At 70.4% G+C, this 57671-nt stretch carries 47 protein-coding genes and 1 pseudogene (1 of these 48 cut by a window edge); 22 read left to right on the top strand and 26 right to left on the bottom strand.

The features are described from left to right. A protein-coding gene (locus tag MUY22_RS04490; RefSeq protein ID WP_247057348.1) for an SDR family oxidoreductase crosses the window boundary here: on the top strand, nucleotides 1-575 show its 3' portion. Its footprint begins 271 nt before the window's first position; only the last 575 of its 846 coding nucleotides appear in the window; its start codon lies beyond the left edge, outside the window; the stop codon is at nucleotides 573-575. 133 nt (nucleotides 576-708) lie between these two features. Next, on the top strand, nucleotides 709-1779 hold the full coding sequence (locus MUY22_RS04485; protein WP_247057346.1) for an alpha/beta fold hydrolase: 1071 nt from the start codon (nucleotides 709-711) through the stop codon (nucleotides 1777-1779). Here MUY22_RS04485 and MUY22_RS04480 read toward each other — a convergent pair. From MUY22_RS04480 to MUY22_RS04460, 5 genes are all read right to left on the bottom strand, one after another. Beyond that, entirely contained in the window at nucleotides 1768-2631 is an 864-nt protein-coding gene (locus MUY22_RS04480; protein ID WP_247057344.1) for an N-acetylmuramoyl-L-alanine amidase, read from the bottom strand. The genes MUY22_RS04485 and MUY22_RS04480 overlap by 12 nt on opposite strands. A 2-nt stretch (nucleotides 2632-2633) precedes the next feature. After that, nucleotides 2634-2855: a hypothetical protein gene (locus tag MUY22_RS04475; RefSeq protein ID WP_247057342.1), complete on the bottom strand. Its 222-nt coding sequence runs from the start codon at nucleotides 2853-2855 to the stop codon at nucleotides 2634-2636. Nucleotides 2856-2901: 46 nt separating this feature from the next. Beyond that, nucleotides 2902-4107 (bottom strand): acyl-CoA dehydrogenase family protein, encoded by a 1206-nt coding sequence (locus MUY22_RS04470; protein WP_247057340.1) that lies wholly within the window; start codon nucleotides 4105-4107, stop codon nucleotides 2902-2904. A gap of 17 nt (nucleotides 4108-4124) precedes the next feature. Beyond that, nucleotides 4125-5420 (bottom strand): acyl-CoA dehydrogenase family protein, encoded by a 1296-nt coding sequence (locus MUY22_RS04465; RefSeq protein ID WP_247063639.1) that lies wholly within the window; start codon nucleotides 5418-5420, stop codon nucleotides 4125-4127. 100 nt (nucleotides 5421-5520) lie between these two features. Further along, entirely contained in the window at nucleotides 5521-6348 is an 828-nt protein-coding gene (locus MUY22_RS04460) for an SDR family NAD(P)-dependent oxidoreductase (protein ID WP_247057337.1), read from the bottom strand. 100 nt (nucleotides 6349-6448) lie between these two features. Between MUY22_RS04460 and MUY22_RS04455 the strand changes: the two genes are divergently transcribed. Beyond that, a complete protein-coding gene (locus MUY22_RS04455) occupies nucleotides 6449-7282 on the top strand; it encodes a helix-turn-helix transcriptional regulator (protein WP_247057335.1) in 834 nt (277 codons plus the stop codon). On the opposite strand, the gene MUY22_RS04450 is transcribed toward MUY22_RS04455, so the two are convergent. Further along, nucleotides 7277-8482 carry a low temperature requirement protein A gene (locus MUY22_RS04450; RefSeq protein WP_247057333.1) on the bottom strand — a complete coding sequence of 402 codons (1206 nt, stop codon included), beginning with the start codon at nucleotides 8480-8482 and terminating at the stop codon, nucleotides 7277-7279. The two genes, MUY22_RS04455 and MUY22_RS04450, sit on opposite strands and share 6 nt — an antisense overlap. A 152-nt stretch (nucleotides 8483-8634) precedes the next feature. On the opposite strand from MUY22_RS04450, the gene MUY22_RS04445 reads away from it, so the two are divergent. The 4 genes from MUY22_RS04445 to fxsT (MUY22_RS04430) all read left to right on the top strand — a co-directional run bounded on the left by MUY22_RS04445 (nucleotide 8635) and on the right by fxsT (MUY22_RS04430) (nucleotide 16419). After that, the gene (locus MUY22_RS04445; protein WP_247063637.1) at nucleotides 8635-9528 is read left to right on the top strand and encodes a hypothetical protein; all 894 of its coding nucleotides are present in this window, start codon (nucleotides 8635-8637) and stop codon (nucleotides 9526-9528) included. Between the two features lie 175 nt (nucleotides 9529-9703). Continuing rightward, the gene (locus MUY22_RS04440) at nucleotides 9704-11143 is read left to right on the top strand and encodes a hypothetical protein (protein ID WP_247057331.1); all 1440 of its coding nucleotides are present in this window, start codon (nucleotides 9704-9706) and stop codon (nucleotides 11141-11143) included. Further along, on the top strand, nucleotides 11121-12170 hold the full coding sequence (locus MUY22_RS04435; RefSeq protein ID WP_247057329.1) for a MoxR family ATPase: 1050 nt from the start codon (nucleotides 11121-11123) through the stop codon (nucleotides 12168-12170). Before MUY22_RS04440 ends, MUY22_RS04435 begins: the two co-directional genes overlap by 23 nt. Nucleotides 12171-12192: 22 nt before the next feature. Beyond that, complete coding sequence (gene fxsT, locus MUY22_RS04430; RefSeq protein WP_247057327.1) at nucleotides 12193-16419, top strand: FxSxx-COOH system tetratricopeptide repeat protein; 4227 nt, start codon at nucleotides 12193-12195, stop codon at nucleotides 16417-16419. Between the two features lie 4 nt (nucleotides 16420-16423). Here fxsT (MUY22_RS04430) and MUY22_RS04425 read toward each other — a convergent pair whose 3' ends face one another. After that, nucleotides 16424-18262 carry an HEXXH motif domain-containing protein gene (locus MUY22_RS04425; protein ID WP_247057325.1) on the bottom strand — a complete coding sequence of 613 codons (1839 nt, stop codon included), beginning with the start codon at nucleotides 18260-18262 and terminating at the stop codon, nucleotides 16424-16426. An 845-nt stretch (nucleotides 18263-19107) separates the two neighbouring features. Here MUY22_RS04425 and fxsT (MUY22_RS04420) point away from each other — a divergent pair. Then, nucleotides 19108-21789 (top strand): FxSxx-COOH system tetratricopeptide repeat protein, encoded by a 2682-nt coding sequence (gene fxsT, locus MUY22_RS04420; RefSeq protein WP_247057323.1) that lies wholly within the window; start codon nucleotides 19108-19110, stop codon nucleotides 21787-21789. 60 nt (nucleotides 21790-21849) lie between these two features. Here the strand turns inward: fxsT (MUY22_RS04420) and MUY22_RS04415 are convergent, their stop codons facing one another. Beyond that, entirely contained in the window at nucleotides 21850-22044 is a 195-nt protein-coding gene (locus tag MUY22_RS04415) for a hypothetical protein (protein ID WP_247057321.1), read from the bottom strand. 78 nt (nucleotides 22045-22122) lie between these two features. Continuing rightward, nucleotides 22123-23304 carry a TetR/AcrR family transcriptional regulator gene (locus MUY22_RS04410; RefSeq protein WP_247057319.1) on the bottom strand — a complete coding sequence of 394 codons (1182 nt, stop codon included), beginning with the start codon at nucleotides 23302-23304 and terminating at the stop codon, nucleotides 22123-22125. Between the two features lie 148 nt (nucleotides 23305-23452). On the opposite strand from MUY22_RS04410, the gene MUY22_RS04405 reads away from it, so the two are divergent. The 4 genes from MUY22_RS04405 (at nucleotide 23453) to MUY22_RS04390 (ending at nucleotide 30921) form a co-directional block, all read left to right on the top strand. Then, nucleotides 23453-24664, top strand: coding sequence for an acetyl-CoA C-acetyltransferase (locus MUY22_RS04405; RefSeq protein WP_247057317.1), 1212 nt, complete (start codon nucleotides 23453-23455; stop codon nucleotides 24662-24664). Nucleotides 24665-24672: 8 nt separating this feature from the next. Beyond that, nucleotides 24673-26844, top strand: coding sequence for a 3-hydroxyacyl-CoA dehydrogenase NAD-binding domain-containing protein (locus tag MUY22_RS04400; protein ID WP_247057315.1), 2172 nt, complete (start codon nucleotides 24673-24675; stop codon nucleotides 26842-26844). 132 nt (nucleotides 26845-26976) lie between these two features. After that, entirely contained in the window at nucleotides 26977-29313 is a 2337-nt protein-coding gene (locus MUY22_RS04395) for a GH92 family glycosyl hydrolase (protein ID WP_247057313.1), read from the top strand. A 123-nt stretch (nucleotides 29314-29436) separates the two neighbouring features. Further along, complete coding sequence (locus tag MUY22_RS04390; protein ID WP_247057311.1) at nucleotides 29437-30921, top strand: DUF3558 domain-containing protein; 1485 nt, start codon at nucleotides 29437-29439, stop codon at nucleotides 30919-30921. Between the two features lies 1 nt (nucleotide 30922). Here MUY22_RS04390 and MUY22_RS04385 read toward each other — a convergent pair whose 3' ends face one another. The 4 genes from MUY22_RS04385 to MUY22_RS04370 form a co-directional block, all read right to left on the bottom strand. After that, the gene (locus tag MUY22_RS04385; RefSeq protein ID WP_247057309.1) at nucleotides 30923-33028 is read right to left on the bottom strand and encodes an MMPL family transporter; all 2106 of its coding nucleotides are present in this window, start codon (nucleotides 33026-33028) and stop codon (nucleotides 30923-30925) included. Nucleotides 33029-33141: 113 nt separating this feature from the next. Beyond that, complete coding sequence (locus MUY22_RS04380; protein ID WP_247057307.1) at nucleotides 33142-33810, bottom strand: response regulator transcription factor; 669 nt, start codon at nucleotides 33808-33810, stop codon at nucleotides 33142-33144. 7 nt (nucleotides 33811-33817) lie between these two features. Continuing rightward, complete coding sequence (locus MUY22_RS04375; RefSeq protein ID WP_247057305.1) at nucleotides 33818-34876, bottom strand: sensor histidine kinase; 1059 nt, start codon at nucleotides 34874-34876, stop codon at nucleotides 33818-33820. 20 nt (nucleotides 34877-34896) lie between these two features. Next, nucleotides 34897-35598, bottom strand: a complete 702-nt coding sequence (locus MUY22_RS04370; protein ID WP_247057303.1) for an MBL fold metallo-hydrolase — start codon at nucleotides 35596-35598, stop codon at nucleotides 34897-34899. Nucleotides 35599-35739: 141 nt separating this feature from the next. On the opposite strand from MUY22_RS04370, the gene MUY22_RS04365 reads away from it, so the two are divergent. Both MUY22_RS04365 and MUY22_RS04360 read left to right on the top strand, forming a co-directional pair. Next, nucleotides 35740-36240, top strand: coding sequence for a DUF3761 domain-containing protein (locus MUY22_RS04365; RefSeq protein ID WP_247057301.1), 501 nt, complete (start codon nucleotides 35740-35742; stop codon nucleotides 36238-36240). Nucleotides 36241-36309: 69 nt separating this feature from the next. Next, on the top strand, nucleotides 36310-37749 hold the full coding sequence (locus MUY22_RS04360) for an MFS transporter (protein WP_371827580.1): 1440 nt from the start codon (nucleotides 36310-36312) through the stop codon (nucleotides 37747-37749). A 43-nt stretch (nucleotides 37750-37792) separates the two neighbouring features. On the opposite strand, the gene MUY22_RS04355 is transcribed toward MUY22_RS04360, so the two are convergent. The 4 genes from MUY22_RS04355 to MUY22_RS04340 are packed head-to-tail and all read right to left on the bottom strand — an operon-like array spanning nucleotide 37793 to nucleotide 42428. After that, nucleotides 37793-38599, bottom strand: a complete 807-nt coding sequence (locus MUY22_RS04355; RefSeq protein WP_247057299.1) for an SAM-dependent methyltransferase — start codon at nucleotides 38597-38599, stop codon at nucleotides 37793-37795. Nucleotides 38600-38646: 47 nt separating this feature from the next. Further along, nucleotides 38647-39444, bottom strand: a complete 798-nt coding sequence (locus tag MUY22_RS04350) for an SAM-dependent methyltransferase (protein WP_247057298.1) — start codon at nucleotides 39442-39444, stop codon at nucleotides 38647-38649. A 42-nt stretch (nucleotides 39445-39486) separates the two neighbouring features. After that, on the bottom strand, nucleotides 39487-41046 hold the full coding sequence (locus MUY22_RS04345) for an acetolactate synthase large subunit (RefSeq protein ID WP_247057296.1): 1560 nt from the start codon (nucleotides 41044-41046) through the stop codon (nucleotides 39487-39489). Beyond that, a complete protein-coding gene (locus MUY22_RS04340) occupies nucleotides 41043-42428 on the bottom strand; it encodes an FAD-binding oxidoreductase (protein WP_247057294.1) in 1386 nt (461 codons plus the stop codon). The genes MUY22_RS04345 and MUY22_RS04340 overlap by 4 nt, the downstream gene beginning before the upstream one ends. Nucleotides 42429-42585: 157 nt before the next feature. Here MUY22_RS04340 and MUY22_RS04335 point away from each other — a divergent pair, with 157 nt between their 5' ends. Beyond that, nucleotides 42586-43407: an aldo/keto reductase gene (locus MUY22_RS04335; RefSeq protein ID WP_247057292.1), complete on the top strand. Its 822-nt coding sequence runs from the start codon at nucleotides 42586-42588 to the stop codon at nucleotides 43405-43407. Nucleotides 43408-43944: 537 nt separating this feature from the next. Here the strand turns inward: MUY22_RS04335 and MUY22_RS04330 are convergent. Then, nucleotides 43945-44442 (bottom strand): DUF3830 family protein, encoded by a 498-nt coding sequence (locus MUY22_RS04330; protein WP_247057290.1) that lies wholly within the window; start codon nucleotides 44440-44442, stop codon nucleotides 43945-43947. Between the two features lie 2 nt (nucleotides 44443-44444). Next, nucleotides 44445-45701 carry an aspartate aminotransferase family protein gene (locus tag MUY22_RS04325; RefSeq protein ID WP_247057287.1) on the bottom strand — a complete coding sequence of 419 codons (1257 nt, stop codon included), beginning with the start codon at nucleotides 45699-45701 and terminating at the stop codon, nucleotides 44445-44447. Between the two features lie 93 nt (nucleotides 45702-45794). On the opposite strand from MUY22_RS04325, the gene MUY22_RS04320 reads away from it, so the two are divergent. Genes MUY22_RS04320 through MUY22_RS04310 form a run of 3 tightly spaced genes read left to right on the top strand, consistent with a single transcriptional unit; the run spans nucleotide 45795 to nucleotide 48837 of the window. Beyond that, on the top strand, nucleotides 45795-47258 hold the full coding sequence (locus MUY22_RS04320; protein WP_247057285.1) for an NAD-dependent succinate-semialdehyde dehydrogenase: 1464 nt from the start codon (nucleotides 45795-45797) through the stop codon (nucleotides 47256-47258). After that, nucleotides 47255-48313, top strand: coding sequence for a tartrate dehydrogenase (locus tag MUY22_RS04315; protein WP_247057283.1), 1059 nt, complete (start codon nucleotides 47255-47257; stop codon nucleotides 48311-48313). Before MUY22_RS04320 ends, MUY22_RS04315 begins: the two co-directional genes overlap by 4 nt. 59 nt (nucleotides 48314-48372) lie before the next feature. Next, a complete protein-coding gene (locus MUY22_RS04310; protein ID WP_247057281.1) occupies nucleotides 48373-48837 on the top strand; it encodes a DUF4262 domain-containing protein in 465 nt (154 codons plus the stop codon). A 253-nt stretch (nucleotides 48838-49090) separates the two neighbouring features. Here MUY22_RS04310 and MUY22_RS04305 read toward each other — a convergent pair whose 3' ends face one another. From MUY22_RS04305 to MUY22_RS04295, 3 genes are read right to left on the bottom strand one after another with little or no spacing between them, the layout of a single operon-like run. Continuing rightward, a complete protein-coding gene (locus MUY22_RS04305) occupies nucleotides 49091-49801 on the bottom strand; it encodes a GntR family transcriptional regulator (protein ID WP_247057279.1) in 711 nt (236 codons plus the stop codon). Nucleotide 49802: 1 nt separating this feature from the next. Continuing rightward, the gene (locus MUY22_RS04300) at nucleotides 49803-50549 is read right to left on the bottom strand and encodes a maleate cis-trans isomerase (RefSeq protein WP_247057277.1); all 747 of its coding nucleotides are present in this window, start codon (nucleotides 50547-50549) and stop codon (nucleotides 49803-49805) included. A 59-nt stretch (nucleotides 50550-50608) separates the two neighbouring features. Further along, nucleotides 50609-51349: an Asp/Glu/hydantoin racemase gene (locus MUY22_RS04295; RefSeq protein ID WP_247057275.1), complete on the bottom strand. Its 741-nt coding sequence runs from the start codon at nucleotides 51347-51349 to the stop codon at nucleotides 50609-50611. Nucleotides 51350-51453: 104 nt separating this feature from the next. Here MUY22_RS04295 and MUY22_RS04290 point away from each other — a divergent pair, with 104 nt between their 5' ends. From MUY22_RS04290 to MUY22_RS04280, 3 genes are read left to right on the top strand one after another with little or no spacing between them, the layout of a single operon-like run. Then, entirely contained in the window at nucleotides 51454-52452 is a 999-nt protein-coding gene (locus MUY22_RS04290; protein WP_247057273.1) for a D-2-hydroxyacid dehydrogenase, read from the top strand. Then, a complete protein-coding gene (locus tag MUY22_RS04285; RefSeq protein WP_247057271.1) occupies nucleotides 52449-53831 on the top strand; it encodes an amidase in 1383 nt (460 codons plus the stop codon). Before MUY22_RS04290 ends, MUY22_RS04285 begins: the two co-directional genes overlap by 4 nt. A gap of 56 nt (nucleotides 53832-53887) precedes the next feature. Then, nucleotides 53888-54145 (top strand): hypothetical protein, encoded by a 258-nt coding sequence (locus MUY22_RS04280; protein ID WP_247057269.1) that lies wholly within the window; start codon nucleotides 53888-53890, stop codon nucleotides 54143-54145. 223 nt (nucleotides 54146-54368) lie between these two features. Here the strand turns inward: MUY22_RS04280 and MUY22_RS04275 are convergent, their stop codons facing one another. Next, nucleotides 54369-54728 (bottom strand): hypothetical protein, encoded by a 360-nt coding sequence (locus MUY22_RS04275; RefSeq protein ID WP_247057267.1) that lies wholly within the window; start codon nucleotides 54726-54728, stop codon nucleotides 54369-54371. A gap of 145 nt (nucleotides 54729-54873) precedes the next feature. Next, a pseudogene (locus MUY22_RS49690) lies at nucleotides 54874-55047 on the bottom strand (ArsR/SmtB family transcription factor); the annotation flags it as partial. Nucleotides 55048-55112: 65 nt separating this feature from the next. On the opposite strand from MUY22_RS49690, the gene MUY22_RS04270 reads away from it, so the two are divergent. Continuing rightward, entirely contained in the window at nucleotides 55113-55592 is a 480-nt protein-coding gene (locus MUY22_RS04270; RefSeq protein WP_247057265.1) for a MaoC family dehydratase, read from the top strand. Here the strand turns inward: MUY22_RS04270 and MUY22_RS04265 are convergent. Beyond that, nucleotides 55543-56787 (bottom strand): MFS transporter, encoded by a 1245-nt coding sequence (locus MUY22_RS04265; protein WP_247057263.1) that lies wholly within the window; start codon nucleotides 56785-56787, stop codon nucleotides 55543-55545. The genes MUY22_RS04270 and MUY22_RS04265 overlap by 50 nt on opposite strands. A gap of 307 nt (nucleotides 56788-57094) precedes the next feature. Further along, complete coding sequence (locus tag MUY22_RS04260; RefSeq protein WP_247057261.1) at nucleotides 57095-57610, bottom strand: transcriptional regulator; 516 nt, start codon at nucleotides 57608-57610, stop codon at nucleotides 57095-57097. Nucleotides 57611-57671: the final 61 nt, after the last annotated feature.

The following is a 57671-nucleotide window of genomic DNA, read 5'->3' as shown; positions in this document are numbered from 1 at the left end:
CGCTCGCCGGCCTCGAAGAGGAGAGCGACGCCACGACCCGGCGGCAGCTCGAGATCAACCTGCACGCCGTCATCCACGGCACCCGCGAAGCGATGAAGCGGATGCGCCCGCGCCGCAGCGGGCACATCGTCAACGTCGCGTCGTTCGCCGGCAAAGCGGGCTTTCCGGGCGCGGCGACGTACTGCGCGACCAAGCACGCCGTCGTCGGGCTGTCCGAGGCCGTGCACCTGGAGCTGCACGGCTCCGGCGTGCACGTCTCCTGCGTGATGCCCGCGATCGTGCGGACCGAGCTCGCGAGCGGCCTCGGCGAGGCGAAGCTGTTCAAGTCCGCGAGCCCGGAAGACGTCGCCGACGCCATCGTCGCCGCGCTGCGGAAGCCGAAGTTCGACGTCTTCGTGCCCCGGTCACTGGGTCCTATGGGCAAACTCACGGGACTGCTGCCGCGCCGGGCCGCCGAACTGCTCGCGCGGACGTTGAAAGCGGACCGGCTTTTGGCTTCAGCGGCCCATTCCCCGGCCCGTGCGGCGTACGAAGCGCGGGCCGCGGAGAGCGCTCCCGGGGCGGGCCCGGAGTAACTCGGACGGCCCAGCGACTGTCCGAATCGGACGTGCTTGCGGGGTGCTTGCAGGTGTGGTGATGTTGAGCCGCGCGCGTCCGCACTGGCAGGATTGCCTGGAATCCCCGGGGGACATCCAGGAGGCAAGAGAAATGGCTTCACCGCCCGCACGGCTGGCCGCCGCGGCGTCGAACGTGGTCGGCAAGGTGCTGCACGGCGGGGTCGCCGATCTCCGCCCGATGCCGCGGGTGCTGATCGACCAGGGCCCGAACCGCTCGGTGTACCGGATGACGCACAGCAGCCGTCCGGTGTCGGGGCCGCCGATCCTGCTGGTGCCGCCGCTGGCCGCGCCGGCGATCTGCTTCGACCTGCGCCGCGGCTGCAGCCTAATCGAGCACCTCGTCGAGGCCGGCCGCAACGCCTACCTCGTCGACTACGGCATGGTCGCGTTCTCCGACCGGCGCCTGGGCATCGAGCACTGGATCGACGAGGTGCTGCCGCGCGCGATCCGCAAGGTCAGCGCCGACAACGGCGGCCAGGCCGTGCACCTGGTGTCGTGGTCGCTGGGCGGGATCTTCTCGCTGCTGGTGAACGCCGACCAGCCGGACCTGCCGATCGCGTCGATCACGGCGATCGGCTCCCCGGTGGACTTCACGGCGATCCCGATCGTCGCCCCGTTCCGCCCGCTGGTCGACCTGACGGGCGGCCACCTGCTGACGCCGATCTACCGCGCGTTCGGCGGCGCACCGTCCTATCTGGTCAGCCGCGTGTTCAAGGCGACGGGCATCAGCAAGGAGATCACGAAGCCGATCGCGATCCTCAAGAACCTCGACGACCGGGACTACCTGGCCCAGATCGAGGCGGTGGACCACTTCATGGACAACATGTACGCCTACCCGGGCCGCACGTTCGGCCAGCTGTACCACCGCCTGTTCCGCACCAACGACCTGGCGGAGGGCAAGGTGGACCTCAACGGCCGGGTGATCTCGCTGTCGACGGTGAAGGTCCCGACGCTGGTGGTGGCGGGCCAGAACGACACGATCGCGCCCCAGGCGTCGGTGGAGCGCGTGGTGGAGCTGCTGGACAACGCGCCCGAGGTCCGCTTCAAGACCGCGCCGGGCGGCCACCTGGGCGTCCTGACCGGCCGCAAGGCCCGCGGCACGACGTGGCGCTACCTGGACGAGTTCCTCGACGACCGGATCGCCGCCGGCTCAGCCGACTAGGTCGAGGTCGAACGGCTCGGCCGCGCTGTAGCTGACGTCCGCCCACACCGCGCCCGGCAGCTCGTAACGCCGGTGCGACGTCAGCTTTGGGTCGTAACCCGGCTGCTGCGCGGGGTCGTGGCCGACGCCCGCGTGGTCCGAACCCCACGCGAGGATGCCCGGCACCCACATCGGCTTCGCGGAACCGTCGGCGCCCAGCCGCGGCCGGACGACGATCGCCGAACCCGGGCTGCCGGACAGGAAGACGCGCACCGTGTGCGCACCCGCGTCCGGCGGGGTGACCGTGATGCGTTCCAAGATCTCGACTCCTGTCGTGCCGGGTGTCCCGGTGGTGGCGCGCTGGCGGAGCCAGCCGGTGTCGATGCCGGCCGGGTCGATCTTGCGGCCGGGTGGCACGCAGACGTCCTTGTGCCCGGCGTAGCGCTCGACGCCGCGGGACATGTACCGCAGCAGCGCGGCGACGAGCTTCGGGTAGGCGTCGCGCTGCGCGTCGGTCCAGCCGCCGTTGCCCGCGGACTCCGCTTCGATGCCGAGGAACTCGTCGTTCAGGTCGAGGAACCCGAGCCAGCGGGACGCGCCGGCGTGGTAGGCGCAGCCGGCGGCGACGACGTAGATCGTGCCGCTGCGGCCGAGGCCGAGGTTGCACAGCGGCCCGGCCAGGTCGGGGCGGCCGCGGGTGACGAGGTCGAGGGAGGGGTAGTCGCCCGGCGCGGAGTCGGCGGTGGCGGTGTGGTGCCCGACGACGCCTTCGACGACGCGCATGCCGCCGTGGCCGCGGGTCTGCCACCCGGCGACCTCGACGACGGGGTAGCCGGTGCTGCGAGCGGCGTCGACGAGCCAGGGGACGTACACGGTCAGCCCTCCAGCGCGTCGTAGGCGCCGGAGTCGGCTTCGGTGTCGGGCGAGTCGTGAGCGGCGATCCGCGCGGCGAGCGCGGCCCGGGCTTCGTCGAGGGTCTTCGGGTTCTGCCGCCCGGAATCCCACCCCTCGGCGGCCCACTCCTCGGGCGTCTTGATCGGAGTGGTGTCACCGGGCTCGTACACCACGGCGTCGTCGGTCCTGGCGGGTTCGGTCAAGGTCGGCCTCCGCGGGCGAGCGTACCGGAGGCCGACCGCCGGCGACCTACTTCAGCTGAGCACTCGTCTTTCCCAGCACCCGACGGGCCACGATCAGCTGCTGGATCTGCTGAGTCCCCTCGAAGATGTCGAGGATCTTCGCGTCCCGCGCCCACTTTTCGAGCAGCGACTCCTCGCCGTAAGCCCCGGTCAGCTCGACGCACTTCAGCGCGATGTCCACCACCGAGCGGCCGGCCTTGGCCTTCGCCATCGACGCCTGCAGGGAGTTCGGCTTGCGGTTGTCCGCCATCCACGCCGACTCCAGCGTCAGCAGGTACGCCGACTCGTAGTCCGCTTCCAGGCGCAGGAACTCCGCGGCCGCCGCGTGCTGGGTGTGGGCCGGGCGGTCGTAGTCGATGACCACGCCCGCGTCGGTCAGGATCCGGCGCGTCTCCTCCAGCGCCGCCCGCGCGACGCCGATCGCCATCGCCGCCACCAGCGGGCGGGTGTTGTCGAACGTCTGCATGACGCCCGCGAAACCCTTGGCCGTGTCGATCTCCGGCGTGCCCAAGAGGTTCTCCGCGGGGACGCGGCAGTTCTCGAAGCGCAGCACCGCGGTGTCCGACGCGCGGATGCCGAGCTTGTGCTCGACGCGCACCACCTCGAAGCCCGGCGTGCCCTTCTCGACCACGAACGACTTGATCGCCGCGCGGCCCTTCGTCTTGTCCAGTGTCGCCCACACCACGACCGCGTCCGCGCGCTCGCCCGACGTCACGAAGATCTTCTCGCCGTTGATGATGTAGTCGTCGCCGTCCAGCCGGGCGGTCGTGGTGACCGCCGCGGAGTCCGAGCCGAAACCGGGCTCGGTGATCGCCATCGCCGCCCACAGCCCGGAGAAGCGCTTGAGCTGCTCGTCGGTCGCGACCGAGCCGATCGCCGCGTTGCCCAGGCCCTGCCGCGGCATCGACAGCAGCAGGCCGACGTCACCCCAGCACATCTCGATTGTGCCGAGGACGACGTTCAGGTTGGCGCCGTTGCGGTTGCCCTTCTTGGCGTCGTCGGAACCGGAACGCCGGACGCCCGCGGCCCCCGCGCCGCCTTCACCGGAGGAGTTCAAGCCGTCCAGCAGCGCCGCGAACATGTCCAGCTCGGCGGGGTAGGTGTGCTCCGCGCGGTCGTACTTGCGCGAGATCGGCCGGAACACCTCGGCCGCGGCCTGGTACGCCTGGTTGATCAGCGCGCCGGCCTTCTTGGGAGCTTCCAGGTTGATCATCGGTTCAAAGCCCTTTCCTAAAGAAGGACGGCGCCTTCCATGACGCCGATGGCCCGCAGGTCCCGGTACCAGCGCTCGACCGGGTGCTCCTTGACGAAGCCGTGCCCGCCGAGCAGCTGCACGCCCGCGTTGCCGATCTGCATGCCCTTGTCCACGGCCAGCTTCCGGGCCAGCGCGACCTCGCGGGCGTAGGACTTGCCCTGCTCGGCCCGGGACGCGGCGCGCAGCGTGACCAGCCGCAGCCCCTCCAGCTCGATCGCGATGTCGGCGACGGAGAACGCCACGGCCTGCCGGTGGCTGATCGGCTCGCCGAACGCGACGCGCTCGTTGACGTAGGGCACGACGTAGTCGAGGACGGCCTTCGCGGTGCCGGCGGCCAGCGCCGCCCAGCCCAGCCGCGAAAGCCGGACGAGCTCGGTGAAGACGTCGAGCTTGCCGCCGCCGAGCAGTGCGCCCGCCGGCAGCGCGACGCTCGAAAGGTGCAGCTTGCCGGTCGCGGCGCCGCGCAGGCCCATCGCCGGCTCGGCCTCGATCGTCACCCCCGCGTTCGACGACTCGACGAGGAACAGCGCCGGGCCGCGGCCTTCGAGGTCGGCCGAGACGATGAACAGCTCCGCCTGCGCCGCGCGCGGGACCAGCGACTTCACGCCGTCGAGCTGGTAGCCCTTGGGGGTCCGGCGCGCCTTCGTCGCGGGCTTGAACGGGTCGTACAGCGCCCGCTGCTCCTGCAGCGCGAGCGCCGCGGCGGGCACGTTCTCGCCGACGAACGCGGGCAGGTAGTCCGCCTGCTGCTGCTCGTCGCCCCAGCTGACCAGCGCGGTGCTGACCGCGGACGGCGCGAGCACCGCGACCGCGAGCCCGAGGTCGCCGTGCGCGAGGGCCTCCGCGACCAGCGCGTTGGTGACGACCGAGCGTTCGGTGCCGACGCCGCCCAGCTCCTCGGGGATGCCGACCAGGCTGATGCCCAGCTCGGCGGCCCGGCTCAGCAGGCCTTCCGGGGCTTCGAGCTTGGCGTCGGCGTCCGCGGCGGCCGGGCGCAGCTGCTCGGCGGCGAACTCCGTCACGGTCTCGACGATGAGCTGCTGGTCCTCGCTCGGCGTGAGGTCGAACAGCCCGGTGTCGGACGTCGGCGCGAGCCGGGCGGGCTTGCCCAGCTTCCGCACCGACGTGAACGACCGGGTCGCCGCGCCGGCGGCGCGGAAGCCGTTGCGCGTCCCCGCCGTGACCAGGCCTTCGATGGGCTTGCGCAGCCCGGCCCGATCCACGACCTTGCTCCCGGCCAGCCGGGTCAGCGCCGAAAGGCCCCAGCCCATCGCGTCCCGTTTCCTTGGCGCAGCCATGTGGCCCTCCATCCCGTTACCTACTCGTGAGTAGGTTAACGTGGGATGCGGCTCGGCGCCAGTGCGGGGTCACTTACGAGTGAGTCAGCCGGGCCGAGACGTCCCAGAGGGCGCGCGCGACGGCGGCGTCGCTGTCCGCGGGCCGCCGCCGGGCCGGCTTCGGCGTCTCCCCGGATCGCCCGCCCGGGCCGAGGTAGGCGTTGCCCGGGACGTCATCGGTCGCGGCGAAGAGCGTGGGTAGCGCGCCGTACTCCGTCTTCTTCTGGGTGATCAGCGGGTAGAGCGCCTTGACCACCACCGCCTGGACGCCGCCGGCGTGCCGGTCGAGCCCGGTCCGCGCGACACCCGGGTGCGCCGCGACCGCCAGGACCTTGCTGCCGGCTTCGGTGAGCCGGCGCTGCAGCTCGAGCGTGAACAGCAGGTTCGCCAGTTTCGACTGGCCGTAGGCGCGCATCGGCGAGTAGCGACGGCGGTCCCAGTTCAGGTCGTCCAGCTCGATCTTGCCCGTCCGGGACAGGCCGGACGCCACGGTCACGACCCGTCCGGTCAGGTGCGGCAGCAGCAGGTTCGTCAGCGCGAAGGGCCCGAAGTGGTTGACGGCCATGTGCGTCTCGAAGCCGTCGACGGACTTGCCGTACGGCACGGCCATCACGCCCGCGTTGTTGACGAGCACGTCGAGGTCGCCGGACCAGCCGTCGGCGAACGCGCGCACGGAAGCCAGGTCGGCGAGGTCGAGGCGGCGGACCTCGGTGTCGCCGGGCGGCGGCGAGACGCGGGCGGGGTCGCGCACGGCGAGCACGACGTGCGCGCCGCGGGCGGCCAGGTCGCGGGCGGTGATGGCACCGAGGCCGCCTGCGGCGCCGGTGACGACGAAGGTGCGGCCGGAGAGTGAAGTGGTCATGCGCTCAGCGTCGTCGCGACGGGCGGGCCGTGGCAGAGCGCGTCGAACGGGGGATCGGCGATCCCTGGCACGCCCGCCGGAAGCGCCGATAATCGACGGTGTGGACCGACCCGAACTCGCCGATTTCCTGCGCCGCCGTCGTGAGGCACTGAGCCCGGAGGACGTCGGGCTGCCGCCGGGGCAGCGTCGCCGCACCGCCGGGCTGCGCCGCGAGGAGGTCGCGACGCTCTCGGGCATGTCCACCGACTACTACACGCGGCTGGAGCAGCAGCGCGGGCCGCGGCCGTCGGAGCAGATGCTCGTCGCCATCGCGCGCGGCCTGCGCCTGTCCCTCGACGAGCGCGACCACCTGTTCCGCCTCGCCGGCCACACCGCGCCGACGCGGGTTTCGCGCAGCGACCACGTCAGCCGGCCGTTGATGCGCGTGCTGGACCGGCTGCACGACACCCCCGCCCAGGTGATGTCGAACCTCGGCGAGACGCTCGTGCAGAACCAGCCGGCCAAGGCGCTGCTCGGCGACGAGACCGGCTACACCGGGCCCGCGCGCAGCGCCGTCTACCGCTGGTTCACCGACCCGGACGAGCAGCTGATCTACCCGGCGGCCTACCGCCCGCGGCACGCCCGGTTCCTGGTGGCGAACCTCCGGACGGCGAGCGGCACCGACGCCCGGGCCACCGAGCTCGCGCGGCTGGTCCGGGCGAAGAGCGCGGAGTTCGCCGAGCTGTGGGACGCGCACGAGGTCGGGGTGCCGTCGGAGCGGCGCAAGACGATCGTCCACCCGAACCTGGGCGAGATCGACCTCGACTGCCAGCTGCTGTTCACCGACGACCTCGCGCAGGTGCTGCTGGTGTTCACGGCCACGCCCGGCACCGAGGACGCCGAGAAGCTGCAGCTCCTTTCGGTCGTCGGCCCGGAGCTGCTCGAGTCGTCATGAGTGCTCGGCGTGCACCTGCTTGCGCCACTCCGCGAACTGCAGGCGTTCGAAGGCGATGAGCGCGAGCACGACCGCGGCGACGATCAGCACCAGCACGGCGGCGGGCACGTGTTCCAGCAACGGCGTCGCCGCGACCAGCAGGACCGCGATGACCAGGCGCTGGTGGTTCCAGCTGCCGAGGTTGCGCTTGCGCAGGGAGCTCAACGCGATCAGGTAGAGCGCGAGCCCGCCGGTCAACGTCCAGGCCGGCACGCCGTGCAGCGCCTCTCCGGGTGCGTGGTGCTCGGTGTCGGCGACGTAGAGGAGCGCCTTCTTCAGGCCGAGGGCGACCAGCACGATCCCGGCGATCAGCGGCAGGTGCAGGAACGTGTAGGAGTCGGTGGCGAGCTTCGCGCGCTCGCGCCCGGTCGCCCGCGTCAGCCTGTGCTCGGACACCCGCGCGACGACGTCGAAGTACGTCCACCACATCCCCGCGGCCAGCGCGAGCCCGCATACGGCCGCGCCGGTGACGGGCCACGACATCGGCAGCGCCCCGATCCCGATGCCGATCGCGACGATCGACTCCCCGAGCGCGATGATCACGATCAGCCCGAACCGCTCGGCGAAGTGAGCGGGCGAGTTCAGCCGCCAGCCGTCGGGCCCGGTGAGGTAGACGTTGAGGTAGTCGACGAGCAGCGCGACCACCCACAGCCCCAGCTGCCACGGCCCGCTCAGCGCCGTCGCCACACCGAGCAGGATGACGCTCGGCAGCAGTCCGACGAACATCCGGAGCAACACGCGCTTGAGCCCGGGATCGTGCCGCGCCGCGCCCAGGTAGGCGACGAGGTGCAGCAGCCGCACGAGCGCGTAGCAGACGACGAACAACACGGGCGCGAACAGCCCACCGGGATGATCGACGAAGGCCTCGGGAATGGTGAGCGAGACGAGGAACATCACGGCCATCGCCCCGAACATCGCAAGCCGCGCGATCCCGTGGTCGACGTGGATGGTGGTCCCGAGCCAGGCGTAGGAGCACCAGCACCACCACAGGACAGCGAGCATGGCCAGCCCCTGCCCGACCCCGAGCGGGCTCAGGTGATCGGCCATCAGCTGGGTGGTCTGGGTGATGGCGTAGACGAAGACCAGGTCGAAGAAGAGCTCGATGGTCGAGACACGGTGGTCCTCATCCGCGCTCACCAGGTGCAGGCGTCTCGTTGGCACGCCGAATTATGGACGAAACAAGGACAAGGAGGTCCCGTTTCGCCGTAACGCTGTGCGCGAACATGGCCGGGCGTGCACAGGTCTGGGACACTGAGTGCGGGACGTGGGGAGGTGTTGTGCCTGTGCATTCAGCCGCGCTGCACCGGACGATCATGGCCGTGGACGTCGTCGGCTACAACAACCCGAAGCGGACTGTCGCTCATCTCCACGAGGTGCACGAAGGTCTCTGGGGCGTGCTGCGCCGGACGTTCGCCGAGACGGGCGTCCCGTGGGAAGCCTGTTTGATCGAGAACACCGGCGACGGCGCGATGTTCCTGCTGCCACCGGACACGGCCAAGGCCGACCTGGTCGCGCAGCTGCCCGAGCGGATGCTCGGCGAACTTCGCCGTCACAACGCCGTGCACGCGGTCGAAGCCGGGCTCCAGCTCCGCCTGGCGATCCACGCCGGCGAGGTCCATCGGGGCAGCCACGGCTCGATCAGCCCGGCGGTCAGCCACACGTTCCGCTTGCTGGACGCGGAGGAGGCCAAGGCGGCCCAGAAGCAGACGGGCGCCCAGCTGGCCATCATCGTCTCGGAAGAGTTCTACCGTGAGGTCGTGAAGCACGACCCGGCAGCCGACTCCGACGCGTACCGACAGATCCTGGCGGAGGTCAAGGAGACGACAGCCCAGCCGTGGCTGCGCCTGCTGGGCGGCACCCCGGGAAACGTCCTCACGGTGCCCTCGCCGGCCCCGCACCGCATCCTCCCGAGGCCGCGGAGCCCGTTCCCGGAATTGATCGAAGCTCTGCTGGCGGTTCCCTGCGTGCGTGACGCGCAAAGCCGGAGATTGCTGCTGGAGGTTTTCCGGCGCCGCGAAATCGCCGAAATCGTGCCCTATCACGCAGAGGACCGCCTGCACGTGATCGCACTGGCGCGAACTTGCCAGCGTTTCGACGGCGGACTGTCGGACCTCTTGGATGCGGTCCGGACCATTGAACCGGAATCACCGCAGGTCGAAGCCCTGTCGATCATCATCGGAGTATGGCCGGATCCGCAGACCCGGTAACGCTTGTCCAGCTTTTGCCCTGTTCCGGCCGGGATTGATCGGTAAACTCACGTTCCCTGGCCACGAGGACGTCGGGGAGGTGGTTCGTCAGGTGCCGGCCGATGATGGGGGCTACGGGCCCGGACGCGAGTTCCGTGCCGGGCCGGGTACCACGATCGCGGTCCGGGAAGCGATCGTGAACGTCCTCGCCACAGCGGGTTTGGCTGTCGATCCCGCCGGCCGCGCATTGTTGCTCGACTTGATCCACGACAACCTCGGATTCCAGCTGACGATCCCGGATCAGGTGACCGGCCGCGATCACCTGATCGAAGTCGTCAACGCCTGCGCGAAGGCCGACGGCGGAATGAACGCGCTTGCTGGCGCCGTCCGGATGATGCGCCCGGACACACCGGAGTCGGACCACGTCCGGCGGCTGACGCACCAGCCGCGGATGTACGACCTCCTGCCGGATGCGGAACTGATGTGGCTGCGCTCGATGTTGTCCGGGCTCATCCCGCCGCGGCTGAGCGCGTCGGTCCGCCGGGCGGCCGGGTCGGGCGAGCCGCCGTCCGACGTCCGCGACGCGTGGGCGGCGTTCTGCGTTCTGACCGATTTCAACACTCCGGCGAGCGGTCTGCCGCCCGCACTGGCGTTCGTCGAGTACGTCGCGGCGAAATGCGCACCGGGACTGGCCGGCGAATTGCGTGCCTGGAACACCCTGCAGGCCCGCCGGCTTCAGGCCGAGCCGGGATTGCGTGAACTGCGGGCGGATCCGCAGCCGGATTCTCCGGCCGGGGCGAGACTGCACCTGATGATCGTCGTCCAGCCCGACGGCATCGATCCCGGCCGGCACCAGGTCTCCTTCTGGCGTCAGGACGATCCCGAGGTGTGGCCGCCGGCCAGGGGCGGCCTCCACACGGTGGCGGGCGACCAGCTCGAGCAGCACGTCGACACCCTCGTCGTCGACGCCGAAAAGGCGTGGGCGGAATATCGCGGCGAAGTGGCCCTGGAGTTCGTCCTGCCGAGGGCGCTGCTGAACCTCCCGGTCCACCGGTGGTGCAAGGAGCACGAAACCGGTGACCCGCGGCCCCTGTTTCTCGACTATCCGATCGTCCTGCGGTCACTGGAACGGATGCGATCACCGCAATGGCACCGGGCCTGGCGAATGCGCTGGGAAGCGATGGCGACCGAGCCATCGGCCGAACGGGTGTATTTCTGCACGGCGGACGACACAGGGGAGCGGCATCGCCTCGACGCTATATTGAGTGAAGAGCAATGGATTGTCATGGTTCTCGCGGCAGCGCCGTCATTGCGGCCGCGGCCGGGCGAAGACGAGCTGGCGGCAGGATTGCGGTCCGGGCTGCCGGCATTATTATGGCACCCCGAGGCTTCGCTGGATCTCCTACGAGAGGTGGTCACGTGGCTCGTCGACGGCAGTCTCAACGATCTTCCCGTCCAGGTGCAGAAATCACGGCGCGCCGCATTCCGGAAACTGACCATTCCGGTGGATCTGCGGCCGGTGCGCGATCTCGTCATCCTGTGGGACGACCCGTCACGACTCGTTTTTCTCGACAGTCCGCCGTTCCGGCAGGCCCCGCCGCCAGGGAACGCGGATGAGCGAGGCCGGGCGTCCTGAGACACCGCCGGGCTGGTGGGTCTACCGCGGCACCGGTCTTCCGGCGCCGGAGCGGGCCGGGCTGCTCCCGCCACCGCCGCCGTGGCGCGAGTTCGACGGCGGGCCGCTCCTGGACGAGGTTTCGGTGCCGTCCGACAACGGAGAAATGAAGCGGCGGTTGGGCGCGGCCAGCACGGAATCGGTGCCCAGGGCCGACATTCACGAGGTCGACATGGTCAACGCGGCCCTCTACCTGCGCCGGCCCCTCCTCGTGACGGGACGTCCCGGCAGCGGGAAATCCAGCCTGGCGTTCCGGATCGCCCGGGAACTGGGCCTCGGCCGGGTGCTCCAGTGGCCGATCACGTCGCACACCACAGTGAAAGCAGGACAGTACGGCTACGACGCGATCGGCCGTGCCCAGGCGGCCGGCGCCCGGTCGGCAGGCGGTGGAGAGGCGGAACCGCCCATCGGCGACTTCGTCCGGCTTGGTGAGCTGGGCACCGCGTTCCTGCCTCGTAGGCGGCCCCGCGTCCTGCTCATCGACGAGCTGGACAAGTCCGAAGCCGACCTGCCCAACGACTTGCTCAGCCTGTTCGAAGACGGCGAGTTCGAAATTCCCGAGCTGATCCGGATGGCGCAGCGGACGCCGGTGGTCGAGGTGTTCACCGCCGATCCCGACTCCACCGCCGAGATCATCGGCGGCCGGGTCCGGTGCCATGCCTTTCCCGTGGTCATCATCACCAGCAACGGTGAGCGGGACTTCCCGCCGGCCTTCCTCCGCCGCTGCCTGCGTTACGAAACAAAGGACCCGGACGTCGGCCAGCTGGCCGCGATGGTTGCCGCGCACATGCTCGACCCGTCTGACGAGCACCGGTCGCGCATCATCGAGGAGTTCGTCAGCCGCAGTGAGGCATTCGGCGGGCTGCCGGTCGACAAGCTCCTGGAGGCGGTTTACCTGGCCACGTCGGGGGCCTACCGCGAAGACGACGTCTCCTGGCCGAGGCTGGTCGACGCGCTCTGGCGGCAACTGAATTCCCTGGTTTCCTGACGTGTCGCGGGAGCCGGCCGAGGTGCCCACGGTCTCCGAGCTGAGCTGGAGCGAAGTGGGCGACGCGGTATGGCTGGCGATGGCCATCGGGGATTCCGCTCCTCGCGTGCACCCCGAATTCGAGTCGCCCGAAGAACCGGCCGATCCGGAGGACCTGGACCACGGGTCGCCGGAACCGCCGGAAGAACCGGCCGGGCCGACGATCCCGCCGCTCGGCCGGGGGCCTGAGCTGCTCGTCACCGCGCTGGCCAAGAGCGCGGAGATCCTGGGGGCGAGCGGTGCCGAAGGGGTCAACGGACCTTCGCGGTTCCTGCCGGAGGCGGCCGCGGTCACCCGGGCGCTTCGTCCGCTCAAGCAGACACGTCCGTCGCGCCGCGAGCAGGACGTCGTCCTGGACGAGGACCTGACCGCGGAACAGGCGGCGCAGGACCGGCTGTGGCTTCCGCAGACGAAGCCGGCCACGCTCCGCGCCCTCGACTTGACCGTCGTGGTCGACTCGAGCCCGTCGATGGCGTTGTGGCAGCCCACAGTGGCGGCCTTTCTCGCACTGCTCCGGCAGCTCGGCGCGTTCCGGGCCATTCAGATCCGGTTGGTGGAGACCGACAAGCGAACCGGCGACGTCGTGTCCGGGCCGGTGCTGCGAGGTGGCACGCCGGGCGCGCCGGAACGGCAGCCCGCGGAGCTGCTCGATCCGTCCGGTCACCGCCTGATGCTCGTGCTGACCGACGGGATGGGTGAGTCCTGGCGCGAAGACCTGGTTTCCCCGCTGCTCGCCCAGTGGGGCCGGACGATGCCGGTGTGCATCGTCCAGGTGCTGCCCCAGCGGCTCTGGGGCCGGTCGGGCCCGCAGTTCCACCAGGCCAGGCTCACGACGCCAGGGCCGTTCCGGCCGAACCGGCGGTACGGGCTCGAACTCCCGGATTCCTGGCTGACCGGCGAGGACCCGGGGACCGCGGGCGCCGGCGCGGTGCCGATCCCGGTCGTCGAGCTCGACGCGCGCTGGCTCTCGTGGTGGGTCCGGTTGGTCAGCCGGGTGCAGCCCGACCCGGTGCAGGCGGTCGTCATGCTCGCGCGGACGCAGCCCCAGCCCGCGGAGCCGTGGGACGAACTGCACGGACCGGAGCTGTCCGCCGGAGATCGTGTCAGGCACTTCCACGGGATCGCTTCACCGTCGGCGTTCCGGCTGGCGACGTTGCTGGCCGCGGTGCCGGTGAGCCTGCCGATCGCCCGGTTCGTCCAGTCCGAACTCGTGCCGGAAGCGGCCACCGCCGATCTCGCGGAGGTGTTCAGCAGTGGCCTGCTCGACGTGCCGCCGGCCACGGAAACCGTCAAGAACTGGGACGACATCGTCTACGAATTCCCCTCTCCCGTGCGAGAAGCGCTCTTGGCCGCAGGACGACGGTCGGACACGGCTCGGGTCGTCGTCACCACCACCCGGCGCTTCGGTGACCGTTATCCGGTGCTGCTCCGGGTCGCCGAGGCGCTGGACGATCCGGTCCGTGCGCCGCTGCCCGAATCGCACGCCGACCTGGTCGCCGGGGTCGCGATCGAACGGGCCGTCATGCGGACCTTGTCCGGGCCCTACGCCGGACGGGCCGATCGCCTGCTGCGCTGGGAAGCCGAGCTGGCCGGCACGAGCGGGACGGCAACGGAGAGCGGAACCGTCACAAATCCCCTGTCCACGACCGAGAACCTCGTCGCCGACGTCCACGACCAGGCGGCCGACTCCCTGCAACGGGTCCGCCAGTTCACGACCGACGCGCCCACGGTGTGGGGCGCCGTGCCGGCTCGCAACCCGGACTTCACCGGCCGGCAGCTGGTGCTCGAAGAACTGGCCGAGGAACTCCACGGCAGCGGCCGCGCCGTGCTCTTCGGTACCGGCGGTCTCGGCAAGACCCAGATCGCGGCGGAGTACGTGTACCAGAACCTCGGGCGGTACGACCTGGTCTGGTGGGTCAGTGCCGCGCAGGGGACGCAGATCCGCGCGTCACTGACGGAACTCGCTCGGCAGCTCGGACTGGCCGGTGCGGCGGAGACCGTCACCGCGGTGCCCGCCGTGCTCGAAGCCCTCCGGTCCGGTCAGCCGTACCGCCGGTGGCTGCTCGTGTTCGACTCAGCGGACGAACCCGAGGCGGCGCTGCCGTTCCTGCCGTCCGAAGGGCCGGGCGAGATCGTCGTGACGACGAGGAACCCGGACTGGCCGGAGAACTTCCCGCAGCTCCTTGAAGTGCGGCCGTTCACCCGTTCGGAAAGCACCGAACTGCTGAGCCTGCACGATCCGCAGCTCGGCGCGGAGCAGGCCGACCGGCTCGCGGCGCAGCTGGGCGACCTGCCGCTCGCGCTCGCCCAGGCCGCCTCGCTGCGGACCGAGATCGCCATGCCGGTCGACGAGTACCTGCGGCGCCTCGAAGAGAAGACCACGGAAATCCTGGCCACCTCGGCCCCGACCGAGTACGAGGTGCCGATCGCCGCCGCGTGGAACGTCTCGTTCGACGAGCTCGGAACCCGCAACCGCGCCGCGCACCAGCTGCTCCAGGTCTGTGCGTTCTTCGCCCCGGAACCGATCTCCCGCAGCATCTTCACCGGTGTCCGCAGACTTTCCATCGCTCCGGAGCTCGACGCCGCCATGCGTGACCCCACCCAGCTCGACCAGGCACTGAGGGACATCAACCGATGGGGGCTGGCGAAGGTCGACCACCGGTCCGACACGCTGCAGCTGCACTGGCTGGTCCAACTGGTGCTGCGCAACCGGATGAGCGACCAGCACCGGCGGGATCTCCAGCACGGCGCCCACCTGCTGCTGGCGAACCGGGATCCCGGTGATCCGGCCGCGGCCCGGCTCTGGCCGCAGTACCACACGTTGCTCCCGCACATCTACGCTGCCGAGCTGATCGACTGCGACGACGACTGGGTGCGCGAGCTCGTCATCAACCTGTTGAAATTCTTGTACTTCTGGGGTGACCACACCGGTGCGACGTTGCTCGCCCAGCGCGTGACGGCGTCCTGGACCGAGCGGTTCGGGGAAGCGGACCCGCTGACGCTGGAAGCGTCGGAACGGCTCGGCTTCTTCCTGTGGGTGCTCGGCAGGTACGAGGAGGCGGAGGTGATCAACAACCGCACGCTCCGGCTCTACCAGCAGAAGGAGACTGCCGGCCAGCGGTCCGAGCAGACCTTGAACGCGCAGTTGTCGGTGGCCGTGGTGCTGAAGGCCAGAGGGGACTTCGTCGGCGCGCGCCGGCTCAACCTGGCGACCTTTCACGAGGCCGTTGCGATCCTCGGCAGCGATGAGCCGAAGACCCTGACCGCCGCCCACGATCTGGTCGTCTCGCTGCTCCTCACCGGCGAGTACGAAGAGGCGCGGCGGATCGGGGAGGACACCTACGCGCGGTGCGCGGAAATTCTGGGGCCGGACAACGCGGCCACCATCAGCACGTTGAACATCCTGGCGATCTGTCGGCGCGAGATCGGTGACTACGCCCTGGCGCGAATGGAACTGCAGAAGATCGTCGAGCGGGTCCGCAACCTCTTCCGGGACGACAACGCGGGCGTCGTCCGCCGGGAGTACCACCTGGCGGTGGCGTTGCGGAAGGACGGTCAGCACGCGGCGGCGCTGACGCTGTCCAGGAGCACCCTCGAGCGCTTCCGCTCACGCTACGGGCTCAGCCATCCGAATACGCTGCCCTGCGCGCTGGCGCACTCGATCGACCTGCGGTACGCCGGGGAACTCGAAGCGGCAGGCGAGCTGGGCCGGCAGGCGGTGGACCTGTACCGGGCGAGTCTCGGCGACCGCCACCCGCACACGTTGATCTCGGAGATCGACCTCGGCGTGACGCTCCGGCTGCTGGGACAGACCACGGCGGCGCGGAAACAGGACGACAACGCTTTTCGGAACCTGCGCCGGATCCTCGGCGCCGATCATCCACACACCATCGCCGCGGCGATCGATCTCGCGAACGACCAGGTGACTCCCGGCTCCTCGCGGATGTCGGCAGAGCGGCTGCTGGTGCGGGACACCGAAAGCCTGGCGCGTGCCCGTCGCACCGTCGGCGAGGACCACCCGATCACTCTGGCGGCCCAGCTCAACCGGGCGCTCGACCTGCGTGGGGTCGGCCGGGACCGGGAATCCGTCCTGCAGCAGCAGGATGTCGTCGCCCGCTACCGCCGGGTGCTCCGCGGCGACCACCCGATGACGGTGGCCGCCGAACGCGGGAAGCGTGCAGTGTGCGACATCGACCCGACCCCCTTGTGACGGCTCACCGGTCGGTCGTGGCCAGCCAGCGAGCAACCTCTTCGGGCGTCGGGGCCGGGTTCGTCCGCTTCCGGATCCCCCGGTGTACCGCTCGGACCAGTTCGGGCCGGTTCAGGATGACGGCTGCCGTGTTCTCCTCGTGGGTCATCCGCAGGGCGAGCCCCAGCCCGACCAGGGCGACTGGCAGGTCGGGATCCCGCCGGAGTTCGGCCCGGTAGCCTTCGAGTGCGGCCTCCCCGTCGCCGTTCACGAGGGCGAGGTCCGCCTCCGAAGCGTCGGAGACGTCCCGCCAGACCTGCCGGGCCCGGCGTTCACCGTCTGCGCCGAGGCGGACCCGGAGCAGGTCCGCCCGTGCCTCCGCCCACCTGCCGTCCGGGTCGGTGACCAGGATCGTGGCGGCGGAATCGGCGCCGGGGACGGTGGCGCCGCCCAGCCAAGCGCCGACGAGGCGGTCGACCGTGTCCGGCGCCGGGCGGTGGTGGCGTAGACGCCAGCCCGCGTGGTGGTCGGCGGCCATCAGCGCCGACCAGCCCGCGGCGGCTGTCGTCACCTCGTCGTGCCGCCAGTCTTCGAGGCGATCCGCGAGGTGATCGAGGAACCGGTGTCCGGCGTCGGTCAGCTCGGCGTCCTCGCGGATGTCGGCCAGGGTGTTCCCGACCTGGTGCCGCCAGTGCGCGAACTCGAAAGCGGCGAGTTCGTCGTCCGGCTGGTTGCCGCTGAGCGCGCGGTAGAACTCCGTGACCGCGAAGAACGCGTAGATGCCGTGGATGACGCCGCCAAGCGGCCGCGGATCGTCTCGCCACGGTGCATAGAGCCGTTCAGCCCGGTCGCTGGAGTGGAGAGCCGCGATCTGCAGCAGGCCGCCGAGCCGGATGTGCTGGAACTCGTGGACCAGTGCCGCGGCCAGGGTCGCCGGGTCTTCAGGGCGGCAGATCACCGCGCTGCCGAACGCCTCCCCGCTCGACGCGCTCGGCAGGCGGAACGGGAACGGCGGATCGGGCACGATCGTGTCGAGGCCGGCGGGCAGGGCGTCCGCGTACCCCGGGACCAGCCGGGTGATCAGCTCCCAGGCCCGGCCGAGCATGTTACGCCAAAGCCCAAGGTCTTCGGGTGAGAGCCGGTAGGGCGACCGTGGACCGTGGAGCCCGCGGTAGGGGTCGACGTCGTCGATGCGGATCGCCAGCCGCTGCCCCCCGGAGTCCAGCTCGACCTTCCGGACCCCCCGCCAGCCGGGCGCGTCGGCCGAGGAGTCGGCCGGGATCACCACGATGCGGCCGCAGGCCGAGATCTCGACCCTGCCGGCCACACTGCGGACCTCTACCGTGGCGCTGTCGGGGAGCCCGTCGATGTGGGCGATGCCGAGGGTCGGCAGGGCTGCCAGTCCGCGCCACGCCGGGACCTGAATGCGAAAGCCGGCGACGCCGGCGCGTATCGCCGCAGCGGCCGCCAGGGCGTGCAGATGTCCGATGTGGACCCAGAGCGGACGGCTGTCGATGACGTCCTGATGCCGGAGCAGGCGGGTGGTGTAGCCGACCCAGCTTCCCGTGTAGGGGTGGGTGAGCACGTCTTCGAGCGCCCGCGGGTCGGTCTCCTCGGCCAGGACCAGCAGGTCCCACGCAGTGTCAACGGAAGCGAGCGGTCCGTGCCGGTCCGGGTGCCCGGTCGTTTCGTCGATGATCGCGCGCAGCAGAAGCAGCCGCCGGCTGCGCTCCGCCGCCCGTAACCGCCGGACCGGTGCTGGGCCGCCTTCTGAGCGGGCCAGGAGGTCGAACTCCGCCCACGAGACGCCGTGCACGAGCGACTCGGTGGGGGTTTCGATGGGGACACTACTGCGGATGGACACGGTCCACCCTAACGGATGCCGCCTACTCGACCCGTTTCGCGCCTTGGCTCCCGCTCGCCGTAATCGGGATGTGCGCCGTGCGCTCGACGGCGTGGCGCACTGAACTGCGCAAGAGCGCGGAGTCGAGTTTCCGCAGCTCGGACAGCGGCATGGCACTGAGGTCCAGGAGCTCGGATTGGATCCCCGGTCGCCTCTTGCCGCCCGGCGATCGCATCGCGATTTCCCCTCTCATTGAGATCCCGCTTGGAGGCGCGCGTAAAGTAGCACGCCCGTCGATCACCCATTCGGGGGCGTGCCGTAAAGGGCAGCGTACTCCGGGTGGCCTGAGGTTTCGCCGTTTCGCGAACAGGGTAACTCCGCAGTGTAATACCGGGAGTCACGGTACGAAGCGGTGAGCCGCGGTCGCGAATCGGTGACGAAAGACCGGCGCCGGGTGGTGAATAGATTCCGAAGGGATCTACCGTGGATGGCCCGCCAGTGCGGTCGCGGGTTCCGCTCGCCGGGTGCGGCCTGCCGGGCTCTCGCTGGGGAAGTGCACAAGGGATCTGCTTGGCGGCCACCGGTTGTCTGTCCGATGTGGGCGAAGCCGGGCCCGTATCGCTTGGCGCTGTGTGGCGTGACGACGTTCCGGCTTCGGCGGGAACCGAGAACCCTCGGGCAGGTGAAGAATCCTACCGGACTCGCGTCGCCGAACCCGGCGGCGCCGGGTTTTGCCGTGCTGACCGGAGTTCGTGTTCGAACGCGTACCGATACATCCCGGTGTTGTCGGTATTCGTGAGCGGCGATCGGCATATGAGTGCGGTGGCATTGCCAGGTGCGACAAGGCGTGGGCTAGCATCCGAATCGTGAGTGACGCGACGCCGCAGGAACTCCAGCAGTCGAGTTCTTCGAGTGGACCTGAACCTGTTGTCCATCCTGTTATCCCGGCAGACCGCGCATCTTTGCCGCCGGTCGAAGCGAACCCGTGTGAGAGCACAGAGATCGTACCGGAGGTTCCCGTAGTGGTCAGCCAACGCCGTTCGGATGATGACGCTCCACCCGTCTGGGGCTCTGTGCCTCTGAGGAAGCCGCACTTCACCGGAAGGTCTGCGCTGCTCGATCGATTGGACGATCAGCTGGGTGCCGGAAGGAGCGACTTCCTGCCATCGGTGCTGCTCGGAACGAGCGGCGTGGGCAAGACGCAGATGGCGGCGGAGTACATCTACCAGCACCGGGGGGACTACGACGTCGTCTGGTGGGTCCAAGCCACCCAGGAAACCCAGATCCGCGCGGGACTCGCCGAACTCGCCCAGTGCTTGAAGCTGCCCGGCGCCGGCGAAGCGGACACCGCCGTGTCTGCTGTCCGGGAGGCCCTGCGTCTGGGGCGGCCATACCGCCGCTGGCTGCTGGTCTTCGACTCGGCGGAGGACCCGAACCTGGTCCGCCCGTTCTTCCCGGTCGACGGGCCCGGGCAGATCCTGGTGACTTCTCGCAATCCAGGCTGGGCTTCCGATGCGCGGCCGCTGGAGGTAGGCGTCTTCCAGCGTGCCGAGAGCAAAGAGCTGTTGGGACGGTCCGGGATCATCGGCCCAGAAGCCGACAAGATCGCGGAGAAACTCGGCGACCTGCCGCTGGCGGTCGAACAGGCCGCCCGCTGGCTGGTGGAGACCGGGATGTCCGCGAAGCAGTACCTGTCACTCTGCGAGGAAAAGATCGCCGAAATCCTCGGTACGTCAGCGCCGAACGACTATGAAGTTTCCGTCGCCGCCGCGTGGAACGTGCCGCTCGACCAGCTGAGCGAGAGTAACCCGGATGCCAGTCTGCTTCTCGCGGTATGCGCTTTCTTCATGCCTGGCCCCATCTCGCGCCGGCTGTTCGCCGATGTGCCTGGCGTGCCGCCCGAACTCGCCGCCCTCCTGCGCGACCCGGTACTGCTGGGCGAGGCGATTCGCGACATCAGCCGATACGGCCTGATCGAGATCGACCACCGCACCGGCTCCTTGAGCCTGCATCCGCTGGTGCAGGTCGTGTTGCGCAACAGAATGGATGACGCGCAGCGGCGGGAGATGCGTCACTGCGCGCACCTGTTGCTGGCCGGCTGGGAGCTGGGTGATCCCGCGGCGTCGGAAAACTGGCCGCGGTACCGGGAAATACTGCGGCACGTCGATGACGCCGAACTGGCCGAGTGCCGGGACCCGCAGGTGCGTCGGCTCGTCGCCCTCCTCTTCGCGTTCCTGCACCACGCTGGTGAACACCTGAGTGCCATCTCGCTCGCGAAACGGGCGGTGCTGGCGTGGGCAGCCGGTCGGGGCCGGCGGCTCCCAGGAGATGAACAGCCCGCCGAAAACCTGGCGGAGCTGAACGCGTCCGAGAGGCTCGCCTTCTATCTGTGGTGCGTCGGGCAGTACGGCGAGGCCGCCGAAGTCGCGAAGCAGACGCTGGATCGTTTCGTCGAGATTTTCGGACGAGACCACAGGGTCACGTTGAACGCGCAACTGACCTACGTGCTCAGCTTGAAGGCAAGCGGCGAGTTCGGCGAGGCACGGAACATCAACGAGATGATCCATCTCAAGGCGCGGGACAGCCTTGGAGTCGAGGACCCGTTCAGCGCGGCAGCCGCACACGAGTTCGCGGTCGCGTTGTTGCTATCCGGCGAGTACGTAAAGGCCCGCATGCTGGCGAACGAAGTGCACGAGCGCCGTGTCGCGATCTTCGGTGCCGACCACGTCAATACGGTCGCCACGTGGATGGTGGTCCTGCTCGCACGCCGGGAGGCCGGGGACTATGCCGGGGCCGACCTCGAGACCGGTCGCATCGTCGAACGAACCCGTCGGCTCGGCGACGAGAACAGCGCCGATTTGCTCCGCCGCCTTTATTTCCTTTCGGTCGCGCGTCGTAAGAACGGCGATCACGACGCTGCACTCGAGCTGTCAGGTGAAGCCCTGCCCAGGTTCCGCGCCCGGTACGGCAGCACGCATCCGAACGCGATGGCTTGCGCCCTGGGGCAGTCGATCGATCTGCGATATGCGGGAAAGTTCGTCGAAGCCCGCGAACTCGGTGAAGAGGTGCTGGGGCATTACCGGCAGACGCTCGGCGAAACCCACCCGCACACGGTGGCAGCCGCCCTCGATCTCGGCGTGACCCTGCGGCTCGGCGGTAACCCGGCAGGGGCACGTGTCATGGACGAGCTGTCGTTGCAGCGGTTTCGCGAGCGGCTCGGCGCCGGCCATCCGTACTCGATCGCGTGCGGGATCAACCTGGCGAGTGACCTCTTCGCCCTGGAACGAGTGGCGGAGGCAGCCGAGATGGACGCGGCTCTGCTCGACAAGGCTCGTAACGCCCTTGGAGAGGACCACCCGACGACGTTGGCTGTCCAGCTCAACCGTTCGCTTGACCTTCGTGAGCTGGGCGAAAACGCGGCCGCCGACTCGTTGCACAACGATGTGCTGAAGCGGTCCGCCCGAGTGCTGGGGAACAACCACCCGAGCACGGAGTCAGCCGCGCGTGGAGTCCGGGCCCATTGCGACATCGACCCGATGCCGCTGTAGCGGGCCTTGCCGAGCGATGGCCTCACGCGCCACCCGGAATCGGTTCCGGGTGGCGCGCCGTCACTCGACGCGAGTCGCACCTTGACTTCCGCTCACGGTCATCGGGATGTGGGCGACGCGCTCGACCACGTGCCGCAGCGCTTCGCTCAGTACCTTGCCGTCAAGGCTTCGCAGCGTCTTCAGCGGCACCGAACTGAGATCGAGAAGTGAGGACTCGATCCCTGCTTCATCGCCGGATCGTGGACTTCGCGTCACGTTTCTCCTCTCGACGGAGAACCAAGCCTGCGGCCATGATCCCGTAATTGCCGCCGTTGCGACAGAGGTGTAGGCCGGTCAGGCGACGGCGAGGATCGTGTGCAGCAGCGTCGTCAGCTCGGCTTCGAAGTGGGGGCGGGCTGCCACCCTGCGGGTGCGGGCCAGGTCGTTCGCGATGGTCAGCGCTGCGTGGACCGTGATCTTCGCTTCCCGTGGCGGCAAGGACGGGTGAACCACGGATAGCAGCGTGACCCACTGGGCCACGTAATCGCGCTGTACTCGCAGGAGGTCGGCCTTGTCGCGGTCCGGCATCGTCACCCGGTCTGCCGAGAACGACACCAACAGCTCCGGCGTGTGCAGAATCGTGCGGACGTACGACGCCGTCAAGCGGCGTAGTGCCGTCGGCTCGTCGGGGGCCTGTAGTGCCTGCTCTGCCGCCAAGGCCAGGCGGTCCGCCGCTCGGTGGCCGATTGCGACCATCAAGGCCGCTTTGCTCGGGAAGTGGCGGTAGACGCTCGGGCCGGCTATGCCCGCCGCCGCTCCGATGTCCTCCATGCTCACGTCGTGGAAGCCTCGTTGGGCGAACAGGGCCGTGGCCTCCGCCAGGACCTGCTCTCGGCGGGACGGCGTACCCAAGCGCAACGAGGGCGTATCCGAAGGCGCGGAGGCGGGCAGCGGGAGTGTGGCGTTCAGCACACCCAGGGCCAGCTCGACCAGCAGCTGGGCGAAGCGGCGGCGGGCCACGGCGGTGTGGTGGACCGACACGCTGCCGAACACCGACAGCGCCGCCCAGCACAGCAGCTCGGCGTCTTCGGCCGGCAGATCCGGGCGCTGGACCAGCAGTGCCTTCGACCACGACGCCAGCGCCAGCGTCGACCTGCGGGCGATCTCCCGCTGGTCTTCCTTCGGGAGGTGACGGCCTTCCCAGCGCCACAGCGCCGCGATCTCCCGGCGCTCGACGGCCTGCGCCGCGAGCCTCGTGAGCAGGTCTTCCAGCTGGTCAACGGGCGGAACCGCGTCCGACAGCGCCGAAGCCGTCGCCGCCTCCAAGTCCTCGAAACCGCTCAGGACGACGTACGCGAGGATCGCCTGCTTGTCCGCGAAGTGCCGGTACAACGCCGGCCCGGTGACGCCCGCCGCGTCCGCTATGTCCTTGATGCCTACCCCGGGAAAGCCGCGCGCGCGGAACAGCCCGGCGGCGACCGCGGCCAGCTGGGCCTTGCGGTCGCGCGGTCGCGCGGCACGTACGGAGTCGGTCATGGTGAGTCGACGATAGCGGCTAACAGCACAACGGCAACCCATTGACACCATGGGGTTATCCGGAGATATGTTAATGGCCATTAGCGCTACTGGCCGGTATCATCGGTCAGGGTACGAAGACGTCCCATCCGCTCGCGAGGAGTGTTCTGTGAGTAGCGAGGCCTACATCTACGAGGCGATCCGCACGCCTCGCGGCAAGAACAAGGGCGGTGCCCTGCACGGCACCAAGCCGGTCGACCTGGTGGTCGGCCTGATCGAAGAGCTCAAGGTCCGCCACCCGAACCTCGACCCCGCCGTGATCGACGACGTCGTGCTCGGCGTCGTCTCGCCGGTCGGCGAGCAGGGCGCGGTCATCGCGCGCACCGCCGCGCTGAACGCGGGCCTGCCCGAGACCGTCGCGGGCGTGCAGCTCAACCGCTTCTGCGCCTCCGGCCTGGAAGCCACCAACACCGCCGCGCAGAAGGTCCGCTCCGGCTGGGACAACCTGATCATCGCCGGCGGCGTCGAGTCGATGTCGCGTGTACCGATGGGCTCCGACGGCGGCGCGCTGTTCATGGACCCGGCCACCGCGTACGACAACTACATCGTCCCGCAGGGCACCGGTGCCGACCTGATCGCGACCATCGAGGGCTTCTCGCGCGAAGACGTCGACGCGTGGGCCGTGCGCTCGCAGGAACGGGCCGAGGCGGCCTGGTCCGGCGGCTACTTCGCCAAGTCCGTCGTCCCGGTCAAGGACATCAACGGCGTGACCGTCCTGGACCACGACGAGCACCGCCGCCCCGGCTCCACCGTCGAGAGCCTCGGCAAGCTCAAGCCCGCGTTCGCCGGCATCGGCGAGCTGGGCGGCTTCGACGCCGTCGCGCTGCAGAAGTACCACTCGGTCGAGAAGATCAACCACGTCCACACCGGCGGCAACTCCTCCGGCATCGTCGACGGCGCCGCGCTGGTGCTCGTCGGCTCCGAGCAGATCGGCAAGACCTTCGGGCTGACGCCGCGCGCCCGGATCGTGGCGACCGCGTCGATCGGCTCCGAGCCGACGATCATGCTCACCGGTCCGACCCCGGCCACCGAAAAAGTATTGAAGACCGCGGGCCTCAAGCCCGAGGACATCGACCTGTGGGAGCTCAACGAGGCGTTCGCGTCCGTCGTGCTCAAGTGGATCAAGGACCTGCACCTCGACGAGGAGAAGGTCAACGTCAACGGCGGCGCGATCGCCATGGGTCACCCGCTCGGCGCCACCGGCGCGATGCTGGTCGGCACCGTGGTCGACGAGCTCGAACGCCGCCAGGCGCGCCGCGCCCTGGTGACCCTGTGCATCGGCGGCGGCATGGGCGTCGCCACCATCATCGAGCGGGTGTGAGGACACTAATGGCTGAGAGCAAGACCATCCGCTGGGAGCAGGACGAGGACGGCATCGTCACGCTGACCCTCGACGACCCGAAGCAGTCGGCGAACACCATGAACGCCGACTTCCGCGAGTCGCTCGGCGTGACCGTGGACCGCCTGGAGGCCGAGAAGGACTCCATCACCGGCGTCGTCATCACCTCCGCGAAGAAGACCTTCTTCGCCGGCGGCGACCTGAACGACCTCATCCAGGCCAAGCCCGAGAACGCGGTCGAGTTCACCGAGTCGTCCGGCCTGATGAAGGGCCAGATGCGGCGGATCGAGCAGCTCGGCAAGCCGGTCGTCGCGGCGATCAACGGCGCCGCGCTCGGCGGTGGCCTGGAGATCGCGCTGGCGACGCACCACCGCATCGCGGCCGACGCCAAGGGCAGCCAGATCGGCCTGCCCGAGGTGACGCTCGGCCTGCTGCCCGGCGGCGGCGGCGTTGTGCGCACTGTCCGATTGCTGGGTATCCAGAGCGCGCTGCTGAACGTCCTGCTGCAGGGCCAGCGCCACCGTCCGCGCAAGGCGCTGGAGCTGGGCCTGGTCCACGAGGTCGTCGACACCGTCGAGGAGCTCGTCCCCGCCGCGAAGGCGTGGATCAAGGCCAACCCCGAAGGCGGCGTCCAGCCCTGGGACGTCAAGGGCTACCGGATCCCGGGCGGCACGCCGTCCAACCCGAGCTTCGCGGCGAACCTGCCCGCGTTCCCGGCGAACCTGCGCAAGCAGATCAAGGGCGCGAACATGCCGGCGCCGCGGGCGATCCTGGCCGCCGCCATCGAGGGCTCGCAGGTCGACTTCGACACCGCGATCACCATCGAGACGCGCTACTTCATCAGCCTCGCCACCGGCCAGGTCTCGAAGAACATGACGAAGGCGTTCTTCTTCGACCTGCAGACGATCAACTCCGGTGGCTCGCGGCCGGACGGCTTCGAGAAGTACACGGCCAAGAAGGTCGGCGTGCTGGGGGCCGGGATGATGGGTGCCGCGATCGCGTACGTGTCGGCGAAGGCCGGCATCGACGTCGTCCTCAAGGACGTCTCGCAGGAGGCGGCCGAGAAGGGCAAGGGCTACGCGGCCAAGATCGAGCAGAAGGCCCTTTCGCGCGGCAAGACGACGCAGGAGAAGTCGGACGCGCTGCTGGCGAAGATCACGCCGACCGCCGACCCGGCCGACTTCGCGGGCGTCGACTTCGTGATCGAGGCCGTGTTCGAGAGCGTCGAGCTCAAGCACAAGGTGTTCGGCGAGATCGAGAGCGTCGTCAACGCCGACGCGGTGCTGGGCTCCAACACCTCGACGCTGCCGATCACCACGCTCGCCGAGGGCGTGCAGCGGACCGAGGACTTCATCGGGATCCACTTCTTCTCCCCGGTGGACAAGATGCCGCTGGTCGAGATCATCTGCGGCGAGAAGACGTCGCCGGCGACGCTGGCGAAGGTCTTCGACTACACGCTGCAGATCAAGAAGACCCCGATCGTCGTCAACGACAGCCGCGGCTTCTTCACCTCGCGCGTGATCGGCACGTTCATCAACGAGGCCGTCGCCGCGCTGGGCGAGGGCGTCGAGCCGGCGTCGATCGAGCAGGCGGGTTCGCAGGCCGGTTACCCGGCGCCGCCGCTGCAGCTGATGGACGAGCTGACGCTGACCCTGCCGCGCAAGATCCGCAAGGAGACGCGCGAGGCGGTCGAGGCCGCGGGCGGCACCTGGAAGGCGCACGCGTCGGAGGGCGTCATCGACCGGATGGTCGAGGAGTTCGACCGCAAGGGCCGCTCGACGGGCGCGGGCTTCTACGAGTACGGCGAGGACGGCAAGCGCACCGGGCTGTGGCCGGGCCTGCGCGACGCGTTCAAGTCCGGCTCGGCCGAGGTTCCGTTCGAGGACCTCAAGGAGCGGATGCTGTTCGCCGAGGCGCTCGAGACGGTGAAGTGCTTCGACGAGGGCGTGCTGACGTCGATCGCGGACGCCAACATCGGCTCCATCTTCGGCATCGGCTTCCCGGCGTGGACCGGCGGTGTCATCCAGTACATCAACCAGTACGACGGTGGCCTGCAGGGCTTCGTCGACCGGTCGCGTGAGCTGGCCGCCCGGTACGGCGACCACTTCGAGCCGCCGGCTTCGCTGGTGGAGAAGGCCGCCAAGGGCGAGATCTACGAATAAGCAAGGTCCGTGAAGGCCTCCTTACCGGCTGTTAGAGCCGGTAAGGAGGCCTTCACGGCTTTTCGTAGGTGTCCGGAAGCTTGTCCACTTCGAATTCGCCGGAAAGCCATCGGAGCGGGTTAATCTCCGCCCATGCGCCGTCCCGTCACGGTGGTCCTCGCCGCCGTCCTGCTCGCCTCCAGCCTGACAACGATGTCGGCCGCCTCCGGGCTGAGTCCCGCCGACTTCGTCGATCCCCTCATCGGCTCGGCCGGGGACGGGAACACCTACCCCGGCGCCACCGCGCCCTTCGGGATGCTCGCCTGGAGCCCCACCAGCACGCGCGGGGACCAGACCAGCACCGGGGCGGCCAACGGCTACCAGTACGACACCACCCGGATCCGCGGCCTCAGCCTCACCCACGTCAACGGCGCGGGCTGCAACCCGGGCGCCGCGGGGGACGTGCCGATCCTGCCGTTCGCCGGGGACGTCACCTCGTCGCCGACCGCCGACACCACCGACGCGATCTACGCGAGCAACTTCAGCCACGCCGACGAAGCCGCGACGCCGGGGCGCTACAAGCTCGGGCTCGCGAACGGCGTCACCACCGACGTCGCCGCCACCGAACGCACCGCGATCGGCGCCCTGCAGTACCCGGCGGGCAAACCCGCGAACCTGCTCTTCCGGACGTCGAACTCGCTCAACGGCAGCGAGGACGCCGAGACGCACCTCGACCCGGCGAACCGCAAGGTCACCGGCTCCGTGCTCACCGGCGCGTTCTGCGGCCGCCGCGCGAACGGCGGCGTCAACAACCGCAAGTCCTACTACCGCCTGTACTTCACCGCGCAGTTCGACCAGCCGTTCGCCGGCACCGGGACGTGGAAGGACGCGACGCTGCAGCCGGGCGGCCTCGACCAGACCGGCGGCGAGGGGTACGCGACCGGCAGCGACCGCGCCGGCCGGGGCTCCGGCGGGTACGTCACCTTCGCGCCCGGCAGCAAGGTCACCATGCGGATCGCGATCTCGTACGTCTCGCTCGACGGCGCGGAGCGCAACCTGCGGGCCGAGCAGCCCATCAAGTCCACTGTGGACAGCGTGGCGGCCGGAACGAAACGCGCGTGGAACACCGAGCTGAACCGCGTGGCCGTCGGCGGCGGCACGGCCAACCAGCAGGTCACCTTCTACACCGCGCTCTACCACGGCCTGCAGCAGCCGAACCTCGTGAGCGACGTCGACGGCCAGTACCTGGGGATGGACCAGAAGCCTCACCGCGTCGCCCGGGGGCAGGACGCGCAGTACTCCAACTTCTCCGGCTGGGACCAGTACCGCGCGCAGGTGCAGCTCCTGGCCCTGCTCGAACCCCGTGTCGCCGGGAACTTCGCGCAGTCGCTCTACAACTACGCGCAGCAGAACGACGGCGTCTGGGACCGCTGGGTGCACGTCAACGGTGCGACGCACGTGATGACCGGCGATCCGACGGCGGCGACGCTCGCGACGTTCTACGCGATGGGCGTCCGCAACTTCGACTACCGCGGCGCGTTCGATTCGCTGTACAAGCAGGCGACCGTGCCGCGGCCGGAAGGCCTGCAGGACGGTGGCTGCCCCGGCCAGTGCGTCGGCCAGCGCCCGAACCTCGCGCAGTACCTGACCTCGCACTACGCGCCCAACGACGTCTGCCACTGCTGGGGCGGTGCCGCGGAGACGCTCGAAGACGCGGTCGCGGACTACGCAATCGGACATTTCGCAGAGCTGCTCGGTCGCACTCGCGAAGCCGCGGAGCTGCACGCCCGGGGTGCGTACTGGCGGAACGTCTTCAACCCGGCCACCGGCTACATGCAGGCCCGCAACGTCGATGGCAGCTGGGTGACGCCGTTCGACCCGGCGAGCGACCGCGGTTTCGCCCAGGGCAGCGCGGCGGCCTACACGTGGATGGTCCCGCAGGACGTCTCCGGCCTCGCCGACGCGATGGGCGGCAAGGCGACCGCCGTCACCCGCCTCGACGGCTTCTTCCACGACGCGAACGGGAACTGGCTGCTCAAGGGCGGCGGCCCGCTCAAGTACGACCCGACGAACGAGCCCGACATCCACGCGCCCTGGTTGTACAACGAACTCGGCCGGCCGTGGAAGACGCAGGAGACCGTCCGGCAGCTGGTGAACTCGGTGTACACGACCGGGCCGGCGGGCCTGCCCGGCAACGACGACCTCGGCACGATGTCCGCCTGGTACGTCTTCGCCGCGCTCGGCATCTACCCGCGCACGCCCGGCTCGGGCGAGCTGCTGCTGTCGAGCCCGCTGTTCCCGAGCGCGGTGATCCGGCCGGCGGCCGGGGCCCCGATCCGGATCACGACGTCGGGCAGCGGCAAGTACGTCGCGGACGTCCGCCGCGGTGGCCGGCCGCAGCGGGACTGGAAGCTCGACGCGTCCTTCCTGCGTACGGGCGGTGCCCTGGACTTCAGCCTGTCCGAGACGCCGACGACGTGGGGGAGCTGACCGTCACCCGATCGGGCTGAATGCATCCAGCTCTCGTGCCGTGGCCGGTACTGTCTCGATTTTCCTGCCACGGCAAGAAGGAGTTCCGGAGAGGTGAAAGAACCCGTTCATCGAACGATCTTCGTGGTCGACGTGCAAGGCTACGGCGCCGAGAAGCGGACGACGCCCGATCTCCTCGCCATGAAAGCGGGTCTGCACCGGGCTTTGAAGGTGGCGTTCCGCGAATCCGGCGTGCGCTGGCGCAAACTGCGGTGCGAGGGGACCGGCGACGGCTTCTTCCTCCTCGCGCCCGCGTCGGTGCCCAAGTCGGTTTTCGTGGAGCGCGTTCCGCACGTCCTGGCGGAGCGGATCCAGCGGTACAACGCCGGTCAGCGGGAGCAGGCGCGGATGCGGATCCGGGCGGCGCTGCACGCCGGCGAGGTCGTCCACGACGCCCGCGGGGCGACCTCGCCGGCGATCACCAAGGCGTTCCGCCTGCTCGACGCGGCCGAGCTGAAGGCGGCGCTGGCCGGATCCGAAGGCGAACTCGCGCTCATCACGTCCGATTGGTTCTACGCCGAAGTCGTCCGGCACAGCACGGAAGCCGAGACCTACCGGTCGTGCCGGGTGCAGGTGAAGGAGACCTCGGAGGCCGCCTGGTTCGCGCTGCCGCGGGCGTCGTACCCGCCGAGGCCGGCGCGGACTCCGGTGTGGTTGTGGGGCTCGGTGGCCGGCGCGGCCTCGGCGCTCGTCGTCGCCGGTGCGGTGTTCTCTCCCGCGCGTCCGGCGGCCGCGCCCGGTGAGTCGATCATGGGCGCGCCGCGCACCGCGGACCCCTGCGCGGTGACCTTTCCCGACGCTCTCGGCGGCTACGGCGTGGTCGAGCAATCGGACGACTTCGGGAACTTCAACCGCTGCGACGCTCTCGTGTACCCGTCCGGGGACCGCGCGGACTACGTCGACGTCAGCGTCGAACTCGCCACCGGGACGCGAGAACCCATGCCGGTCCAGTGGGACGGCGGGTTCGGTGTCCAGCGGCCGCCCGCCGAACCGGGACACTGCACCCGGATCCTGCTGCTGCCGGACGCCGGGACTCAGGTGGTTGTCGGCGCGGACGGTGACCCGGCGGCGAAGCACGACTTCTGCGGGATGGCCGAGGCGGTCGCCGCCCGCGCCCGGACGGCTTTGGGGCGCGGCCAGATCCCGCGGCGCCAGCTCCCCGCGGGCTCCTTGGCGAGCAAGGACGCCTGCGCGTTGCTGGACACCGCGGCGACGACCGAGGCACTCGGGGCCGGCCCGGTGGAGCGGATTCCCGGGTTCGCGAACTGGGCGTGCGACTGGAGCTACCCCGACCGGCCCGGGCTGGTGAAGGTCCTGTTCGACCGGACCGCCGCCGAGATCCGGCAACCGGGGACGCCGGTGCAGCTGGGCCGCTACTCCGCCCGGGTGCAGGCGCGGGAGCGCGGCGACACCAGCTGCACCGTGACCATCGTCTACCGCACCTACGTCGACGCCAAGCACCAGCAGACGAACGAGCTGGTGGTCGACGTCGACAAGAGCGACGCGCGACCGGAAGACCTGTGCGCCCCCGCCCGGAGCTTGGCCGCCGCGGTGGCGACGCGGCTCTGAGTCACGGTTCCAGCGCGACGTGCGGGAGCCGCCGGTCCAGCCCGCGCGGCAGCCACCAGGCCCGCGCGCCGAGCAAGCGCATGATCGCCGGGACGAGCAGGCAGCGGATCAGCAGCGCGTCCAGCAGCACCGCCACCGCCAGGCCGAGCCCGAACTGCGCCAGCATCCGGGACGGGTCGAGCAGGAACGCGCCGAACACCAGCACCATGATCGCGCCGGCGGCGGTGATCACGCCGCCGGTCGCGGCGAGCCCTTCGCGCACCGCGAGGCGCGCGTCGCCGGTGCGCCGCCACTCCTCGTGCATCCGCGACACCAGGAACACCTCGTAGTCCATCGACAGCCCGAAGACGATTGCGAAGATCATCACCGGCACGAACGCCTCGATCGGGCCGGACTGCGCGCCGAACCAGCCGTCGCCGAAGACCAGCGTCATGACGCCGAGCGAGGCGCCGATGCTCAGCAGGTTCAGCAGCGCCGCCTTCAGCGGGATCAGGATCGAGCGGAACACGACCATCAGCAGCAACGCCGAGAGCCCGACGACGACCAGCACGAACAGCGGCAGCCGGTCGGCGACGGCGTCGGCGAAGTCCGTCGCGGCCGCGACCGAACCGCCGACCAGGTAGTGGCCCGGCAGAGACGGCAAGACCTCGGTCCGGAGGCGCGTCACCAGTTCGGCGGTCGCTTCGTCCTGGGGAGACGTCGTCGGGAACGCGAGCACGGTCAGGCCCGTCGGCGGCAGCGCGCGGGCGATCCCGGGGGTCGACGCGAGCCGCTGCTGCAGCGCGACGGGGTCGCCGTCTTCGGTGACGACGGCGAGCGGTCCGCTGAAGCCCGGCCCGAACCCTTCGGCCATCAGGTCGTACGCCTCGCGCGTCGTCGATCCGGCGGGGTCCGTGCCCGAGTCGGCGAAGCCGAGCCGCATGCCCGCGGCCGGGATGGCCAGCCCGAGGAGCACGATCAGGCCGATCGCCAGCGGGGCCAGCGGCCGCCGCTGGACGCCGTCGGCGAGCCGCCGCCAGGCGTTGCCGTGCTCGCGCGGTGTCACCTGGGGCTTCGCTCCAGGCCCGGCCCCCTTCGAGCGTTTCACGGCGTGCTTGTGGATGCCGCGTTCGAGCCGCTCGCCGAACAGCGACAGCAGCGCGGGCAGCAGCGTCACCGACGCGAGCATCGTCATGAGGACGGTGAGCGCGACGGCCAGCGCGACGCCCCGCAGCCCGCCGAGTCCGAGAGCGAGCAGGCCGAGCAACGCGATGATCACCGTCGTTCCGGCGAACAGCACCGACCGCCCGGCGGTGTCGAGCGCGCGCCGTGCCGCTGTGTCGCGGTCGTGGCCGGCGAGGATCTCAGCGCGGTAGCGGGAGAAGATGAGCAGCGAGTAGTCGACGCCCACGCCGAACCCGACCAGCATCATCAGCGGCGCCGTGTAGCTCGCGATGCCGACGTAGTGCGAGAGGATCGTGATCGCGCCGAGCGTGCTTCCGACCGCGAACACCGCGGTGATGACCGGCAGCCCCGCGGCGAGCAGCGAGCGGAACAGGAACACGAGCACGACCAGCGCGGCGAGCAGGCCGACGCCCTCCGCCGGGCCGCCGCCTTCGGAGACCCGCTTGATCGGGTCACCGGCGAGCGCCACCTGGACGCCGTCGGCTGCCTTCGCGGTGTCGACGACCTTGACGATGTCGTCGTAGGGGAGGTCGGCCGACGCGGCGTCGAACGCGACGGTCGCGTAGCCGATCCGGCCGTCCCGCGAGAGCGTCGCCGGGCTGTCGAACGGGCCGGTCACCGACCGCACGTGCGGCTGCAATCGGACATTTATCAGAGCGTTGTCAACCGCTGCACGCCTGGCGGCGAGCCCGCTGTCGGACTTGAAGACGATCTGCGCGTCCGCCCCGGGCTGCGTGGTCGTCTTCAGGAGGTCGACGACCTGCTGCGACTCGGTGCCCGGCAGCGAGTTGTCGTCGTGGAAGGCGCTCCCGGTGAGCCGGGAGGTGAACGTGACGGCGAGGAGGACCAGGGCCCAGAGTGCGACGGCGAGCCACCGGTGGCGTTGCGCCCAGCCGGCCAGGCGCGCCAGCCGGCCGCCGGTGGTGCGGGTGATGGTGTCCATGGTGGACAAGAATCGCGAGTGCGGGCCTGCTGCGCGTCGCGCTCCGGAGGGCACTTCGCGTGCACCCAGCGGTGTCCCTTAAGGCCTTTCCCGTACTCCCGCGGGAGTACGGCTCAGGGGGTGAGCCAGCGCGGCGTCACCGCGCCGGACTCGTAGGCGAGGACGACGAGCTGGGCGCGGTCGTGCGCGCCGGTCTTGGTCATGATGCGGCTGACGTGCGTTTTCGCCGTCGCCGGGCTGAGGGTGAGTTCGCGCGCGATGTCGTCGTTCGACATGCCCGCGGCGACCAGGGAGAGCACTTCGCGTTCGCGGTCGGTGAGCCGGTCGAGCGCCGGTGACGGCGTCGGCCGGGTGACGCGCGCGGCGAACTCGGAGATCAGCCGCCGCGTGACGGACGGCGCCAGCAGCGCGTCCCCGCGGGCGACCACGCGCACCGCGTGGATCAGTTCGGCGGGCTCGGTGTCCTTGACCAGGAACCCGCTCGCTCCCGCGCGAAGGGCGCCGTAGACGTCTTCGTCGAGGTCGAAAGTGGTGAGGATGACGACCTTGGTGCCGGTCATCCCCGGGTCGGCCAGCAGGTGCCGGGTGGCGGCCAGGCCGTCTAGTACCGGCATCCGGATGTCCATCAGGACGACGTCCGGGCGGTGGTCGTGCGCGGCCTGCAGAGCTTCGCGTCCGTCGGCGGCTTCGGCGACGACGTCGATGTCGTTCTCGCCGTCCAAAATGGACCGGAAGCCGGCGCGGACGAGCCGCTGGTCGTCGACGAGCAGGACCCGGATCATCGGCCCATCATCGCACCGGAAGCCGGGCGCGCACGCGGTAGCCGCCACCTTCACGGGGCGCGGCGGTCACGTCGCCGCCGAGTGCCCGCGCGCGCTCGGTCATGCCGCGGATGCCGTTGCCCGCCGGGGCGGTGCCGCCGCGCCCGTCGTCGTCGACCTGCACGGACAGCTCGGTTTCGCCGTAGCCCAGCCGGACGACGACGGTCTTCGCGGCGGCGTGCTTCGCGACGTTCGTCAGAGCTTCCTGGACGACGCGGAACGCGGCGTGCTCGACGTCCGGCGGCAGGTCCCGGGCGACGCCGTCGATCTCGGTGCGCACGGTCAGCCCGGACGCGCCGGCCGATTCGGCCAGCTCCGCGACGCGGGAAAGCGCGGGCCCGTTGCTCTGGCGCAGCATGCCGAGGGTCGCGCGCAGCTCCTGCAACGCCGTCTTGCTCGCGTCCTTGATCGCCGCGAGCGCTTCTTCGGCCTGCTCCGGATCACGGCGGTGCAGCGCGGCCCCGGCCTGGACGTTGATCAGCGCGAGGTGGTGACCCAGCGCGTCGTGCAGCTCGCGCGCGATCCGGAGGCGCTCGTCGGTCCGCGCTTCGGCCGCTTTGGTGCGCTCGGCCGCGGCGCGGAAGTGCGCGACCGCGCCGCCCGCGACCAGTGCGACGAACCAGCCCGTCATCAGGAAGAACGCGAAGTTGTCGACGTGCCGCCCGGACCGTGAGCTGATCTCGCCGACCACGACGCCGGCCATCGCCGCGACGACCAGCAGCGCGGCGCCGCGGATCCGCCCGGCCGCGGCGGCCGTGTAGAGCGTGTAGGCGAAGGCCAGCAGCACCAGCCCGTCCGGATCGGTGAGCGGGTAGTAGAGCGCGCAGCAGACCAGCGCGAACCCGGCGACGCCCAGCGGGTACCGGCGGCGCAGGAACAGCGCGGCGCAGCCGGCGATGGTCAGCACCCAGCCGAGCACGACGTGGTTCCCGGGCTCCGCGGTGTCGCTCAGGACGGCGAACAGCGAGCCCGCGAGCACGGCGACGGTGACCGCGAGTTCGGTGACGTACCGCCGTAACCAGGACATCCGGCGAGTCTAGGGCGGATTCAGGCCAGCCCGTCGAGAGCGGCGCGCAAGCGTTTGCCGGCGTGCTCGGTGAACGGATCCATGTGGCCGAAGCACGCGATGTCGACGTCCAGCGCGGCCAGCCTGCGGAACGACTCCAGCAGGCGCGGGCGATCCGTGTTGAACACGCCGGGGATGGCGACGCCGTCCATCTGCGAGACCGAGTCGCCGGTGAACAGGACGCCGTGCGCCGGGAGGTGGATCGCGATGCTGCCGTCGGTGTGCCCGGGGATCGCGAGGACCTTCGCGCCGCCGCCGAAGCCGAGTTCGTCGCCGTCGGCCAGTTCGCGGTCGACGGCGCAGGGCGGCCCGGTGAGCCCCTTGGTCTCGGCGCCGGTCTGCTCGTACAGCGGACGCTCCCAGTCGAGCAGCACCGGCGGGGTGGCGGGCTGCTCGCCGCGCACCGCCGGCGCGTCCGCCCGGTGCGCGAGCACCTCGACCCCGCCCGCGGCGCGGAGATCGGCGGCCGCGCCGGTGTGGTCGGAGTGGTAGTGGGTCAGCACGATCCGGCGCAGCTCACCGGGATCGCGGCCCGCGGAGCGGATCGCGGCGGTGATACCGGGCGCCCAGCCGGCGAGGCCGGTGTCGATCAGCGTCAGGCCGTCGTCGTCCTGCCAGAGGTAGGCCTGGACGAAGGCGTCCCGGATCAGGTGCAGCCGCGGGGTGATCTCGACGAGCTCCATGCCGAGAGATTAGGGGCGAGCGCGGGCGAGCGGGGCGGGATTTGCTCACAGCGTAATGGACTTCGCGTGCGATTTTCGCTGTAACAAACGGTTTCCGGGCACCGACTAGGCGGCATTGATTCGCTTGGCTGAGGAGTGGTAGTGGGTAAGAAGCTCGGGTTGGTCCTGGCGGCGGGACTGCTGGTCGCGGGTTGCGGCGCGGGTCCGCAGCAGTACAAGGACACCGGCAACGTCGGGGTGATCGCGCCGACGACATCGAGCTATTCGACGCCGACGTATTCCGTTCCGGTCACGACCGAGGCGCCGGCCACCTCCGCATTGCCGACGACGTCCGAAGTGCCGGTCGCCACGACGGTTCCGGCCGCGCCGAACACCGTCGCCCCCAAGGCCGTCGCGCCGAAAGCCGTCGCTCCGAAGACGACCGCGGCGAAGGCCCAGGCGCCGAAGACCACGGCCAAGCCCGCGCCGCAACCTGCCGCGTGCGGTGCCGACTACTACCGGAACGTCGACGGCAACTGCGTGCACCGGCCCGGCAGCAGCCCCGCAGGCGCGACCGCTCTCTGCAAGGACGGCACCTACAGCTACAGCCAGAACCACTCCGGGACCTGCTCGGGGCACGGTGGAGTGCGCACCTGGCTGTGAGATGTGCGGCATCGAGCACGAATGGATCGGAATCCCCCAGCACGTAGGTACAGTGCATGAAGTTGCATGATGCGTACTAACTACACATCTGGGGGTGTGGTGTCCCGTCCCGAAGGGTCCGGCCGCGCGATCGTCGTCGTCCTCGCTTCGTGCGGGCTGGTGGCGTCGTTCATGCAGACCCTGGTCGTGCCGCTGATCCCGGTGTTCCCGAAGCTGCTGCACGCGTCGGCCGCCGACGCGTCGTGGGTGGTCACGGTGACGCTGCTCGCCGCGGCGGTGATCACGCCGGTCAGCGGCCGGCTCGGGGACCTCTACGGCAAGCGGCGGATGATCCTCATCAGCCTCGCCGTGCTCGTCGCCGGTTCCGTCGTGTCCGCGACGACCAGCGCGCTCGCGTTCCAGATCCTCGGCCGCGGGCTCCAGGGCTGCGCGATGGGCGTGATCCCGCTCGGCATCAGCATCATGCGTGACGAGCTCCCGCCCGAACGCGTCGGCGGCGCGATCTCCTTGATGAGCGCGACGCTCGGGGTGGGCGGCGCGATCGGGCTGCCGGTCGCGGCGCTCGTCGCCGAGAACGCCGACTGGCACGTGCTGTTCTGGACGGCCGCCGGGCTCGGCCTGGCCTGCGCGCTGCTGATCCTCACCGTGGTGCCGGAGTCGTCGCTGCGCACGCCCGCGCCGTTCGACTACTTCGGCGCGCTCGGCCTGGCCGCCGGCCTGCTCTGCCTGCTGTTGCCCGTGGTGAAGGGCGGTACGTGGGGCTGGACCAGCGCGCCGACGCTCGGCCTGGCCGCGCTGGCCGTCGTCATCCTGGTCGGCTGGGGCGCCTACCAGCTGCGCCGTCGCGACCCGCTGGTCGACCTGCGCGTCTCCTCCCGCCGTCCGGTGCTGTTCACGAACCTGGCGTCGATCATGGTCGGCTTCGCGTTGTACGCCATGGCGTTGTCGTTCCCGCAGCTGCTGCAGGCGCCGTCGTCGACCGGCTACGGGCTCGGTCAGACCATGGTCGAATCCGGGCTCACGCTCGCGCCGAACGGCCTGGTGATGATGCTGCTCTCGCCGGTGTCGGCGCGGCTCATCACCCGGTTCGGCCCGCGGCCGACGCTGATGAGCGGCGCGCTGGTGATCGCCGTCGGCTACGCGTTCGCGATCGTGCTGATGGACAACGCGCTCGAGCTCATCACGGCCTCGGTGATCATCGGCGCCGGCGTGGGGATCGCCTACGCGGCGATGCCCGCGCTGATCATGGGCTCGGTGCCGGTCACCGAAACGGCGTCCGCGAACGGCCTGAACGCCCTGATGCGCTCGGTCGGCACGGCGGTCTCGAGCGCGGTGATGGCCGCGATGCTGGCCCAGCTGACGATCAGCGTCGGCGGCCTGGCGGTGCCGTCGCTGGGCGGCTTCCGCGCGACGTTCGCGGTGGCCGCGTGCGCCGCACTGGCGGGCGTCGCGCTGGCGGCTTTGGTTCCGAAGACGAAGGTGGCGCCGGTCCTGGTCGGCGTCGCGTAGCCGCGGGTCCGGGTGGCGAAACCCGGACCCGCGGCGCACGCCGTCAGTTCTTGCGCGCCACCAGCGCCAGCCCGCCGCACTCCGTCGGGTCTTCCGGCATGTCGTCGGCGGCGTCCGGGCGCCACTGCGGGATGAACACGACGCCGGGGTCGACGATCTCGAAGCCGTCGACCAGGGCTCGCAGCTCGTCGGCCGAGCGCGGGATCACCGGGTTGGAGCTCTTCTTGTACATCGCCACCGCGCGCGCGGTCTCGTCGCTCTGCCGCTCGTGCGTGGCCGACGACAGCGCCAGGTAGCTGCCGGGCGCGAGCGCGTCGCGGTAGGCCGCGAGCAGCCGGGCGGGTTCGCGCTCGTCCGGGATGAAGTGCACGAACAGCGCCATCACCACCATCACCGGCTGGTCCAGGTCCAGCATCATCTCGGTGGTGTCGTGCTCGAGGACGTCGTCCGGGAACTCGGCGTCGGCGTAGACCATCGCCGCGTTCTCGTTGTCCTCCAGCACGATCTCGCTGTGCGCGACCGCGACCGGCTCGTTGTCCACGTAGACGACCCGGGACGTCGGGTCGGCGGCCTGCGCCACCTCGTGCACGTGCCCCACGGTCGGCATGCCCGAACCGATGTCGAGGAACTGCCGGATGCCCTGGTCCATCCCGAACCGGATCGCCCGGCGCAGCCACTGCCGGTTGAGCTGCGCGCGCTCCCGCGCGTTCGGCTGCGCCGTCAGCACCTGCTCGGCGAACATCCGGTCGACGGCGTAGTTCAGCTCGCCGCCGAGGATGTAGTCGTACACACGCGCGGCGTTCGGCTTGTCGAGGTCGATGCCGCGCCTAGCGAGTTCGTCTTCGGTCATCCGCCGCTCCCGGGCTCAGGTGTGACGCGAGAATAGCCCGGCCCGCGTCAGGCCTTGCGCGCCACCAGCGACAGACCGCCGGACAGCGCGGGCGGGTCTTCGAGCGGCCCGTCCGGGCGCCACTCCGGCGTGAACACGACACCCGGCGGCAGGATTTCGAACCCGTTCACCAGCGCGCGCATCTCGTCGGGGGAGCGCAGGGTCAGCGGCGTGCCGCTCTTCTCGTACAGCGCGACCGAGCGCTGCGACTCCTCGCCCTGGCCTTCCCACGTGCCCGACGACAACGCCAGGTAGCTGCCCGGCGGGAACGCGTCGAAGTACTGCGCGATCAGGCCGGCCGGATCGCGGGAGTCGGGGATGAAGTGCACGAACGCGGCCATGATGATCATCACCGGCTGGTCGAAGTCCAGCATCGACTCGGTCGTCGGGTGCTCCAGCACGTCGTCCACGTATTCGGCGTCGGCCTGCACCATGGCCGCGTTGTCGTTGCCCTCCAGCACGATCTCGCTGTGCGCGACGGCGATCGGCTCGTTGTCGACGTACACGACCTGTGACTCCGGGTCGATCCCCTGGACGACCTCGTGCACGTGCCCGACCGTCGGCATGCCCGACCCGATGTCGAGGAACTGCCGGATGCCCTGTTCCGCGCCGAACCGCACGGCCCGGCGCAGCCACGCCCGGTTGACCACCGCCATGTGCCGCGCGTTCGGCAGCACGCCCAGGATCTGGTCGGCGAACATCCGGTCGACGGCGTAGTTGAGCTTGCCGCCGATCATGTAGTCGTACACGCGTGCCGCGTTCGGGCGCTCGAGATCGATGCCACGCTGCGCGTGCTGGTCGGTCATCGCCGCTCCTCGCCGTCGGTTCGACGGCGAGGATAGCCCGGTTCAGAGCAACGGCGGCACCGCGGCGTCGATAAGGTGCGGCCCGGGTTCGGCGAACGCGCGCTGCAGCTGCTCGGCGAGCTCCTCGGCGGTCGTCGCGCGGGTCGCGGGCACGCCCATGCCCTCCGCGATCTTCACGAAGTCCATGTCCGGCCGCGAAAGGTCGAGCAGCTCGTTCGCCTTCGGGCCGCCCTGCGCCCCGACGCGCTGCAGCTCCAGCCGCAGGATCGCGTACGCGCGGTTGTTGAGCAGCACCGTCGTCACGTTCAGGTTTTCGCGCGCCTGCGTCCACAGCGCGGAGATCGTGTAGAGCGCGCTGCCGTCGGACTGCAGGTTGAGCACGGGACGGTCCGGCGCCGCCACGGCCGCACCGGTCGCCACCGGCATGCCGTAGCCGATCGCGCCGCCGGTCAGCGTCAGGACGTCGTGGCGCGGCGCGCCCGCCGTCGCCGTCGGCAGCATCAGGCCGGACGTGTTCGCCTCGTCGGCGATGATCGCGTTCTCCGGCAGCAGCGCGCCGATGACGTCGACCCAGTTCTGCGGGGTCAGCGGGCCGCTCGGCAGCGCGGGCCGGGACGCCTGCTGCAGCACCGGTTCGGTGTCCGCGGCGACGAGGTCGGCGACGTCGGTCAGCGCGCGCGTGACGTCCTGTCCGAGCGACGCAAGCGTGTGCACCTGGGCACCTTCCGGCACCAGGTCGCTCGGCTTGCCCGGGTAGGCGAAGAACGACACCGGCGCCTTCGTGCCGGCGACGACGATGTGCTTGATCCCGTCGAGCTGGTAGGTGACCTGCTCGGCGAGGTACCCGAGCCGCTCGATCGTCGGCAGTCCCTCGCCGCGCTCGAGCCGGGAGGGGAACGTCTCGACGAACGCCTTCGCGCCGGTCGCGGCCGCGATCCGGCTGGCCGCGCGGAGCCCCTCTTCGTGGCACGCGGCGCCGCCGATCAGCAGCGCGACTGGTTCGCCGGTGCCGAACACCGCGGCGACGTCTTTCACCGTGGTCGCGTCCACCGCCTGCGGCACGCGCGGCGGGATCGGCGCGCACGTCTCGCCGCCTTCGCCCCACGAAGCGTCCGCGGGGAGGATCAGCGTGGCGACGCGGCCGGGCGCGTCCTGCGCCGCGGCGACCGCGGCGGCGGCGTCCGCCCCGACGTCCTTGGTGTGCTCCGAGCGGCGCACCCAGCCTTCGAGCGAGCTCGCGATGGACTCGATGTCCGACTCGAGCGGCGCGTCGTACTGCTTGTGGTAGGTCGCGTGGTCGCCGACGACGTTGACGATCGGCGTGTTCGCGCGGCGCGCGTTGTGCAGGTTCGCCAGGCCGTTGCCGAGGCCCGGGCCGAGGTGCAGCAGCGTCGCGGCGGGCTTGCCGGCGATGCGCGCGTAACCGTCGGCGGCACCGGTGACGACGCCCTCGAACAGCGCGAGCACGCCCCGCATCTCCGGGACGGTGTCCAACGCGGCGACGAAGTGCATCTCCGACGTGCCGGGGTTCGCGAAGCACACTTCGACGTCGGCGTCGACCAGGGTGCGGATCAGGGACTGGGCGCCGTTCAGCTCGCTCATGCGGTTCCTTCGGTGAAGAGAACGCCGGGGTTGAGGATCCCGGCGGGGTCGAAGCTCTGCTTGATCCGGCGCATCAACGCGATCTTCGCCGGGTCTTCGAGTTCCTGGTAGTAGCCGGCCTTGGTGCGGCCGAGGCCGTGCTCGCCGGAGATCGCGCCGCCCAGCTCCATGGCGTGCGCGAAGACGTCGGTGAGCAGCTGCTTCCGCTTGCCGGTGTCTTTGCAGAAGATCCCGAGGTGCACGTTGCCGTCGCCGGCGTGCCCGCAGCCGATCGCGCCGCCGCCCGCGGCCATCGCGAGCTCCCGCGCCTTCTTGATGAACTCCGGCATCGCGGTGCGCGGCACGACGACGTCGATGACGTCGTCCGCGCCGGCCGCCTTCGCGGTCCAGAAGGCCTTCTCGCGCGCTTCGATGAGCTTGCGCGCGGCGCCGCCGTCGAGGACGTAGACGTCGGTCGCGCCGAGCTCGCCGAGCAGCTCGCCGACGGTCTCGACGTCCTGCTCCAGGCGCTGCGCTTCGCGGTTCTCCAGCGCGACGACGAGGTACGCCTCGGTCGTTTCGCGGATCTTGTCCGGTACGCCGAGCTCGAGCTTCTCGTTGTAGACGATCGCAGCCATCGTCAGGTTGTCGATGTATTCGAGGATGTGCGGCGCGAGCCCGCTGGAGAGGATCTCCGGCACGGCGGCCATGACCTGGTCGAAGTTGCCGAACGGCGCGAGCACGGTGGCGCCGTGCGTCAGCCGCGGGTGCAGCTTGACGATGACCTCGGTGGCCAGTGCGAGGGTGCCCTCGGAGCCGATGATCAGCTGGGTGAGGTCGTAGCCGGTCGACACCTTCGACGTCTTGCCGCCGGTGCGGAGGATCTCGCCGGTCGGCAGCACGGCCTGCAGGCCGAGGACGTTGTTGCGGGTGACGCCGTACTTCACCGCGCGCATCCCGCCGGCGTTGGTGCCGACGTTCCCGCCGACGCTCGCACTCAGCTCGCCGGGGTAGACGGTGTAGCTGAGCCCGGCTTCGGCCGTCTTGACGTCGAGTTCGGCGAGCGTGACCCCGGGCTGCACGACGGCGACGTGGTTGCCGGTGTCGATCTCGAGCACGGAGTTCATCCGCTCGAAGGAGATGACGAGGCCGTCCTCGCGCGGCCGCGCGGCGCCGGACAGTCCGCTGCCGGAGCCGCGTGCGGTCACCGGGATGCTGTGCTCTGTAGCCGCCTTCAGCAGCTCCGCGACTTCTTCGGCCGTTGCCGGCTTCGCGACGTACGCGGGTTTCTGCGGCTCCGCCGTCAGCGCTTCGTCGTGCGCGTAGTCCTCGGAGATCGCCTCGCCCGTGAGCAGGTTCTTGTCCCCGACGATCTCGGCCAGCTGTGCCGCCACGTCGCCCATCGAGAGTCTCTCCTCCGCGCCGTTGCTGTGGTTACCGCAGCGTAGTACGTACCGCCAGTACGCCGCTATGAAGATGTTTCACATTTGGCGGGCGGGTCAGAATTTAGCTCAGTCTAAATCTCTGGTGGGTGACGGCCGGCGGGGCGAGGCTTCCGGCATGACATCGACGTACACCTTCGACGACGGCTTTTCCGTGCGGCGCCTGGGTTTCGGCGCCATGCGGCTGACCGGGTGGGACCACGTGCCGGCCGGGGCCGCGGCGGTCGCGCGCCGGGCGGCGGAGCTCGGCGTGACGTTCTTCGACACCGCCGACGCCTACGACCTGGGGCGGAACGAGGAGCTGCTCGCCGAGGCGCTCCACCCGTACCCGGGGCTGCTCGTGGCGACGAAGTGCGGACACGCGCGCCCGAGCCGCGGCGAGTGGGTCCCGCTCGGCCGGCCCGAGTACCTCCGGCAACAGGCGGAGCTCTCGCTGCGACGCCTGCGCGTCGACCGCCTGGACCTGCTGCAGCTGCACCGGCTCGACCCGCAGGTGCCGCTCGCGGACCAGGTCGGCGCGCTCGCGCGATTGCGGGAGGAGGGCAAGGTCGCGCGGATCGGGCTGTCCGAGGTCAGCGTCGCGCAGCTCGAAGAAGCCCGGACCGTCGCGCCCATCGCGAGCGTGCAGAACCGCTACAACCTGACCGACCGGGCGTCCGACGACGTCCTCGACCACTGCACGCGCGAAGGGATCGCGTTCATCCCGTGGCTGCCGATCGCGAACGGTGGGCACGCGACGGCCGGCGGGGTGCTCGGTAAGGTCGCGGCCGATCTCGGCGCGACACCCGCTCAGGTGTCCCTCGCCTGGCTGCTGCGCCGGTCCCCGGTCGTCATCCCGATTCCCGGGACGTCGTCGTCCGAACACCTCGACGAGAATTGCAGCGCGTCGGAAATCGAGCTTTCCGACGACGATTTCGCGCGGTTGTCCGCGATCGCGTGAAACGGCCCGGCCGCGGTTTCCCGCGACCGGGCCGTTCGGTCACCTAGGTCAGACCAGCCAGCCGAGGACGTGCGCCAGGTGCGCGAGAACGCCCGTGAGGATGTCGTGGGCGTGGTGCGCGTGCTGGGCGAACATCTGCATGGAAAGGCTCCTTAATGAATGATTCCTGATTCCCTGGAGTTGCTCTCGCGAGGAGCTGAATCAGGTTTTCACCGTGCTGGCGACCTGTCAAAGAGGCGAATTCCGGGAATCCCGCCGTCGCGGAATCTTCCCATGCTAAACACGTAATCCCTTCGTGTTTGAGGCCGGGGTGCCCTGGTCGGCGGTCAACCACTCTGGGTAGCAACTGGACCGATCATCACTGTCGGTGATGCCGGGCTTGATCCGGCAACCTGGGCTGTCACGTAGCTCGATCTGGTGATCACCGGCCACGAAAGGTGAAACTCCGACGATCACCCTTTCGAGTGGCGGAAGGCGTGAAAAGGGGAACGCCGGGTGCGGTATTCGCACCCGGCGTCCCCTTGGCGGGTAAGGGTTTCAGGCCCGCGCGAACGAGAGCGTCTCGCCTTCGACACCCCGTAGCCAGAGGTCCTGAGCGGCGGCCGCCATCTCGGCCAGGCCCTCCTCGATCGTGGCGAACACGTTGCCCGGCACCCAGCCCGCGTCGCCGTTGATCAGCAGGTTGTTCCGCCCGTAGAAGATCGCGAGGTCGGTCGCACCCTGGTCGCTGTGGGCCTCGCTGCCGTCGTCGTAGCCGTACGCGGGGTTGCCGATCTCCCACGCTTCGAAGCCGAAGTACAGGACGTCCCCGGGGATCGGCGTGATCGTCGGGTTCTCCCGCCCCGGCTTCGGCTCCGCGAACGGTGGCACGAGCGTGTAGACCTCGTTGCGCGCGTACTTCGCGTGGTAGGCGGAACCACTCTGCGGCAACGCGTCCCACACCGCCTTGCAGGTGCGCGGCGCCTCGTCGTCCAGCAGCCGGGCCCGGCAGGCGATCCCGCGTTTGTCGAGGGTGATCGTGACGTACCGGGCCATCCTCAGCTCCCCGTGACGGACGCGACGACCTCGCCCCAGATGCGCAGCGCGTCGTCGACCTGCTCGGCGGTGACCACCAGCGGCGGCACCATCCGGACCACGTTCATGTAGGGCCCGCAGGTGAGCAGCAGCAGGTTGTTCTTGGCCGCGGCCTGCTGCGCGGCCGCCGCGGTCGCCGGGTCCGGCTCGCCGTCGGCGGTCGTGAACTCCGAGCCGACCAGCAGCCCGAGCCCGCGCACCTCGCCGATCGCCGGCGTCTTGTCCGCGACGAGCCGCGCGCCGTCGAGCAGCTGCCGCCCGCGCGTCGCGGCGTTCTCCACCAGGTTCTCCTGCTGGATCACCTCGAGCGTCGCGATCGCGGCGGCGCACGAAACGGCGTTGCCGCCGTACGTCCCGCCCTGCGAGCCCGGGAGCGCCTTCGCCATCAGCTCCTGCGAAGCGGCGATGCCGGAGAGCGGGAAGCCGCTCGCCAGGCCCTTCGCGATGAGCACGATGTCGGGGGAGACGTCGAAGTGGTCGTGCCCCCAGAACTTCCCGGTGCGGCCGAAGCCGGTCTGGATCTCGTCGACGACCAGCAGGATCCCGTGCCGGTCGGCGCGCTCGCGCAGTCCCGCCATGAACTCGGTGTTCGCCGGGACGTAGCCGCCCTCGCCGAGCACCGGCTCGACGAAGATCGCGGCGGTCTCGTTGGGCGCGCTGACCGTCTGGAACAGGAAGTCCAGCTCGCGCAGCGCGAACTTCGTCGCGGTCTGCTCGTCCCAGCCGTAGTGGAAGGCGTAGGGGAACGGCGCGACGTGCACGCCGGCCATCAGCGGGCCGATGCCGGCGCTGAACCGCGTCCCGGACGTCGTCATCGACGCCGCCGCGACGGTCCGGCCGTGGAAGCCGCCCTGCATGACGATGACGTTCGGGCGCTTCGTCGCCTGCCGCGAGAGCCGCAAAGCGGCTTCGACGGCTTCGCTGCCGGAGTTCGCGTAGAAGAGCGAGTCGAGGCCACTCGGCAGGACGTCGCCGAGGCGCTTGGTCAGTTCGAGCAGCGGCTGGTGCATCACCGTCGTGTACTGCCCGTGGACGAGCTTGCCGATCTGCTCCTGCGCTGCTCGTACGACGTGCGGGTGGCAGTGCCCGGTGCTCGTGACGCCGATCCCGGCGGTGAAGTCGAGGTGCCGGTTGCCGTCGACGTCGTAGAGGTAAACCCCTTCACCGTGGTCGACCACGACGGGCGTTGCCTGCTTGAGCAGCGGAGATAGCTGGGCCATGGCAGCGTGCTCCTTGGTCGGTCTGAGTGGGTTGTCGATTGTTGACAATATCCATAGCATGGCCCTCGGGACAACACGTGAGGAGCAGTCGGGATGAGCGTGAGCACCGAGTCCGGCGTCGTCGACGCGGTCGGCAAGGAACTGTTCATCGGCGGCAAGTGGGTCGCCGCCGAGGCCGGGAAGTCCTTCCCGGTCGTGGATCCGGCGACCGGCCGGGAGCTGTGCCAGGTCGCCGACGCCTCCCCGGCGGACGGCGTCGCCGCCCTGGACGCCGCCGTCGCCGCGCAGGCGGACTTCGCGAAGATGGCGCCCCGCGAACGCGGCGAGATCCTGCGCCGGGCGTACGAGCTGCTGATGGCGCGCCAGGACGAGCTCGCCCTGCTCATGACGCTCGAGATGGGCAAACCGCTGGCGGAGTCGAAGGGCGAGATCGCCTACGCCGCCGAGTTCTTCCGCTGGTTCGCCGAGGAGGCCGTCCGGATCGGGGGCGGCTACGCGACCGCGCCCAACGGCACCGGCCGCTTCCTCATCACCAAGCAGCCGGTCGGCCCGACGCTGCTGATCACGCCGTGGAACTTCCCGATGGCGATGGGCACCCGCAAGATCGGCCCGGCGATCGCCGCGGGCTGCACGTCGGTGATCAAGCCCGCCGCGCAGACGCCGCTGTCGATGCTCGCGCTGGCCGGCATCCTCGCGGAGGCCGGGCTGCCCGCCGGCGTCCTCAACGTCGTCACGACCAGCGACTCCGGCGGCGTGATGGAGCCGCTGATCCGCGACGGCCGCGCCCGCAAGCTGTCCTTCACCGGCTCCACCGGCGTCGGCCGGAAGCTCCTCGAACAGTGCGCCGACAAGGTGCTGCGGACGTCGATGGAGCTGGGCGGCAACGCGCCGTTCCTGGTCTTCGAGGACGCCGACATGGACGCGGCCATCGAAGGCGCGATGCTCGCGAAGATGCGCAACATCGGCGAGGCGTGCACCGCGGCGAACCGGTTCTACGTGCAGCGCGGCGTCGTCGAAGAGTTCTCGCGACGGCTGACCGAGCGCATGCAGGCCCTGCCGATGGGCCGCGGCACCGAGAAGGACGTCGTCGTCGGCCCGCTGATCGACGAGGCCGCCGTCGCCAAGGTGACCGAGCTGGTCAAGGACGCCACCGACCGCGGCGCGAAGGTGCTCACCGGCGGCGCCGGCGTAGACGGTCCGGGCCACTTCTACCAGGCGACCGTGCTCACCGACGTCCCGCAGGAAGCGCGTCTGACGCACGAAGAGATCTTCGGGCCGGTCGCGCCGATCTCCGCGTTCGACACCGAAGAAGAAGTGGTGGCGAAGGCGAACGACACCGAGTTCGGGCTCGTCTCCTACGTCTACACCAGCGATCTCAAGCGGGCGCTGCGGGTCTCCGAGGCGCTAGAAGCCGGGATGATCGGGCTGAACCAGGGCATCGTGTCGAACCCGGCGGCGCCGTTCGGCGGGATCAAGGCGTCCGGGCTCGGCCGCGAGGGCGGCTCGTTCGGCATCGAAGAGTTCCTGGAGACCAAGTACATCGCGGTGGCCCTGTGAGCTCCTACCGCATCGCGAGCATCCCCGGCGACGGCATCGGCGTGGACGTCACCGTCGAGGCCCGCAAAGTCCTCGACGCCGCTTCTTCGAAGTTCGGCTTTTCCCTGGAGTGGACCGAGTTTGACTGGAGCTGCGAGCGGTACGCCCAGCTCGGGTCGATGATGCCGGACGACGGCGTCGCGCAGCTCTCGGCGTTCGACGGGATCCTGCTCGGCGCGGTCGGCTTCCCCGGCGTCCCGGACCACGTTTCCCTGTGGGGCCTGCTGATCCCGCTGCGGCGCGCGTTCTCCCAGTACGTCAACCTGCGCCCGGTGCGGCTGCTGCCGGGCACGACGTCGGTGCTGGCCGGGCGGAAGGCCGAGGAGCTGGAGCTGGTGATCGTCCGGGAGAACTCCGAAGGGGAGTACTCCGCGATCGGCGGCCGGCACAACGCCGGCCGGCCGGACGAGTTCGTGCTGCAGGAGTCGGTGTTCACCCGCGTCGGCGTCGAACGGATCATCCGGTACGCCTTCGAGCTCGCGCGGACGCGGTCTTCGCGCGTCTGCTCGGCGACGAAGTCCAACGGGCTCATCCACTCGATGCCGTTCTGGGACGAGATCTTCGCCGAGGTCGCGGCCGAGTACCCGGACGTCCACAGTGAACAGATGCACGTGGATGCCTTGGCCGCGCGCATGGTCCAGGCACCGGACCGGCTCGACGTCATCGTGGGGTCGAACCTCTTCGGCGACATCCTGAGCGACCTCGCGGCCGCGATCACGGGCGGCCTTGGCATGGCACCGTCCGGCAACATCAACCCATCGGGTGAATCCCCGTCGATGTTCGAGGCGGTCCACGGGAGCGCTCCGGACATCGCCGGGCAAGGCATTGCCAACCCCGTGGCACAGATCCTGGCGGCCGCGATGCTGGTCGAACACCTGGGCGAAACCGTTGCCGCGCAAGCAATCCGCGCCGCGGTGGACCGGGTGCTCGACGAGGGCCGGGTGCGCACGCCGGACCTCGGCGGCAGCGATACCACAGAACGGCTCGGCACGGCAGTGGCCGAAGCACTGGGCTGAGTTTTGTCGGTGCCCTCCGGCACGGTGGTCCCCAGTCCACCGAGGGGGAGGAGACACCGATGTGTCAGCAGTGCGAAGACCCGGACAGATCCGGGTACCTGGAACGGCTTCGCGATGGCGTGGCCGACCGGGGCTGGCTCGTGCAGGGCGTGGAAAGCGCCGGGCCGTACCCGCCGTGGGCCTACACGATCGGGCTCAGCGGGTACGGCCTGCCCGAGCTGGTCGCCACCGGGCTTCCGTTGCGGGTAGCGGCAAACCTGCTCAACGACATGGCGAGCCATGCGCTGCACGCGGCACCACCCGAGCCCGGTGAACGCATCCCGCTGCGAGGTGGCCCGCTGATCGAGGTCGTCCCGCTCGCCGAGCCGTCGGCGCACCTGGTGTTCGCGGTCGCGTTGTACGGGCCGGAAATCCGGGCGCTGCAACTGGTCCACGCGGACGACCGGGGCCGCTGGCCCTGGTCGCCCGACTTCCGCGACGGCCGCGGCGGCCAGCCGGTCCTGGGGGTCCGCCATGTCCGCTGACTGCGAGTGCGCGTTGCCGGTCGGCTGTTTCCCGGTCCCCGTGCGGTCCGTCCAGGTACGCCTGCCGCCCGTCCGGGTGCGCGAGCCGACCCCACTGATACCCGTGTCGACGTTGCGCTCACGCGTGCCGACGCTCCGATCACGCGTGTCGCGCCTGCGATCACACGTGTCGGCTCTCCGATCACGGGCGTCCTCGTTGCGAGCGCGGGGAAGCCGCGTGATCGGGCCGGCGACGCGGGTGCTCGGCCGAGCGTCAGGGCACCGGTGGGGCGTGTCCTTCCACGAGGCTGGTGCCCGGTGCGAGGCGCTGCACCGCGTCCTCCATGTGCGCGTCCAAGAGGGCGAGCGCCGTCTCCTCGTCGCCCTCGCGGAGGGCCTGGATGAGCTTCGTGTGCTCGTCCACGCGCTCTTCGACCCGCTGGTAGGTGCCCTGGAGCGCGGTCAGGCACATCCGGGTCTCGATGAGCAGGGTCCGGGCCATCCGGACGAGCCGCTTGCTGCCGGAGGCGTTGATCAGGGCCTCGTGGAACTTCAGGTCCGCCGTCGAAAGCGCGCTCGGGTCGTCGTCGCTCGCGGCGGCCGCCATCTCGACGACGGTCCGCTCGAGCACCTGCGCGATCCGGTCGCGTTCGCCGCCGCGGATGGCGCGCAGCATCGCGGCGCGTTCGATGGCGGAGCGGGCGGCGTAGATGTCGTAGACGTCGCCGGGCTCGAGGTCGATCACGAACAGCCCGCGGTGCCGTTCACTGCGCAACAGCCCTTCGGACACGAGATGCTGCATGGCTTCCCGGAGCGGCCCCCGTGACACCTGGAACCGGGCGGCCAGGTCGGTCTCGCCGAGCTGGGTGCCCGGCGGCAGGGTGCCGGTCATGATCGCGTCACGCAGCTGGCGCGCGATGACGGCGGCCGTCGACTCGCGGCTGACCGGCTCGATCGCGGGGAGCATGCCCGGTGGGAGCGCCATGTCAGGCGCTCCGGTCCGGGACATGCCGGAAGAGCGCGCCTAGGGAGCGGACGAGGCGGTGCCGCCCGGTCAGGCGCAGGCCTTCCCAGACGGTGACCTGGTTGGCGGTCAGCACGGGCTTCCTCAGGGCGGCTTCGAGGGTGTTGATCTCCTGGAGGGTTCGCATCGCGGTGTCCGGTACCAGCACCGCGTCGGCGTCCGGGTGGTCGTGGCGCACGGCGAGCTCGACGACGGCCTCCGGTGGCAGCGCGCCGACCTCGGCCGCGGTGACGATGTCGGCGGCGGCCATCGAGACGACCTCGATGCCGCCGGCCTCGAGGAAGTCCGCGAACAGCCGGGCGATGTCGTCCGGGTAGCTGGCGGCGACGGCGACCCGCTTGACGCCGAGGGCGCGCGCGGCGTGCACGAACGCGAAGGAGGTACTGGAGGCGGGCACGCCGGCGACGGTTCTCAGCCGGTCGATCTGGTCTTGGGCGCCGTCCCAGCCGTAGACGAAGCTGCCGCTGGTGCAGGCCCAGATGACGGCGTCGGGCTCGTGCTTCTTGAGCAGGGCGGCACCGTCGGCGAGGCGGGTCTCGCTGCCGAGGTCCAGCAACTCGGCGACCGCGTGCTTGTCGGTGCCGTAGATGTGCTCGACCGCGAGCCGGATGCCGCCTTCGGCGGCGGCCGTCCCGCCGAGCAGCTGCTCGGCGAGCGGGTAGTCGTCTTCGGCCGCGTGGTCGGGGTAGATGAAGCCGATGGTGGTCACGGAACCTCCGGAGAGACGCAAATTGTCGACAATCCTAGAGGGATGGTCAAGGAAACCCTTCACGACACGTCACGAAGCCACTTCCCCGGGCCGACGATGGGGAGGTTCATGCGGCGCAGGCAGGCCCACATGGTCAGCTGGTTGGCCGTGAGCACCGGTTTGCCGAGCGCGGTCTCGAGCGGCTCGATCAGGTCGTAGGTGGGGAGGTTGGTGCAGCTGACGAAGATCGCCTCGGCGTCGCCGTGATCGGCGGCGAGGATGTGCTCGGCGATGGTCCGGTAGCTGACCTTCCAGATCCCGCCGCCCAGCCCGAGGTGGTCGCTGGCGACGGTCTCGACGTTCAGCTCCCCGAGGAAGTCGTGCAGTGCCCGGGTCAGGTCGGCGTCGTACGGCGTGAGCACCGAGACGCGGTGCAGGTCGAGCTGGTGCAGCACCTCGGCCAGCGCGCCCGAGGTGGTGACGGCGTCTGGCGCGCCGGCGTCGCAGATCGCCTTGGTCAGCGAGCGTTCGTAGTCGACGCCGTTGACGAAGCTGCCCGACGTGCAGAGGTAGGCGACGACCTCGGGCTCGACGTGCAGCACGTCGCGGGTGGCACTGGCCAGGTGGTGGCTGTCACTGACGAGGCGCGCCATCTCCATGCTGACCGGCACGGGCTCGTACGGCGTGCGGGCGAGGTGCAGCGACACCTCCATCGGTACCCAGCGCCAGAGCTCGCGCTCGAGGGCGAGGTCAAAGGGAGCGATCACCCCGATGCCGCGCTGCGCCAGCGGGCCTTCGAACGCCAGGAAGTCGAAATCCAAGGCTCAGCCTCCGGAATACGTCTGAACTTGATGACACGTCCGGTGCTCCGGGGGTCGTTCCTCGGATTGTTGACAATCATACGAGCCGCTTTTACCGTGTCAACGTGATCGCCTCGGAAAACCGGGAAACTCCCGTCCTGGCCGTGCTCTGCGGCGAGCACCGCCCACCGGACATGCGTGCAGTCGAATCCGGGGCGGTCGTGCGTTACACGGATGCGGCGGGATTGTCCGAAGCGCTGTCCGGAGCGGACGCGCTGTTCGTCTACGACTTCCTCTCGACGGCCGTGCCGGGCGCCTGGTACGCGGCCGACCGGCTGCGCTGGCTGCATATCGCCAGCGCCGGCGTCGACCCGGTGCTGTTCCCGGGGCTCGTGGAGAGCGACGTCGTCCTGACCAACTCGCGGGGCGTCTTCGACGACGCCATCGCGGAGTACGTGCTGGGCGTCGTGCTCACCTTCGCCAAGGACTTCGCGCGCTCGCACGACCTGCAGCGCGAGGGCCGCTGGCTGCACCGCGAGAGCGAGCGGATCGCCGGGCGCACGGCGGTGGTCGTCGGCACCGGACCGATCGGGCGGGCCATCGCGCGGCTGCTGCGCGCGGCCGGGATGCGGGTGAGCGGCGCTGGGCGCCGGGCCCGGACCGGTGACCCCGACTTCGGTGTCGTGCACGACTCCGCGCAGCTCACCGAGTACCTGCCCGAGGCCGACTACGTTGTCGCGGTCGCGCCGCTGACCGAGAACACCAAGGGAATGTTCGACGCGCGCGCGTTCGCCGCGATGAAGCCGTCCGCGCGGTTCGTGAACGTCGGGCGGGGCGAGCTGGTGGTCACGTCCGACCTGGTCGCCACGCTGACGGAGCGTGCCATCGCCGGAGCTGCGCTCGACGTGTTCGACACCGAGCCGCTGCCGCCCGAGAGTCCACTATGGACCATGCCGGACGTGCTGCTCTCGCCGCACATGTCCGGGGACTTCATCGGCTGGCGCACCACGTTGGTCGAGGTGTTCGCTGAGAACTTCCGCCGCTGGCGCGCTGGGGAGCCGCTGCGCAACGTCGTCGACAAGACGCTCGGGTACGTGCCGTCGGGGAACCAGGGAGCCGGATGAACGACAGGATGCTGACCGCCAGCGAGCTCGTCGCCGCCTACTCGAGCGGTGAGCTCTCACCGGTCGAGGCGACGCAGAACGCGCTGCAGGCCATCGAGGCCCGGGACGGTGAGTGCAACGCCTACACCCTCGTCGACGCCGACGGGGCGCTGGAACAGGCCAAGGCGTCCGAGATCCGCTGGCGCGACGGCAACCCGATCGGCCTGCTCGACGGCGTGCCGTCCTCGATCAAGGACATGTTCCTGACGCAGGGCTGGCCGACCGTCCGGGGCTCGAAGAGCATCGACCCGGACCAGCCGTGGGACGTCGACAGCCCGGTCGCGGCGCGGATGCGTGAGGCCGGCCTCGTCTTGCTGGGCAAGACGACCACGCCGGAGATCGCCTGGAAGGGCGTCACCGACAGCCCGCTGCAGGGCATCACGCGCAACCCGGCCGACCCGACGAAGACCTCGGGCGGCTCCAGCGGCGGCAGCGCCGCGGCGGTCGCCGCCGGGATGGGTGAGCTGTCCGTCGGCACGGATGGCGGTGGCTCGGTGCGGATCCCGGCGTCGTTCTGCGGGATCGTCGGGCTGAAGCCGACCCACGGCCGGATCGCGCTGTACCCGGCGAGCCCGTTCGGGCCGCTGTCGCACGCCGGCCCGATGGCGCGGTCGGTCGACGACACCGCGCTGCTGATGGACGTGCTGTCGATCCCCGACCACCGCGACCCGGCCGCGCTGGCGCCGCCGGTGACGTCGTTCCGCGAGGCGGTCCGGCGGGACGTGCGGGGCCTGATCGCCGCGTTCTCGCCGACGCTCGGCTACGTCGACGTCGACCCGGAGGTGGCCGCGATCATCGCGGCGGCCGTGCGCGCGCTCGGCGACGCCGGGCTGCACGTCGAAGAGACCGACCCCGGGTTCGCCGACCCGAAGCCGGCGTTCGACGTGCTGTGGTCCTCCGGCGCGGCGAAGCTGCTCGACAGCTTCCCGCCGGGGTCCGAGGACCGCACCGATCCCGGCCTGCGCAAGGTCTGGGAGCTCGGCAAGACGTGGTCGGCGAGCGACTACCTCGACGCGACCGCCGAGCGCGCCGCGCTGGGCATCCTGATGGGCGAATTCCACACGCGCTACGACGTGCTGATCACGCCGACCGTCCCGATCCCCGCGTTCGAGGCGGGCCACAACGTGCCGCCGGGCAGCGGGCTGAGCGAGTGGCCGGAGTGGACGCCGTTCACGTACCCGTTCAACATGACCCAGCAGCCCGCGATCAGCGTGCCGGCCGGGAAGACGTCGGCGGGCTTGCCGGTCGGCTTGCAGATCGTCGGGCCGCGGCACTCGGACGACCTCGTGCTGGCCGTCGCGAAGCTGCTGGAGGAAGTGCGGCCGTGGGCGCCCGCCTGACCACGTAAGGGTGAAACCCCGGCCGCGGCAGGGAAAGCTGTGCCACTGTCGGCCGGGTGAACGCTCAAGGCTGGCGGTACGAACGAGCTATTCCGACCGTCGACGTCACCGGGGAACCGACGCGGGTGGTCGTCGGGCTGGTCGAGCAGGGCGACCGGCTGGCCGCGGGCTTGAGAGTCGGCGACGGCCCGGCCGCGCTGGTCCCCCTGGAGACGGGCGGCGAGCTGCTCAAGGCGCTCCGCGAGACGCTCGAGAGCTGGTGGCGCCTGGACGGTCACCGCGACCTGACCCCGGAGCCCCGCGCGGGCCGATAGCGCGAGCAATGGCCTTCGCGACCTGGTCTTGAGATCCGCGCCGGGCCGGTGGCATGGCAGCCGTCGTGGCCTGACGTTGATGGCGGCGCGGGTGGGTAGCGCGAACGTGACAGCCGTTGCGGCTGAACAGCGCAGTGACATGCCATCGTGGTCCGGCACTTATGCGCGGGGCGGGGCCGGGGGAGCGTCAAGCCATCGCAGTCCGACTCTGATGCGCGTGCCGTCAGCCGATGCCGAGTTCGGTGAAGCGGCGGCGTCCCGGTTCGGTGATTCGCAGTGCCCGGCCACCGGGGCTGCGGCGCACCCAGCCGTCGTCGAGCAACGCTGTGAACAGTGCCGCGCCCAACGCTCCGGCTAGGTGGACGGTGCCGTGCGACCAGTCGAGGCATGCCCGGACGCCGGGCCGCGCGTCCGGCAGCGTGGTGATGCCGAGGGCGGTCAGCAGCGGCTGGTCGAAGGTGCGGACCGTGCCGGATTCGCCCGGGGTCAGGTCGTCGATCACGCCGTCCTTGCGCAGTAGCGCCGCGATGTCGACGCCGAGCTGGCCGCCCACGTGGCCGTAGCAGACCCGGGCCCGCAGCAACGGTCCCGTCGGTGGGTCGGGTTGTAGTCGCTCGGGCAAGCGGGGTGGGGGCGACGGCGGCCAACACTTCGACGAGCTGCGCGACCTCCGGGCCGGCCAGCCGGTGCAGGCGCTGACGCCCCGCGTCGGTCGCTCGCACCAGTCCCGCGTCGCGGAGCCGGCGCAGGTGCGAACTCGCGGTGGACGGCGCGATCCCGGCCACGGTCGCCAAGGCCCGGGCGGAGTGCGCGGCGCCGTCCATCAGTTGCAGGAGCATCGCGGCCCGTGCCGGTTCGCCGATCGCCTGGGCGACCGAGGCGATGTCGGGTTCGCCGGGCATGGCGCCGAGCGTAGCCGCGGAACCGTTCGCTCCGGATCGAAGTGTTCTTGTGGCACCCTGCGGCCATGACGAGCGAGTTCGGCACCCCGATCGGCGACCGCTACTTCGCGGACTACGTTCCCGGCGCGACCTACGACTGCGGGAGCGTCGAGGTGACCGAGGCCGAGATCCTGGAGTTCGCCGAGCGGTACGACCCGCAGAGCTTCCACGTCGACCCGGCCGCGGCGGCGGCCGGCCCGTTCGGCGGGCTGATCGCGAGCGGCTGGCACACGGCGAGCCTGATGATGCGGCTCTACGCGGCGCACTACTTGTCCACTGTGGCCAGTCTGGGCAGTCCCGGGGTGGACGAGCTGCGCTGGCCGCGTCCTATTCGGCCCGGGGCGGTGCTGCGGCTGCGCGCGACCGTGGCCGAGGCCCGGGTTTCGCGCTCGAAGCCGGACCGGGGAGTGCTGCGCACGCGGGTCGAGTTCGTCGACGACGACGGCGACGTGGTGTTCAGCGCGAGCCTGCTGAACCTCCTGCTGGTACGACCGGCGTCCGCCTGACCGGGCCGCGGATCTGCGGGCTGCACAGCACGAGCGCGGTCGTGACGACGACCAGCACCGCGCCGCCGACCAGCGTCGTCTCGCGGCCGGCGTGCTCGGCCAGCGGGCCCGCGCTGATCTGGCCGAGCGGCAGCGCGAGGAACGAGCCGAGCATGTCGTAGGAGTACACGCGGGCGAGCTTCTCCGGCGGGATGTTCTCCTGCAGCGACACGTCCCACGCGACGGAGAACTGCTCGAGCGCGACGCCGCCGAGGAACATCGCGAGCAGCAGCGGCGCCAGGTAGGGCGTCACGCCGAGTGCGATCATCGGGAGCGCGTCCGCCATGACCAGCGCGACGCCGAGGAACAGCATCCGCCGCGGTCGCCAGTGGGCCGCGAGGACGCCGCCGAGCAGCGCCCCGGCCGTCTGGACCGCGAGGGCGAGACCCCAGCCGGTGCGGCCGAACGTGTCGTCGGCGACCAGCGGGCCGATCACCACGATCGCGCCCGAGTTGACCGCGTTGACCAGCATGAACTGCAGCACCACCAGCCACACCCACGACCGGGAGCGGAATTCGCGCCAGCCCTCGGCGAGTTCGGCGAGCGGGCGGCTGCCGGGGATGCGATCGCCGCTCGGCAGCCGGATCCGGTGGTAGGACAGCGCGGCGGCGACGAACAGCAGCGCGTTTCCGGCGAGCGCCCATCCGGAACCGGCGAAGGCGACCAGGACGCCGGCGAGGCTGGCCCCGGCGATCCGGCCGACGTTCGACAGGAGCCGGACCAGCGCGTTCGCCTGGGTGAGGAGTTCGCCGGGCACGGTCAACGGCGTCAGCGACGCGGCGGCGGGCAGCGAGATGGCCGAGACGGCGCCGTTGACGAGGCTGAGCCCGACCAGCAGCGGCACGGAAGCGAATCCACAGAGGACACTCGCGGCGATGGTGGCCTGCGTGAGCGCGGCGGCGGTTTCGGTGCCTTGCAGGATCACCGACCGCGGCAACCGGTCGGCGAGCATCCCGCCGAACAGCACGAGCAGGATGTTGGCGATCGACCGAGCCCCGACGACGATCCCGAGGTCCACGGCCGACCCGGTCAGGTCGACCACGGCGAAGGCCAGCGCGAAGGGCGCGACGGCGTTGCCGAAGTCGGCGAAGGTCCGGCCGGTGACGAGCGCCCGGAACCGGTGCTCCCGCAACGGAGCGAGCAATGGCACGCTCATCGCGTCTCCTTCGCCGGGGTCGGGTCTGGTTCGGACACGGCGCCCGTCGGGAACTTCTGCGGTGCATGGCCGGTGCCGGCCCGGACGACGTCGCGGCGGGCTGGCGCCGATCGGACGCGTCGCGCAAGGTCCAGTTCGGGAAGCGGACCCGGTTCGGCGCCGATGTCAAGTTCGCTGTCCACAGGGACGAAGTTGTCCACAGATTTCCGCACCCCCCGTTTTCGCAGGCAGGCGGCGGTACGCTGGGATCGGGGACGCCCCCCGGGACGGGTGGGGGCTGCTCTTCGGGCCGGCTCGGATCCGGTGGTCACGGTGCTTCTCCCGGCTTCAGTTCGAAGAGCGCCATGCTGACGCTGACGCGGACCGTGCCCGGCGTTCTCGGGGGCTGCGCCGCGGTGTGGAGTTCGTGGCTCAGTTCCTTCGCTCGGGCCAGGAGGTCCGACCACACCTCCGGGGCCAGCCACAGGTCCGCGTCCGAGAGTGACGCCGGGCGGCCTGAGGCTCGCGACTCCGCTCGGCGGAGGAGCTCGCTCGCTATCGCCCTCGTCAGCATCTGCTCCTCGACGGGGTCGCGGGACGTGAGGCGCCGTCCGGAGTCGGGGTCGTGGCGGTAGCGCTTGGCCCGGCCGCCGCGGATGCGGACCTCTTCCGCGACCTCCAGCAGGCCCGCGTCGTGCAGGCGGCGGAAGTGGTAGCTGATGTTCGCCTGGGTTTCGCCCAGCTCGCGCGCCGCCTCCGCCGCGCTCATCGCCGTGCCCGTCAGCAGCGAGAGGATCCGCATGCGCAACGGGTGGGCCAGGACCCGGAGGTCGTCGAGGGACATGCTCCCGAGTTTCGGGGATGCCGGCGCAACTGTCAAAGAGTTATTTGGGGGTTTCGCTCGC

The organism is Amycolatopsis sp. WQ 127309 (genome assembly GCF_023023025.1).
Taxonomy (GTDB): domain Bacteria; phylum Actinomycetota; class Actinomycetes; order Mycobacteriales; family Pseudonocardiaceae; genus Amycolatopsis.
This window is presented reverse-complemented; position numbering and strand designations above follow the sequence as displayed.

Coding starts and splice junctions, on each gene's coding strand:
- MUY22_RS04485 (WP_247057346.1), top strand. CDS start 709: ATGGCTTCACCGCCCGCACGGCTGGCCGCCGCGGCGTCGAACGTGGTC.
- MUY22_RS04470 (WP_247057340.1), bottom strand. CDS start 4,107: ATGATCAACCTGGAAGCTCCCAAGAAGGCCGGCGCGCTGATCAACCAG.
- MUY22_RS04465 (WP_247063639.1), bottom strand. CDS start 5,420: ATGGGCTGGGGCCTTTCGGCGCTGACCCGGCTGGCCGGGAGCAAGGTC.
- MUY22_RS04460 (WP_247057337.1), bottom strand. CDS start 6,348: ATGACCACTTCACTCTCCGGCCGCACCTTCGTCGTCACCGGCGCCGCA.
- MUY22_RS04445 (WP_247063637.1), top strand. CDS start 8,635: ATGGCCGTGGACGTCGTCGGCTACAACAACCCGAAGCGGACTGTCGCT.
- MUY22_RS04435 (WP_247057329.1), top strand. CDS start 11,121: ATGAGCGAGGCCGGGCGTCCTGAGACACCGCCGGGCTGGTGGGTCTAC.
- MUY22_RS04410 (WP_247057319.1), bottom strand. CDS start 23,304: ATGACCGACTCCGTACGTGCCGCGCGACCGCGCGACCGCAAGGCCCAG.
- MUY22_RS04400 (WP_247057315.1), top strand. CDS start 24,673: ATGGCTGAGAGCAAGACCATCCGCTGGGAGCAGGACGAGGACGGCATC.
- MUY22_RS04395 (WP_247057313.1), top strand. CDS start 26,977: ATGCGCCGTCCCGTCACGGTGGTCCTCGCCGCCGTCCTGCTCGCCTCC.
- MUY22_RS04385 (WP_247057309.1), bottom strand. CDS start 33,028: ATGGACACCATCACCCGCACCACCGGCGGCCGGCTGGCGCGCCTGGCC.
- MUY22_RS04380 (WP_247057307.1), bottom strand. CDS start 33,810: ATGATCCGGGTCCTGCTCGTCGACGACCAGCGGCTCGTCCGCGCCGGC.
- MUY22_RS04375 (WP_247057305.1), bottom strand. CDS start 34,876: ATGTCCTGGTTACGGCGGTACGTCACCGAACTCGCGGTCACCGTCGCC.
- MUY22_RS04370 (WP_247057303.1), bottom strand. CDS start 35,598: ATGGAGCTCGTCGAGATCACCCCGCGGCTGCACCTGATCCGGGACGCC.
- MUY22_RS04360 (WP_371827580.1), top strand. CDS start 36,310: ATGCGTACTAACTACACATCTGGGGGTGTGGTGTCCCGTCCCGAAGGG.
- MUY22_RS04355 (WP_247057299.1), bottom strand. CDS start 38,599: ATGACCGAAGACGAACTCGCTAGGCGCGGCATCGACCTCGACAAGCCG.
- MUY22_RS04350 (WP_247057298.1), bottom strand. CDS start 39,444: ATGACCGACCAGCACGCGCAGCGTGGCATCGATCTCGAGCGCCCGAAC.
- MUY22_RS04345 (WP_247057296.1), bottom strand. CDS start 41,046: ATGAGCGAGCTGAACGGCGCCCAGTCCCTGATCCGCACCCTGGTCGAC.
- MUY22_RS04340 (WP_247057294.1), bottom strand. CDS start 42,428: ATGGGCGACGTGGCGGCACAGCTGGCCGAGATCGTCGGGGACAAGAAC.
- MUY22_RS04335 (WP_247057292.1), top strand. CDS start 42,586: ATGACATCGACGTACACCTTCGACGACGGCTTTTCCGTGCGGCGCCTG.
- MUY22_RS04330 (WP_247057290.1), bottom strand. CDS start 44,442: ATGGCCCGGTACGTCACGATCACCCTCGACAAACGCGGGATCGCCTGC.
- MUY22_RS04325 (WP_247057287.1), bottom strand. CDS start 45,701: ATGGCCCAGCTATCTCCGCTGCTCAAGCAGGCAACGCCCGTCGTGGTC.
- MUY22_RS04320 (WP_247057285.1), top strand. CDS start 45,795: ATGAGCGTGAGCACCGAGTCCGGCGTCGTCGACGCGGTCGGCAAGGAA.
- MUY22_RS04310 (WP_247057281.1), top strand. CDS start 48,373: ATGTGTCAGCAGTGCGAAGACCCGGACAGATCCGGGTACCTGGAACGG.
- MUY22_RS04305 (WP_247057279.1), bottom strand. CDS start 49,801: ATGGCGCTCCCACCGGGCATGCTCCCCGCGATCGAGCCGGTCAGCCGC.
- MUY22_RS04285 (WP_247057271.1), top strand. CDS start 52,449: ATGAACGACAGGATGCTGACCGCCAGCGAGCTCGTCGCCGCCTACTCG.
- MUY22_RS04270 (WP_247057265.1), top strand. CDS start 55,113: ATGACGAGCGAGTTCGGCACCCCGATCGGCGACCGCTACTTCGCGGAC.
- MUY22_RS04265 (WP_247057263.1), bottom strand. CDS start 56,787: ATGAGCGTGCCATTGCTCGCTCCGTTGCGGGAGCACCGGTTCCGGGCG.
- MUY22_RS04260 (WP_247057261.1), bottom strand. CDS start 57,610: ATGTCCCTCGACGACCTCCGGGTCCTGGCCCACCCGTTGCGCATGCGG.